At 69.3% G+C, this 57,671-nt stretch carries 34 protein-coding genes (1 of these 34 only partly in view); 23 read left to right on the top strand and 11 right to left on the bottom strand.

The annotated features are described in order from the left end of the window. Nucleotides 1-97 precede the first annotated feature (97 nt). The 9 genes from AMYTH_RS0110505 to AMYTH_RS0110465 all read left to right on the top strand — a co-directional run bounded on the left by AMYTH_RS0110505 (nt 98) and on the right by AMYTH_RS0110465 (nt 26,300). Complete coding sequence (locus AMYTH_RS0110505) at nt 98-5,197, top strand: AAA domain-containing protein (protein ID WP_228684697.1); 5,100 nt, start codon at nt 98-100, stop codon at nt 5,195-5,197. A 20-nt stretch (nt 5,198-5,217) separates the two neighbouring features. Further along, nucleotides 5,218-7,047 carry a DUF262 domain-containing protein gene (locus AMYTH_RS0110500; RefSeq protein WP_027930285.1) on the top strand — a complete coding sequence of 610 codons (1,830 nt, stop codon included), beginning with the start codon at nt 5,218-5,220 and terminating at the stop codon, nt 7,045-7,047. A gap of 193 nt (nt 7,048-7,240) precedes the next feature. Next, the gene (pglW, locus tag AMYTH_RS0110495; protein ID WP_228684695.1) at nt 7,241-11,608 is read left to right on the top strand and encodes a BREX system serine/threonine kinase PglW; all 4,368 of its coding nucleotides are present in this window, start codon (nt 7,241-7,243) and stop codon (nt 11,606-11,608) included. 41 nt (nt 11,609-11,649) lie between these two features. After that, on the top strand, nt 11,650-15,288 hold the full coding sequence (gene pglX / locus AMYTH_RS0110490; RefSeq protein WP_051363051.1) for a BREX-2 system adenine-specific DNA-methyltransferase PglX: 3,639 nt from the start codon (nt 11,650-11,652) through the stop codon (nt 15,286-15,288). After that, nucleotides 15,285-19,082, top strand: coding sequence for a hypothetical protein (locus tag AMYTH_RS0110485; RefSeq protein ID WP_027930282.1), 3,798 nt, complete (start codon nt 15,285-15,287; stop codon nt 19,080-19,082). The genes pglX and AMYTH_RS0110485 overlap by 4 nt, the downstream gene beginning before the upstream one ends. After that, nucleotides 19,079-21,763 carry a BREX-2 system phosphatase PglZ gene (pglZ, locus tag AMYTH_RS0110480; RefSeq protein WP_323807229.1) on the top strand — a complete coding sequence of 895 codons (2,685 nt, stop codon included), beginning with the start codon at nt 19,079-19,081 and terminating at the stop codon, nt 21,761-21,763. The genes AMYTH_RS0110485 and pglZ overlap by 4 nt, the downstream gene beginning before the upstream one ends. Then, a complete protein-coding gene (gene brxD, locus AMYTH_RS0110475) occupies nt 21,760-23,085 on the top strand; it encodes a BREX system ATP-binding protein BrxD (RefSeq protein WP_027930280.1) in 1,326 nt (441 codons plus the stop codon). The genes pglZ and brxD overlap by 4 nt, the downstream gene beginning before the upstream one ends. Then, the gene (locus tag AMYTH_RS0110470) at nt 23,082-25,196 is read left to right on the top strand and encodes a DEAD/DEAH box helicase (RefSeq protein WP_027930279.1); all 2,115 of its coding nucleotides are present in this window, start codon (nt 23,082-23,084) and stop codon (nt 25,194-25,196) included. Before brxD ends, AMYTH_RS0110470 begins: the two co-directional genes overlap by 4 nt. Nucleotides 25,197-25,412: 216 nt before the next feature. After that, entirely contained in the window at nt 25,413-26,300 is an 888-nt protein-coding gene (locus AMYTH_RS0110465; RefSeq protein WP_027930278.1) for a toll/interleukin-1 receptor domain-containing protein, read from the top strand. Nucleotides 26,301-26,334: 34 nt separating this feature from the next. Here the strand turns inward: AMYTH_RS0110465 and AMYTH_RS0110460 are convergent, their stop codons facing one another. Continuing rightward, nucleotides 26,335-29,415, bottom strand: coding sequence for a DEAD/DEAH box helicase (locus AMYTH_RS0110460; RefSeq protein ID WP_027930277.1), 3,081 nt, complete (start codon nt 29,413-29,415; stop codon nt 26,335-26,337). Between the two features lie 266 nt (nt 29,416-29,681). Here AMYTH_RS0110460 and AMYTH_RS0110455 point away from each other — a divergent pair, with 266 nt between their 5' ends. From AMYTH_RS0110455 to AMYTH_RS0110440, 4 genes are read left to right on the top strand one after another with little or no spacing between them, the layout of a single operon-like run. After that, complete coding sequence (locus AMYTH_RS0110455; RefSeq protein WP_208722591.1) at nt 29,682-31,115, top strand: PD-(D/E)XK nuclease family protein; 1,434 nt, start codon at nt 29,682-29,684, stop codon at nt 31,113-31,115. After that, nucleotides 31,112-32,263 carry a restriction endonuclease-related protein gene (locus AMYTH_RS0110450; RefSeq protein WP_027930275.1) on the top strand — a complete coding sequence of 384 codons (1,152 nt, stop codon included), beginning with the start codon at nt 31,112-31,114 and terminating at the stop codon, nt 32,261-32,263. Before AMYTH_RS0110455 ends, AMYTH_RS0110450 begins: the two co-directional genes overlap by 4 nt. Continuing rightward, on the top strand, nt 32,260-35,535 hold the full coding sequence (locus AMYTH_RS0110445; RefSeq protein WP_209440758.1) for a hypothetical protein: 3,276 nt from the start codon (nt 32,260-32,262) through the stop codon (nt 35,533-35,535). The genes AMYTH_RS0110450 and AMYTH_RS0110445 overlap by 4 nt, the downstream gene beginning before the upstream one ends. Further along, complete coding sequence (locus tag AMYTH_RS0110440; protein WP_027930273.1) at nt 35,529-38,021, top strand: RNaseH domain-containing protein; 2,493 nt, start codon at nt 35,529-35,531, stop codon at nt 38,019-38,021. Before AMYTH_RS0110445 ends, AMYTH_RS0110440 begins: the two co-directional genes overlap by 7 nt. 460 nt (nt 38,022-38,481) lie before the next feature. On the opposite strand, the gene AMYTH_RS0110435 is transcribed toward AMYTH_RS0110440, so the two are convergent. The 7 genes from AMYTH_RS0110435 to AMYTH_RS0110405 form a co-directional block, all read right to left on the bottom strand. Then, a complete protein-coding gene (locus AMYTH_RS0110435) occupies nt 38,482-39,210 on the bottom strand; it encodes an MIP/aquaporin family protein (protein ID WP_027930272.1) in 729 nt (242 codons plus the stop codon). 102 nt (nt 39,211-39,312) lie between these two features. Beyond that, nucleotides 39,313-40,077, bottom strand: coding sequence for an SDR family NAD(P)-dependent oxidoreductase (locus tag AMYTH_RS0110430; protein ID WP_027930271.1), 765 nt, complete (start codon nt 40,075-40,077; stop codon nt 39,313-39,315). After that, the gene (gene rpiA / locus AMYTH_RS0110425; RefSeq protein ID WP_027930270.1) at nt 40,074-40,835 is read right to left on the bottom strand and encodes a ribose-5-phosphate isomerase RpiA; all 762 of its coding nucleotides are present in this window, start codon (nt 40,833-40,835) and stop codon (nt 40,074-40,076) included. Before rpiA ends, AMYTH_RS0110430 begins: the two co-directional genes overlap by 4 nt. Beyond that, nucleotides 40,819-41,472 carry an HAD family hydrolase gene (locus tag AMYTH_RS44580; protein ID WP_051362634.1) on the bottom strand — a complete coding sequence of 218 codons (654 nt, stop codon included), beginning with the start codon at nt 41,470-41,472 and terminating at the stop codon, nt 40,819-40,821. Before AMYTH_RS44580 ends, rpiA begins: the two co-directional genes overlap by 17 nt. Then, a complete protein-coding gene (gene xylB / locus AMYTH_RS0110415) occupies nt 41,472-42,977 on the bottom strand; it encodes a xylulokinase (RefSeq protein WP_027930269.1) in 1,506 nt (501 codons plus the stop codon). Before xylB ends, AMYTH_RS44580 begins: the two co-directional genes overlap by 1 nt. A 41-nt stretch (nt 42,978-43,018) precedes the next feature. Then, complete coding sequence (locus AMYTH_RS0110410; RefSeq protein WP_027930268.1) at nt 43,019-44,464, bottom strand: aldehyde dehydrogenase family protein; 1,446 nt, start codon at nt 44,462-44,464, stop codon at nt 43,019-43,021. A gap of 113 nt (nt 44,465-44,577) precedes the next feature. Beyond that, nucleotides 44,578-45,297, bottom strand: coding sequence for a FadR/GntR family transcriptional regulator (locus AMYTH_RS0110405; RefSeq protein WP_027930267.1), 720 nt, complete (start codon nt 45,295-45,297; stop codon nt 44,578-44,580). Nucleotides 45,298-45,441: 144 nt separating this feature from the next. Between AMYTH_RS0110405 and AMYTH_RS0110400 the strand changes: the two genes are divergently transcribed. The 4 genes from AMYTH_RS0110400 to AMYTH_RS0110385 all read left to right on the top strand — a co-directional run bounded on the left by AMYTH_RS0110400 (nt 45,442) and on the right by AMYTH_RS0110385 (nt 49,868). Beyond that, the gene (locus tag AMYTH_RS0110400; RefSeq protein WP_027930266.1) at nt 45,442-46,635 is read left to right on the top strand and encodes a fumarylacetoacetate hydrolase family protein; all 1,194 of its coding nucleotides are present in this window, start codon (nt 45,442-45,444) and stop codon (nt 46,633-46,635) included. Beyond that, nucleotides 46,632-47,588 (top strand): C-terminal binding protein, encoded by a 957-nt coding sequence (locus tag AMYTH_RS0110395; protein ID WP_027930265.1) that lies wholly within the window; start codon nt 46,632-46,634, stop codon nt 47,586-47,588. Before AMYTH_RS0110400 ends, AMYTH_RS0110395 begins: the two co-directional genes overlap by 4 nt. After that, entirely contained in the window at nt 47,585-49,114 is a 1,530-nt protein-coding gene (locus AMYTH_RS0110390) for an aldehyde dehydrogenase (NADP(+)) (protein WP_084022563.1), read from the top strand. The genes AMYTH_RS0110395 and AMYTH_RS0110390 overlap by 4 nt, the downstream gene beginning before the upstream one ends. Before the next feature lie 334 nt (nt 49,115-49,448). After that, a complete protein-coding gene (locus AMYTH_RS0110385) occupies nt 49,449-49,868 on the top strand; it encodes a hypothetical protein (RefSeq protein WP_027930263.1) in 420 nt (139 codons plus the stop codon). Here AMYTH_RS0110385 and AMYTH_RS48770 read toward each other — a convergent pair. Beyond that, entirely contained in the window at nt 49,814-50,140 is a 327-nt protein-coding gene (locus tag AMYTH_RS48770; RefSeq protein WP_157360574.1) for a hypothetical protein, read from the bottom strand. The two genes, AMYTH_RS0110385 and AMYTH_RS48770, sit on opposite strands and share 55 nt — an antisense overlap. Nucleotides 50,141-50,261: 121 nt before the next feature. On the opposite strand from AMYTH_RS48770, the gene AMYTH_RS0110380 reads away from it, so the two are divergent. The 4 genes from AMYTH_RS0110380 to AMYTH_RS0110365 are packed head-to-tail and all read left to right on the top strand — an operon-like array spanning nt 50,262 to nt 55,006. After that, nucleotides 50,262-51,890, top strand: a complete 1,629-nt coding sequence (locus AMYTH_RS0110380) for an AMP-binding protein (protein ID WP_027930262.1) — start codon at nt 50,262-50,264, stop codon at nt 51,888-51,890. Beyond that, on the top strand, nt 51,887-53,314 hold the full coding sequence (locus AMYTH_RS44575; protein ID WP_051362633.1) for a PucR family transcriptional regulator: 1,428 nt from the start codon (nt 51,887-51,889) through the stop codon (nt 53,312-53,314). The genes AMYTH_RS0110380 and AMYTH_RS44575 overlap by 4 nt, the downstream gene beginning before the upstream one ends. After that, nucleotides 53,311-54,021: an SDR family NAD(P)-dependent oxidoreductase gene (locus AMYTH_RS0110370; RefSeq protein WP_027930261.1), complete on the top strand. Its 711-nt coding sequence runs from the start codon at nt 53,311-53,313 to the stop codon at nt 54,019-54,021. Before AMYTH_RS44575 ends, AMYTH_RS0110370 begins: the two co-directional genes overlap by 4 nt. Nucleotide 54,022: 1 nt before the next feature. After that, on the top strand, nt 54,023-55,006 hold the full coding sequence (locus AMYTH_RS0110365) for an NADPH:quinone oxidoreductase family protein (protein WP_027930260.1): 984 nt from the start codon (nt 54,023-54,025) through the stop codon (nt 55,004-55,006). On the opposite strand, the gene AMYTH_RS0110360 is transcribed toward AMYTH_RS0110365, so the two are convergent. Next, nucleotides 55,003-55,749: an SDR family NAD(P)-dependent oxidoreductase gene (locus tag AMYTH_RS0110360; RefSeq protein WP_027930259.1), complete on the bottom strand. Its 747-nt coding sequence runs from the start codon at nt 55,747-55,749 to the stop codon at nt 55,003-55,005. The two genes, AMYTH_RS0110365 and AMYTH_RS0110360, sit on opposite strands and share 4 nt — an antisense overlap. A 124-nt stretch (nt 55,750-55,873) precedes the next feature. Between AMYTH_RS0110360 and AMYTH_RS44570 the strand changes: the two genes are divergently transcribed. Further along, a complete protein-coding gene (locus AMYTH_RS44570; RefSeq protein ID WP_037322489.1) occupies nt 55,874-56,866 on the top strand; it encodes a phosphotransferase family protein in 993 nt (330 codons plus the stop codon). On the opposite strand, the gene AMYTH_RS0110350 is transcribed toward AMYTH_RS44570, so the two are convergent. Next, entirely contained in the window at nt 56,854-57,306 is a 453-nt protein-coding gene (locus AMYTH_RS0110350; RefSeq protein WP_027930258.1) for a MaoC family dehydratase, read from the bottom strand. The two genes, AMYTH_RS44570 and AMYTH_RS0110350, sit on opposite strands and share 13 nt — an antisense overlap. A gap of 151 nt (nt 57,307-57,457) precedes the next feature. On the opposite strand from AMYTH_RS0110350, the gene AMYTH_RS0110345 reads away from it, so the two are divergent. Continuing rightward, on the top strand, nt 57,458-57,671 hold the beginning of the coding sequence (locus AMYTH_RS0110345) for an acyl-CoA dehydrogenase family protein (protein WP_228684693.1). It continues 1,013 nt past the right edge of the window; the window shows 214 of its 1,227 coding nt (coding positions 1-214); it begins with the start codon at nt 57,458-57,460; its stop codon lies off the right edge, out of view.

The raw sequence follows: 57,671 nt of genomic DNA, 5'->3' as shown, positions 1-57,671 counted from the left end.
GACAAGGGGCGTGGCGTCGGGAAGTGCTCGGCGCCGACATCGAGTGATCTCCGGGTGGGGTGGGATGGGTACGTCGTTGGTCGACCGCGCACGGCGGTTGTTCGAGTTCCTCCGTGGTGCACAGCGGCTCAAGGCGAACCCAGTTCGATCGGTCGAGTCGTACCAGCGCGAGGGTGCGCTGTTCTGGTTCTCGGAGCTGCCGCAGCACCCGGCGGTGCGGGTCGAGAACACCGGGCACGGGGACCTCGACGATCCGGTGATCGTCGTGGAACGGGTGCCGAAGGTCGATCCGCCGGAGCCGCCGGGTGAACTCGCCCGGTGGTTGACGTCGCCGCTCGACGACCCGTCGAAACCGCCCGCGTTGCGTCAGCAGGTTCGGGAGGGTGACGAGGACGGCGAGCCGAGGGTCCTGCAGCTCGACGAGTGCCCCGGGATCGAGGAGCAGTTCCGCCTGTGGCTGGGTGGTTGGGAGGAGTGGGCCGGGAAGGAACGGGTGGACGCACCGGTTCGCCAGCTGTACAGCGACCTGTATTCGACGTACATCAACGCCGCCGAAAGCCCCGAAGAGTTCGAGCTGATCATCGGCGTCGGCTGCTTGAGCTGGGTACCCGACGAGTGGCGACCGGTCCAGCGTCACGTCCTGACGAGCTCCGCATCCGTGGAGTTCGACGACCGGACGGGAACGCTCGAAGTGCGGCGGGTCGAGGCGTCCGAGTCGCTCCGGTTGGAACTGGACATGGTAGACCCGGGCCTCATCACGGCACCCGACAAGGTCAACGAGGTGCGCGAGGACGTCAAGGTGTTCGAAGGGAGCCCGCTCGATCGCGAGGTCGTCGGCGAGCTCGTCAAGCGCCTGGTGCACAGCTTGGATCCCGACGGTGAGTACCGCGACCAGGACGAGGTGGTAGCGCCCGGATCCCACGCGGTCGCGACCCTGGCCCCGGCTCTCATCCTCCGTCGGCGCACCGAAAACGGCCTGATCGAGATCTTCGACGCGATCCTCCACCAGCTCGGGGAAGCCGAGGAGGTTCCCGAGGGCTTGGTGCCGCTGCTCGATCCCGACCGCAAACCGACAGCTCACGGCCCGACGGGAGAGGGTGCGATCGTCGCGGTCGACGACGAGCCGTTCCTGCCGATGCCGGTGAACGACAAGCAGCTGGCTGTCATCCGCAAGGTCGACGCCCAGGCCCAGACGCTCGTACAAGGGCCGCCGGGAACCGGCAAGACCCACACGGCGGCGGCCCTCATTTCGCATCTCCTCGCACAGGGGAAGCGCGTGCTGGTAACGGCGCACACCGATCGAGCGCTGCGCGAGGTGCGCGACAAGTTGCCGGAGGCCGTCAAGCCCTTGGCGGTGGCGGTGGTCGGCGCGGCGCGTGAAGACATGGCGGACTTGAAGCTGGCGGTCCAGGAGATCGCAGCCGCCGCAGTGGACCACGACGCCGAGGAGAACGCCGACGCGATCCGGTTCCACCTGGACAAGATCGATCAGTTGCGCCGCGAGCGGGCTGTCCTGCACAGCCGGCTCATGATGGCCCGGGAGCGCGAGGTCCGGCAGCTCGACCACCGCGGTTACCGGGGGACTTTGTCGGCGATTGCCAGGCAGCTGCACGCCGAATCCGAGCGGTTCGGTTGGCTCACCGACTCGGTTCAAGTCGGCACCGACGAGCCGGCGCCCCTCACCGGTCACGCACTCGCCGAATGGCGTGGGTACCTGCTCGACGGCCAGCTCCAGGCCGACGAGGCGGAGTCGCGTTTGCGATTGGTCAACCTCGGATCAGTGCCGGACCCCGACGGGTTCGCCCTCCTGGTCAACGCCGAGCGCGGCGCGGTTGACGAGGAAGAGCGGCACGCCTCGCTCAGGGATCACGCTGCGTTCGACGCTGTGCTGCTGTTGCGGCCCGAGCAACGCAGACAGCTGCAGGGGAGACTGCACCAGCTCGCTGATGAGGCGGATCGCCTGTCCGGCCGGCGGGAGCAGTGGATGAACGATGCGCTGCGGGACGTCCGTTCCGGACGAGCGGGGCAATGGCGGACCAGAGCGGAGACCATCCGGTCCCTCGTTGAACAGTGCGCCGCTTGGACGGCGCGGTTGAACCCGTTGACCTCCGTCGAGTTGCGGGGCGACCCCGCCCCACTCGTGGCGTTGGCCGGCGAGGTTTCGCGGTTCCTCGCCGGTGGAGGGGTGATCAAGACCCTGCCGGACGGGAGCCCGAAGATCGGTGCCTTCTCGCCGAAGGTGCTCAAGCAGGCGCAGCCGTTGTTCGAGTCGGTTCGTGTCGACGGGCTACCGCCCACGTCCGAAGCCCAGTTGAACCTGTTCGCAGCGTGGGTGGAGGCGTCGAAAGCGCTTTCCGCGCTCGACCGGGCCTGGCCCTCGAACGTTGCCATCCCGTCCGAGGACACGCTGCAGGAACGGCTCCAGTGGCACGTCACGGAGCTCGAGCAACTGCACAGGGTGCTGTTGCTCGGACACGAGCTCGGTGCGGAGGAGCTCCGGCTGCGTGAACTGAACCTGCCGGCGCCGGACTGGAACGACCTAGACGGCGTCCGGGAGTACGCGCGGTTGACGGATGCGGCCACGGCGGCGGACGCCAAGGTCACGGCAACCGCGCCGCTGGCGGGCCTCGAAGGGCTGGTCGCCGATACCGCGCAGTGGAGTGACGCGGCACCGTGCGTCGCGGAACTACTCGGCGCAGTCAAACTGCGGGATCGCGAATCGTACGCGTTCGCGCATCGACGGCTGGAACGGCTGTGGCGGGTCCGAGAGCTCACCCAGCGTCGCGACGAGCTGGCTGATCGGCTGCGTGTCGCCGCCCCTGGCCTGCATAGCGCCATCTCCGAGTGCCCGGAGGACGAACGGTGGCAGGTGCGGCTCGCGTGCTTCGACGACGCCTGGCGCTGGGCCGCGACGCGCACGTGGGTGACTGATCAGGAGTCGATCGACGTCAACTCACTGCAGACGCGAATCGGGGAGATCGAGAGGGGGATCCGCGGGCAGGTGGAGTCGATCGCTGCTCGGCGAGCCTGGAACTTCGCGGCTTCCCCGGAACGGTTGAACGGGACTGCCCGAGCCGACCTGACCCAATACGCCCAACTGGTGCAGCGAGCGGGCAAGAACACCGGGATCTACCGGAATCAACGCCGAGCCGAGATCCGGAAGGCGATGGACCGCTGCCGGCCGTCGGTGCCGGTCTGGATCATGCCGATCTACCGGATCGCTGAACAGCTGCGCGTTCGGCCGGACATGTTCGACGTCGTCGTGGTCGACGAGGCGTCGCAGGCCGGCACTGAAGCGGTGTTCCTGCAGTACCTCGCTCCGAAGGTGGTGGTAATCGGTGACGACAAGCAGGTGTCGCCGTCCGCGGTCGGGGTCGACCAGCAGCAGCTGCGTGATCTCGCGCGTCAGTACCTCGCTGACGACCGTTACCGCGATTCGTGGCACGACCCCAAGCGCAGCCTCTTCGACGAGGCCAAGATGCGGTACGGCAGCCTGATCACACTGACCGAACACCGGCGATGCGTGCCCGAGATCATCGGCTTCTCCAACCGGATCGCCTACGAGCCCGATGGCGTTCGCCTCGTCCCGGTCCGGCAGTACGGCGCCGACCGGTTGGACCCGGTCAAGGCCGTGTACCTCGCCGACGGGTACGAGCGGGGGACGACCAACAAGCGCAACCCGGTCGAGGCCGAAGCGATCGTCGACCAGATCGAGAAGTGCATCAGCGATCCCGCGTACGACGGTAAGAGTTTCGGCGTCATCTCGCTGCTCGGTCCGGCGCAGGCCAAGTACATCCAGACACTGCTGCTCGGCCGGCTCTCGAAGGAAGAATGGCGGGCGCGTGACCTTCGCTGCGGAGATGCCGCCGACTTCCAGGGGTCCGAACGTGACGTGGTTTTCCTGTCGATGGTGGCCGCGCCCACGCCGGGCAAGCGCCTGGCCGCGTTGACGCAGGAGCAGTACGTGCAGCGCTACAACGTTGCTGTCTCCCGGGCCAAGGATCAAGTGTGGGTGTTCCACTCGATCCGCCCCGACGAGCTGGCGAACCAGGAGTGCATGCGGTTCCAGCTCCTCGACTACAGCTACGGCGTGATCCTGCGCGGGCAGGAGGACGAGGACGGTACGTCCGGTCGCCTTGTGCCAGAGGATCGGCGGATCGAGCCGTTCGACTCCTTGTTCGAGCAGCGCGTGTACAACAGGATCGTCGACCGCGGGTACACGGTCTTGCCCCAGTATGAGGCGCTGGGCTACCGGATCGACCTGGTGGTCGTGGGTGGACGGGGACGGCTCGCGGTCGAATGCGACGGCGACGAGTGGCACGGACCGGACGCGTACGAGCGCGACCTCGCTCGGCAACGCGACCTGGAGCGGTGCGGCTGGCGCTTCTTCCGCATCCCCGGGTCGGCGTTCGACGTGGACCCCGCGGCTGCCCTGAACGGTTTATGGGAGATGCTGCTCAACGAGGGGATTCACCCGTCGGGCTTCCAGCAGCCAGTGGAGGACCCAGCAGCCGTCGAGACCGCCGCATCCGAAACCGTCGAGGAACTGCCGTCCACCGTTGATGCACGAGTGACGCCCCTGCGGGATGTGCGGGTCGAACGCGAGGTAGATCCGCAGCCGGCGAATGCCGAGGGGCGTGACGATCAGATCCAGGACCTGGCAGGTGAAGGCCCGCTGGCGCCGTACGTGAGCTACACGGGAGATCTGGTGCCGGTGTCGGACGCCTCGAGGTCCGAGCTGATCAACGGCATCGAGGAGATCGTCGCCGTCGAAGGGCCGGTGCTGGGCGAGCGGATCCACACGGTCTACGTCCACCGGTCCGGGGGGCGCCGCGTCGGACCCCAGCTCGCCCGAGCCCTCAACTCCGCGGTCACCGCTGCGGTTCGGCAAGGCGTGCTCGAAGTGGACAACCCCCTCGACCAGTCGGGGGTCCGCCCCCTCACGTACCGCCTGCCTGGGCAGCCATTGGTGCGCCTGCGGCGGCTCGGCCCCAGGGACCTCGACGACGTCCCGCCCCGGGAGCTGGCCGCTCTCATGGCTGGCATCGCCCGACAGCAGGGCTGGGCGGACGAGGAGATGTTGTTCCGATCGGTGCTGGAGCACCTGGGGCTCAAACGCCTCACGGGGAACGTCCGGCACCGCCTCTCGGGGCTGGTCGAGCTGGCGCGGAGTGACGCTCCTGGTACCACCGAGTGACTTGGAAGAGTAGGTAAGGGATGAAGCCGGACACGCACACCGTCAAGCAGCTCTTCGAGCGGGACGTGCGGTACCAGATCCCGCTCTACCAGCGTCCCTACGTCTGGAACGAGGAGCAGCAGTGGGCGCCGCTCTGGGAGGACCTCGTGGCACTCCTGCAGCACCAGGAGAACGCCGGAGAGAGCGGACTGTGGTCCCACTTCCTCGGCGCGATCGTGCTCGACCAGGAGAAGACCGCTCCCGGCCGGATCCCGCGGTTCACCGTCATCGACGGCCAGCAACGGCTGACCACGCTGCAGCTCCTCATCGCCGCTGTGGCGCAGGCGGCGGCTGCTTCAGGTGCAGACCGGGATGCCAAGCTCCTCCGCAGGCTCGTCGAGAACGATCCGCTGGAGGTCAAGGACGACGAGCGGCTCAAGGTCTGGCCCACGAACGCGAACAGGGAGTCCTTCGCCGGTGTCATGCGCGAGGAGGGGCCGCCACCGGACCACGTCAACGACAGCTCGAACCTGATCGACGAAGCCTTCGACTACTTCGTCGCACGGGCCGGTGAGTACCTGACGGGAGCGGGCGGCGCAGACGACGGCGAGGACGCGGTCGCGCCGGAGCCGGTCGAGATCCGCGCGGAACGCCTGCGGATCACGCTGTGCGATCTGCTCAAGGTCGTCTCGATCACCCTGGAGCAGGGCGACAACGCCCAGGTGATCTTCGAGACCCTCAACGCGCGGGGTACTCCGCTGCTGTCGCTGGACCTGGTCAAGAACTCGGTCTTCCGGCAGGCCTCGGCCCAGGGGCGGAACACCGACGCCCTCTACGAGCAGGTCTGGCAGCCGCAGCTCGACGACGAGTACTGGCGGCAGAACCGCCGGCAGGGCCGCCTCTTCCGCCCGGCCGGCGAGCTCTTCCTGATGCACTGGCTGACCATGCGGCTGGAGCGGGTCATACCGGCGACCGAGTTGTTCACCACCTTCCGGCAAGGTCTTCTCACGGAGCACGCCGACGCGGAGGCCCTGATCCGGGAGCTCTGTCGAGATGCGGCGGTCATGCGGTCCTTCGACAGGTTCGAGCCGGGGACTCCGGAAGGCCGCTTCTTCGCGCGCTTGGGACCCCTGGACGCGGGTACCGTGCTACCGATCGTGCTGCTGTTGTTCCGCTCTACGGAGGTGAGCGGGGAGCGACGTCGGCGGGCGCTCGCGATGCTGGAGTCCTGGCTCGCGCGTCGCGTCCTCGTGCGGTGGACGTCGAAGAACTACAACCGCATCGTCGCTCGCCTCGTAACGAGGATGAAGGCCGACCTCACGCACGCCGACGAAGCACTCCACGCGGCGCTCGTCGGCGGTGAGGGTGCGGTGAGCCGCTGGCCTTCGGACGAGGAGTTCGTCGAGCTCCTGACCACCCGGGACGTCTACGGTGTGGTTGCGCAGCGGCGGCTGGTCATGGCACTGGCGGCCGTCGAGGCTTCCTTGCGGACGTCGAAGTCGGAGGAGAACGCGTTCGTCGGGAACGGGCTGTCGCTGGAACACCTGTTGCCGCAGGAGTGGGAGACGCACTGGCCCGTTGTGGGTGCGGACCTCGACCAGCAGGCGGAAAAGCGTGCGAACGCACTCCACCGGCTCGGAAACCTGACGATCGTCGCGCATCCGCTGAACGCTGCCCTGTCGAACGCCCCTTGGTCGAAGAAGCGTGGTCAGCTCAACCAGCACAGCGTGTTGCTGCTGAACCAACGGCTCGCCGAGCGGGAGAGCTGGGACGAGCGAGCCATCGAGGAGCACGGGACGTGGCTGGCACAGCGTTTCGTCGAGATTTGGCCGGGTCCAGATGCTGAGAACTGGAGATCGACTCCGCGGTGACGCCTCGTACACGAACCCCACGTAGTCGAATGGGTAACCATTCGACTGCAGCTTCGGGGATGCCGTAACGTCACTGAGGGTGACAACGACGAGTAGCAAGTTGGGCCAGCCGGCTGCTCGGCACCGTGGGGTGCCGCGCCAGCAGGGCGTGCGCAACTACGATCGCCGGTGAGCAGTTGATCAGCAGGAAGGGGTGGCCGCGTTGGCGGGCGGCGCAACATCGGCACCGAAACCGGCACCCCCGCCTCAGCCGAAGCGCTGGTTCCAGGAGCGGCCGTCGGAGTACCCGTGGGAGCAGGACGGGCTCGAGCACGTACACCGGCTGATGCCCAAAGCGGAGCCCTACCGCGCCTGGGCGACCTTCTCCTTCACGGCTGCGTCCGGCCGCGTCAACGAGTGCGACCTGCTCATCGCCGTCCCGGGCGGCCTTTACCTGGTCGAACTCAAGGGGCACCCCGGCCGCGTGGTCAACAACGGCGAGACGTGGAGGTTCTTCCAGGAGGACTCCAAGCGGGTGCTGACCCTGCGCAACCCGCTGCACCTGACCGACATGAAGTGCAAGGACCTCAAGAGCAGGCTGGAGTGGGCCGCTAAGCAACTGCACATCAGCCAGCGGTTGCCACGCATCGAGCCGGCGGTCTTCCTCTCCGCCCCGGGCCTGCGCTCGGCGCTCGACGAGGTGCAGAGCACCCGCGTCTACGGGCGGGACGACGCGTCCGAGGGGCTGCCGTGGCTGTGGCGGGACCTGCTGTCCCGCCCGCCGCAGCGGGAGTGGCAGCGCATCACGCCGGAGTTCTCCCGGCACGTCCTGCCGAAACTGCTGGAGACGATCGGCATCCGCGCGTCGATCGCCCACTTGCGCTTCGGCGACGACTGGACCCTGAGCTCCGACCTGCTGGACGCGGGCCCGACGTGGGAGGACCGCCTCGCCGAACGGAAGGGGATCGTCCGCGAAGAGGGCCGGGTGCGGATCTACCTCACGGCGCAGCAGGCGACTGAGGAGCGACGTCAGTCGGTCGAACGCGCGGCGCGTCGCGAGTACCAGGTCCTCCAGGGCATCACCCACCGCGGCATCGCCCAGGCGGTTCAGATCCGGGAACACCAGGGCGGCCCGGCGATCCTGTTCCACCACCGCGCGGGCGACCTCCGATTGGATTCGTACCTCGCGGTGCACGGCGAGCGCCTCGGCCCCGAGGTCCGCCTCGACATGGTGCGCCAGCTCGCCGAGGCCGTCCGTTACGCGCACAGTCGCTCGCTCTACCACCGTGCGCTGGCCGCACGCTCGATCTACGTGTCCGCGAAGGAAGACGGCTCCAGTCCGGTCATGCGCATCATCGACTGGCAGGCCGCGGCGCGTGATTTCGACACCACCGGCTTCTCCTCCATCGGCAACACCTCCCTGCCCGGTGAACACGTCTCCAACGCCGCTGAGGTGTACCTGGCCCCGGAGTCCGACACGCCGTTTGCGGACCCGGTGGACCTCGACGTATTCGGCCTCGGCGCGACGGCTTACCTGATCACCACCGGCCAGGCCCCGGCCGCTCAACGCAGCGGACTGATCGAGCGACTGGCCACCGACAAGGGGCTGCACCCGTACGCCGTCTCCGACGGCATCTCCGACGCGCTCGACGCCCTCATCTTCGACGCGACCCGCGCCGACGTCGCCGATCGGCTCGACTCGGCCGAGGCGTTCCTCACGCGCCTGGACGCGGTCGAACGCGACAGCCTTCCCGACGAGGACGCCGCGCCGCACGTGGACCCGCTCAGCGCGTCGCCGGGGCAAGTCGTCGACGGCGATTGGGTGGTCGAACGCATCCTCGGCACCGGCGCGACGGCCCGCGCCCTCCTCGTCACCCGCACCGAGGAAGACGAGGACGGCAAGCCGCACGTCGAGCGGCGCGTTTTCAAGATCGCCCTGGACAGCGACAAGGCCGACCGACTGCGCGCCGAGGCCCGTGCGCTCGAGCAGGTCGGTGGCGGTGTGGTCGTCCGGCTGCTGGACGGGCCACGTGAGCTCGCTGGGCGCACCGTGCTGGACCTCGAGTTCGCCGGGGGAGAGGACACCACCGGCTCCACGCTCGGTGCGCTCCTGCGCGCCGAGGGCAAGCTCACCTACCACCAGTTGGAGCGCTACGGCAAGGACCTGTTCACCGCACTCGACCACCTCGCGGGAAAGGGGGTGCGCCACCGCGACCTCAAACCCGACAACTTCGGGGTATACCGGCGGGCGGATCGCTCGACCCAGCTGATGCTGTTCGACTTCTCGCTGGCCGACGTGTCGGACCGGGACACCACTGCGGGCACCCGGGGTTACCTTGACCCGTTCCTCGGCTCGGCCCGCCGCCCGGTCTTCGACGACCACGCCGAGCGGTACGCGGCAGCGGTGACCCTTCACGAGATGGCCTCCGGGCAACGTCCGGTGTGGGGCGACGGCATGACTGACCCCCGCACCACCACCGACGAGACCCCGACGATCGCCTCGGACCTGTTCGACCCCGCCCTGCGGGAGGGCCTCACCGATTTCTTCCTGCGCGCTTTCCACCGCGAGGTCGACCGGCGCTTCGACACCTACCGCCAGATGGAGGACCATTGGCGCTCGGTGTTCCTCGCCGCCGATACCGCCGCGCCGATCACCACCCAGGCCACGGTCGGGATGGCGGCCGAGTCGCTGGAGGCCACCCGTGACGCGCACGCCGCGGCGGCCACCCTCGACACGCCGCTCGAGGCAGCTGGTCTGACACCGCGCGCGGTGTCCGTGGCGCAAGGGTTCGGTGCCACCACCGTCGCCCAGCTCCTCGACGTGCCGCTGCACCTCATCGCGAAGGCGCGCGGTGCGGGGGCGGTGGTGCGGAAGGAGCTCAACCGCCGGCACAAGCAGTGGTCCAAGGAGCTGCTGCAGGCGGCGGAATCGGCAGCCGGATCCCGGGGCGGCGAAGGCCAGCTGACCATCGAGGACCTGGCTGCGCTGCTCGTTCCGCCGCAGACGCGCCGGGGGTCGAGCAAGGCCGACGTCATCCGGTTGACCCTCGGTCTTCCCGGCGGTGAGGCGCCCCTGGAGCCGTGGGCGGCGCAGGTCGAAGTCGCGAACCGCCTCGGGATCACCCAGGCGTCAGTCTCGCGCCACCTCACCGCCGCCGCGAAGGAGTGGGCGGGCGAGCCGTGGCTCACCGTAGTGCGTAACGAGCTCGTCGACGCGGTCGCCGAGGCGGGCCGGGTCGTCACCGTCCATGAGCTGGCTGCCGCGTTGCGCGCCCGGCACGGTGCGGGCGAGGACGACGCCGACCGGACAACGGCCCGTGCACTCGCCGTGGTGCGGGCGGCGGTGGAAGCCGAGGTCTGGGCCGGTTTGCACACCGACGACACCGAGGACGCCGGCCCGCGGCTCGCGGTGCTCCGCCGGGGGAAGCGGGTGTTGATCGCGCTGGAGTCGCTGCCCGGTTCGCACGACCCAAGCGCACCGGAGATGGCCGACTACGCCCTCGCACTGGGTGTGCGCGCCGACGAGCTCGTGAGAACCGAGCCGCTGCCGGGGCGAGGGGTCGTCGTGCGCGAGCTGCGGGCCGTGTCCGCGCCGGAGGGTCTCTCGCCACTGGCGGACACGCGTCTCGTCGAGCTGGCTTCGGTGATGTCGGAGGAGGCGGCGGCGTCCCCGCGGCTGGAGCTCTACCCTCGCGAACTCGACCTGGTGCGGGCCCTGCGGATCTCGCAGGCGGCCGCCGGAGTCCGTCGCGACCGCGGCATCACGCAGCCCGAGTTGCTCGCAAAAGTCCGGGCCCGGTTCCCCGCGCTCGTGGTGGACGAGCGGCTCACCCACGTCGAACTCGAGGACGCCCTGCGCGCGGCGGGCTTTCCCCTGGAGTACGACACGGAGTCGAAGACGTTCCGGCCGCCGCCGCCCGAGCTGTCGCGTTTCTCAACGTCGTCGTCGACGGCGTTGAGCGGGCACGGCCAGTGGCGCGCGGCGGACGTCGACCCCCGAGACGTCCTGACGAGGAAGCTCAGCGCGGCGGTCGAGCACGGCGGTTTCCTCGCTCTCACGCTGCGCGGTGTGCTCCTACCCGGGGCGGCGGAGGGCATCGCTGCCCACTACCCGGTGCGGCCGGTCGACGTCGACCGTGAGTTCCTGTCGGCGTTCCGGGCTCTCGTTGCCGAGCGTGGGCAGGACTGGGCGAAGGTGGGCAAGCTCGATGCCCGGTTCGGTGAGACCGGCGTCATGTCGCCGGGGCTGGCGTCTTACGTGCGGACGACGTGGGAGCGGGTGCGCACGCGGCTCGACGAGCTGGCGGCGGACGCCGGGGTCGTGCTGTTCCTGCACCACGCGAGCCTCATGGCTCGCTACTTCGACGAAGGCGGCCGCGCAATGCTGACCGGGTTGCAGAACGCGGCCCGCAGGCCCGACGACGCGCCGCACGGCATGTGGCTGCTGTGCCCGGCGGACTCGGCGCTGGACACCCCTCAACTGGACGGAAGGATCGTCGAGGTGCTGACCGACAGCGAACGCGTGGTGCTCGACCGCGTGTTCCTCGACGAGCTGCGCGCCGCCGCGGACGGTGCAGCGTGAGCGAACGGCAAGGACGAACGGTGACGACAGCAGTGCGCTTGATGGACCACAAGCAGTTGGTGAAGGACCTGCAGCGCCAGGTCCTGATCCTGGAGGACGACCTGCGCGAGCGCAGCGACGAGGTGCCCGAGTTCGCCACCGCACTGCGGGCGGAGTACGACGACGCCCGGGAGAAGAACCGAACGGCGGCGACCTACGAGTCGTGGCGCGACGACCGGGTCACCCAGGTGGCCGCCGCGTGGGTGCTGGGCACGGTGTTCGTGCGGTTCTGCGAGGACAACGGGCTGATCGAATGGCCGTTCATCGCTGGTCCGGGGGAGCGGCTGGCGGACGCCGAGGAACGCCACGAGGCGTACTTCCGGGAGTTCCCGCAGCGCAACGACCGGGATTGGCTGATCGAGGCGTTCACCCACCTCGCCAAGACCCACCCCACGGCCGCCGGCCTCTTCGACAAGCGGCACAACGCGCTGTGGGAGATCACGCCGTCGTTCGAAGCGGCTACCGCGCTGCTGCAGTTCTGGCGCCGCCGCGACGGTGAGGGCAACATCCGCTACGACTTCACCGACCCCGAGTGGGACACCCGCTTCCTCGGTGACCTCTACCAGGACCTTTCCGACCACGCCCGCAAGACCTATGCACTGCTGCAGACCCCGGTGTTCGTGGAGGAATTCATCCTCGACCTGACGCTGGAGCCTGCCATCGAGGAGTTCGGCCTCAAGGGACTGCGCACCATCGACCCGGCCTGCGGTTCCGGCCACTTCCTGCTGGGCATCTTCCACCGGCTGCTCGACAAGTGGCGGGCCGCCGGGCCGGGGACCGACGACTGGGAGCTGATCCGGCGCTCGCTGGAGTCCGTGCACGGGTGCGACAAGAACCCGTACGCCGTGTCCATCGCGCGGTTCCGGTTGTTGGTTGCGGCGCTGCGTGCCGCTGGTGAGAAACGCCTGGCGGCTGCGCCGACGTTCCCGATCAACGTCGCGGTCGGCGACTCGCTGATGCACGGGCGAGGCGTGAACTGGCAGCAGATCGAGTTGGATCTGTTCGCATCGGGGGAGCGGCACACCTATCGCACTGAGGACGTCAATGAGTTCATCGATTTCTGCGACCTGCTGGGGGTGGGCTCTTACCACGTGGTCGTCGGCAACCCGCCGTACATCACCGTGAAGGACAAGCAGGAGAACGAGAACTACCGGAAGGTCTACGACAAGGTCTGCTCGGGCAAGTATGCGCTTTCGGTACCGTTCGCGCAGCGATTGTTCGACCTGGCGGTTCGGACGAGCGGGTCTGACCGTCGCGCTGGTTTCGTCGGGCAGATCACCGCGAACTCGTTCATGAAGCGCGAGTTCGGCAAGAAGCTGATCGAGGACTTCTTCGCGCAGCGGGTCTCGCTCACCCACGTGATCGACACTTCGGGTGCCTACATTCCTGGGCACGGAACACCAACTGTTATCCTTATCGGACGAAACCACATCGGACGGGAGAACGACGCGATCCGCGCGGTGCTTGGCGTGCGCGGCGAACCCACACAGCCGGAGGTGCCAGCGCAGGGGCTGGTCTGGTGTGCGATTTTGGGGCAGGTCAACAACCTGGGCAGTGAGTCGGAGTGGGTTTCGGTCGAGGACATAGCACGACAGCGGCTCGGGAAGTACCCGTGGAGTTTGAGTGGCGGCGGAGCATCTGATGTTCTCGGTGTGATAAACCGGCATCGAAGTGGCGTGCTGTCAAGTTTTATCGACGGCAATATCGGTTTTGCAAGTTTTCCAGGTCTTGATGATCCATTTTTCCTCCCTAGGTCCTGGGGGGCGCGGTATGTTGCTGCGCCTGAACTCTCGAGAACGCTGGTAACCGGGGAATACCTGCGCGATTGGCGAGTGGCAAGTGATGAGATCGCCGTGACCCCTTATGGGTTCGACCTAGAACTCCTTCCGCTAGACATGGGTGCGACTTGGGGTCGGCATCTATGGAGGTTTCGTCGTGTCCTTCATGCACTTACCGGGTTCGGTGGTATAAGTCGAATGGAGTCGGGAGAACCCTGGTGGGGGTGGTACCGTTGGATACCATCTAGGTATCGCTCACGCCGACTCATTTGCTTTGCGTCGGTCGCGACACATAATCAATTCGTTCTTGCCTCGAACAAATTTGCCTTCAATCGACATGCGCCGGTGATCAAGTTGCCGGAGGGGGCGAGTGAGGACGATCACCTGGCGCTGCTGGGGGTGCTGAACTCGTCGACGGCGTGCTTCTGGCTCAAGCAGGTGAGCCACAATAAGGGCAACAGCGTTGACAGCAGAGGAGCGCGCACCACTGCCGTGCCGTGGGAGGACTTCTACGAGTTCACCGGCACCAAGCTGCAGGAGTTCCCCCTGCCCCGCGAGCTGCCGCTCGAGTTCGGGCGTGCCCTGGATTCTCTCGCCCAGCAGCTCGCGACACTCGAACCGGGGGCGTTGTGCGACAACGAGGTCCCCTCACGGGCGCGGCTCGACGCGACGCGCGCTGAGTACGAGCACGTGCGCAGCAGGATGATCGCGCTGCAGGAAGAGCTCGACTGGCACACCTACGGCCTGTACGGCCTGCTGACCGACGCCGATCTCGCGCGAGTCGCCGCCCCCGACCGAGACAGCGTCCCCGAGGTTCGCCTCGGCGAGCGAGCCTTCGAGATCGTGCTGGCACGCAAGGCCGCAGCCGGGGAGCTCGAGACCTCCTGGTTCGAACGGCACGGCTCAAACCCCATCACCGAGATCCCAGCCCACTGGCCGGACTGGTACCGGCGGATCGTGCAGGTGCGGATCGACATCATCGAGCAGCGTCGCGACATCGCGCTGATCGAGCGGCCGGAGTGCAAGCGGCGGTGGGCTACCCAGCCGTGGGAGAAGAAGGAAGCCGAGGCGCTGGAAACGTGGCTGCTGGACCGGTGCGAGCGGCGCGACCTGTGGTACGGCCTGCGTGACGGATTCGAGCAGCCGCGGGTGCTGACGGTCAGCCAGCTCGCCGACGCCTTCCGCGACGACAAGGACATGCACTCGGTCGCGCAGCTCTACGCGACCGATCACCTCGGCAAGCGCGACCTGACGTTGGCCCAGGTGCTGGAGCGGGTCATCGCCGACGAGCACGTGCCGTTCCTGGCCGCGATGCGCTACAAGGACTCCGGGCTGCGCAAACGCGCCCAGTGGGAGCACGTCTGGGAGCAGCAGCGCGAGGAAGACCGCACCGGCGAACGGCTCAACATCCCGGTGCCGCCGAAGTACACCTCCGCCGACTTCCGCAAGACCAGCTACTGGTCGCAGCGCGGCAAGCTCGACGTACCGAAGGAACGGTTCATCTCCTATCCCGGCGCCAGCCCGGACGCCGACCCGACGCTGCTGCTCGGCTGGGCCGGCTGGGACCACAAGGACCAGGCGCAGGCGTTGGTCAATCTGATCAACGACCGAACCCACGACGCCGGGTGGGGGCGTGATCGGCTCACCCCCTTGTTCGCCGGGCTCGCCGAGGTGATGCCTTGGGTCAAGCAATGGCACGGCGACTACGACGCAGAGTGGGGCGGCGTGCCGGCCGAGGAGTACCAGGCGTTCCTCGACAAGGAGCTGACCACGCACCAGCTCTCGACGCACGACCTGACCGCGTGGCGGCCCGTCACGCCGCGGCGCGGCCGCCGTAGCAGCACGAAGGATGATCAGCAGTGAGCGGAGCGGAAACGTATCTCCGGGACGTCCTCGACATCCCGGAATCGGTCCACGCGGGCGACTTCAAGATCGACCTGACCAAGGGGTTCGTCGAGACCGACGCCCGCGTCGCCGAGTACGTGGTGACGGACCAGCTCCGGCAGGCGTTCAGCAAGGCGCTGTCGATCGTGCGGGCCGCCGTGCGGGACGGCACCTCGCACGCCGCCTACCTGCACGGCTCGTTCGGCTCCGGTAAGAGCCACTTCCTCACGGTGCTGCACGCCGTGCTCAACAACGACCCGGTCGCCCGCGCCAAGCCCGGATTGCAGCCGGTCGTCGCGGAGCACGACGACTGGTTGCGCGGCAAGAAGTTCCTCATGGTGCCCTACCACCTGGTCGGCGCCACCGACATCGACTCCGCGATCCTCGGCGGCTACGTGAACACCGTCCGCCACGAGCACCCCGGCCGACCCACCCCGCCGGTCTACCGCGCTGATGCGATGCTCGCGGACGCTGCGCGGCAGCGGAAGTTCCTCGCCGACGACGCGAAGTTCGCGGAATGGTTGGGCAGCGCCGCGCCCGCCGCCGGCGACGATCTCGACGACCTGGACGTCATTGAAGGAACCAGCGTCAGCACCTGGACCACCGGTGAGCTCGACCGCGCGTTCAGCGCCCCCGCGGGCGACCCGGTGCGTGACGCGCTGGTCTCCGCACTGCTGTCCGGCCCCATGTCCTCCTACGTCCGCGGCGCTACCGGCGACGCCGAGGCGTTCATCCCGTTGGAGAACGGCCTTTCGGTGATCAGCCGTCACGCCCGGGACCTCGGGTACGACGGGCTGATCCTCTTCCTCGACGAGCTGATCCTGTGGCTGCAGGCGCACATGGCAGACCAGGAGTTCGTCAACACGCAGGTCAGCAAGCTCGTCAAGCTCATCGAGTCTGGCGATGCCGATCGAGCACTGCCGATCGTGTCCTTCATTTCCAGGCAGCGGGACCTGTCCAAGCTCGTCGGCGAGGACGTCACCGGCGCGGACGTGAAGAACCTGGAGGCGCAGGTGCAGTACCTGGCCGAGCGGTTCGACATCGTCTCCCTGGAAGACCGCAACCTGCCGGCGATCATCAAGGAGCGCGTCCTCAAGCCGAAGACCCCCGAGGCGGGCGCGGTGCTGGAGAACGCTTTCACCGCGATCGAGTCCACCAACTCCACCGTTCGTGACGTGTTGCTGGACGCCAACGGCGCCACCGGAGCCGATTGGAAGGACTTCCGCGACGTCTACCCGCTCTCCCCGGCGCTGCTCAACGTCCTCGTGGCGCTGTCCGGGGCGCTGCAACGCGAGCGCACCGGGCTCAAGCTGCTGCAGGAGATGCTGTACCGGCGCCGCGCCGACATGAAGCTCGGCGAGCTGATCCCGCTCGGCGACCTCTGGGACGTCCTCGGGGACGGCACCGGCGACGCCTTCACCGACCGCCTGCGCGAGGAGTCCGAGACCGCGCACCGCTTCCACGCTCGGGTCCGCGCGTACCTGCTGGAGAAGTACGGCAGCGAAAGCGACCCGCGGTTCGTCGCGGACGACCGTTTCGTCAAGACGCTGCTGCTCGCATCCCTGGCGCCCAACGTGCCCGCGCTGGCGCGGTTGACCGGGACCAGGTTGGCGGCGCTGAACCACGGCTCGATCCGCTCGCGCACCGTGGCTCCCGGCGCCATGGTGGTCAGCCGGATGCGCGAGCTGGCGGCGGAGTTCGGTGAGCTGCGCGCCGAAGGCGACGAGGATCCGGTGTTCCGGCTGCAGCTGTCCGATCTGGACATCGAGCCACTGCTGGATGCTGTCGGCGAACAGGACTCGGTCGGCGCGCGCCGCATCTGGACCAAGCGGCAATTGTGGAAGCAGCTCGGGATCCGCGACACCGAGGAGTTCGTGTGCGAACGCGAGGTCGTGTGGAAGGGCACGCGCCGCACCGTCGAGTTCGTCTTCGCCAACGTACGCGACAGCCACGACCTGCCGGACCTGCAGTTCACGCCGAGCGTGCCGGGCCGCATCCGCATCATCCTCGACTACCCCTTCGACCAGCTGGGGCACGCGCCGAGCGACGACTCCGGACGAGTCACCCGGCTGCGCCGCGAAGGGTTGGAGGCGGCCACCGTCGTCTGGCTGCCGCACTTCCTGTCTCGGCAGAAGACCAACCAGCTCGGCCGCTTGCTCAAGATCCAGTACCTGCTCGACCGCAACCGCCTCGACGACTACGCCGGTGAGATGTCGGCCGACAACCGGGTCAAGGTGCGCCACCAGCTGCAGGCCCAAGCCGACACGCTGGAGTCCCAGCTCACGGCTGGTTTGCACCAGGTTTACGGCATCTCTCGAGGCGATGAGGCGACCATCGGCGCACAGGTCGGCGACGAAGGCCACGTGCTGTCGCTGTTCCCCGGTCATACCCCACGGCTAGCGGCCGGGGCTGGCTTCGAGCAGAACGCGCTCACACTCGCCGACGGCCTGTTCGCCGCCCTGTACCCGAAGCACCCGAACTTCGACCCCACCGGCAACCGCAAGCCCGTCACCCTCGGCGAGCTGCGGACCGTACTGGGCTGGATCACGCGCGCGATGGAGGACGGACAGCGCCGCGTCGTGGTCGACCGTGCGCACCTGGCGCTGGTCAAGCGAATCGTGCACCCGTTGGAGCTGGGCGAGGTCTCCGACGGCCCGCTCAACGTCTCCGCCGAGTGGCGGCGCCGGATCGAGCAGGCGGCCGGGCAGCACGGCGCCAGCGGCGACTACACGGCCGAGGACATCCGCTCCTGGATCGAGGAACTCGGCTACACCGGGCTGGACAAACCGGTCAGCAACCTGATCATCGCGACCTACTCGCTCCTGGCCGACCGCGCGTGGGTGATGCACGGCTCACCCCTTCGGGAGCCCCCGGAACTGGACAAGATCGGCCCGGGCCACGCGCTGCGCGCGCAGGAGCTTCCCGGGGCAGACGAGTTCGCCACGGCGCGCAGCCGAGCGGCGGCCCTGTTCGGGGTGAACGTGCCCGACCTGCTGTTCGCGCGCAACGTCAACCGGCTCGCCTCCGACGTGCGTGAGCAGGTGGCGACGCTGGAGGGGGCGGTCAACAACCTGCGCCGCTCGCTGGAGGCGCGAGCCGACGAGCTGGGAGTATCCGCCTCCGCTGCCCGCGTCGCGGTCGCGCGCGACGCCGCCACGCTGCTTGCCCGGCTGTCGGCCACCCGTGAGGCCACCGCGGTCGTGCGTGAACTCGCAGCCGCTCGTTACGACGTGAGCGATCAGGTGCTGGGCAACGCGATCGCGACGGCGCCGCAGGTACTCGACGCCCTGGACCGGGTCGACTGGAGCCTCGTCGAGTCGGTGCGGCGATTCGTCGAGCGGGAGGACGCGGTCGGGGTCAAGGCGCGGCGGCTGCTGGAGGACATCCGCGATGCTGCGAGCGTCGACGAGTTCACGCGCTCGCTCGTCCCGGTGCTCGGCGGTGTTCGCCGCGCAGCCGTGGCGCTGGTCGAGGAGGCGGCGAGACTCGCTGCCACATCGGCGCCCACCGCACCCCCGACACCACCCACGCCCACTCGGGCCTCGGGGCAGCTGAGCTCGACGCCGGAGGCACCCCCGGTCGAGTCGCGAGTCGGCGAACCGGTGGGACGCCGGCCCGCGCCCTCCAGGCGTCGCATCGCCACCAGCGTTGTTGAGCAGGAGTTGACGAACATCCTGAGCGACCTGTCGGCGGAGATCCGGGAGTACGCCAAAGGCCATCCCGGCGTGGAAATTGTCCTGGACTGGCACATCGTGGGTGAGGACCAGTCGTGACCGCTGCGCCGCCGCACCTGAACCGGCGGATGATCGAAACGCTGCTCGCGGACTGGCTGCCCAAGGCCAAGCAGCGCCGCCTCGTGCTGATCTACGGCCGGTACGAGGAGGGGAGCAGCGAATTCACCGTCGGCGTCGCCGGGGATCGCAGGCGCGTGCACGTCACCGACCAGCACTCCGTTCTCGGACTCGTCGAGGCCTGGCAGCGGCACCAGGCCGAGCGTGATGGAGACGACCTGCTCGTGGTGACGACCAGCGTGGACGACGCCCAGCTCGGCTGGAACGTCCGCGGCTACGCACTCGGCCGGTCCACGCAGACCGTCGATCGGGCCCGGATCGTGGCGCAGCGGTTCGGCGCGACGGACCTCGACCCGCGGATCCGCACCGAACCGTGGCTGATCGACGCCTTGCTGGACGCCGAACCGCCGGGTGGATGGCCACGCAACGGCTCGGTGCTCACCCGCGATGCGGCGATGCGCGCGCTGATCGGTGCCAGGCTCGGCGGCGGCACGCTTCCCGAAGGGGCGCTCGATCCTGGGGCCCTGCTCACCTGGTCGCTGGAGCCGACCGGGCCGGACCGGTTCGCCCGGCTCTCGGAGCAGGAGCGCGCCGGCGTGGCCGACTGGCTGGCCGGAACCGTCGGCGAGGTTGCTCGCATCATCCTCCGCCTCGCAGCGGATGGGCGAGCAGCCGACGCGATGCCGCTGGGCTTGGTCGGAACGGTCGTCACGCGCCCGAACGCTTCCCCGGAGGACGCGCTCGCCTTCGGCGGCCTGCTGGCGGGGGTCCAGCCGCAGGTGCTGCGCGCGTTCACCGACGCCGTCGGGGGAACGATCGAGCGCTGGATCAGCGAGGCCGAGTCGGGCGGGCTGCTCGCTGCGGTGGCACGGGAGCGGGTAACCGCCGTCGCGGAGCGCGCCGATCAGCTCGCCGCAACCGTGAACCTCACCGAGGCGCTCCGGGACAGCCGGTTCCTGCCGTCCAGCCTCGCGAGCGCGCTGCGCGCGCTCGCCTCTGCCCTGTCACGCCCGCCCGCCAAGGGCGGTATCGGCGCCGTCGAGCGCGTGCTCGACGATGTCCGCAACCACGCGCTGGCGCGGTTGTACCCCGAACGCCTGCGAGCGGCGGAAATGGCGGTGCGGATCCATCGCTGGCTCGCCTCGCCGCTTCCGGACGTCACCTCCGTCGCGACGGCGGTGCGGAACCAGATCGCGGAGTGGGCCTGGGTGGATCGAGCACTGACGACGCTGTGGGTCGGTGACGCCGGCGGCAACCCCGCCGTCAGCCAGGCGTACCGGGCGCTGTACCAGGCTGCACGCGACCGGCGTGACCGGCTGGACGAGCAGTTCGCCACGCGGCTGGCGAGCTGGGTGCCGCGAGCTTCCAGCAACGACCCCGGCGGTTGCCTGCTCGTCGAGGACGTCCTCGACGCGATCGCCCGGCCGGTCGCGGGCCGCCGTGCGCCGCTGATCGTCGTTCTCGACGGCATGAGCACGGCGGTCGCCACCGAGTTCGGTGAGCAAGCCGCCGCCCGCGGGTGGCGGGAAGCCTCACCGCGGCAGGGAGAACGCCTCGCCGCGGTGACGGTGATCCCGTCGGTGACCCGCGCGGCACGTGCGAGCCTGCTCGCCGGCACGCTCAACGTCGGTGATCAAGCCGCGGAACGGGGCGGCTTCACCGCGTACTGGCGCAAGCACCGGCGCGGCGCGGCGCTCTTCCACAAGAACGACCTCGCGGGCCAGGCTGGTCACCGGCTCGCCGATGCGCTGGTCGACGCCCTCGCCGGCGAAGACGTCGTCGGCGTCGTGCTCAACACCATCGATGACGCACTGGACCACGGCAAGGAGGGCGAGCGCACGGGTTGGTCGATGCACGAGATCACCTATCTGCCCGAGCTGCTCGACGCGGCGCGCGGGTACGGGCGGCCAGTGTTGCTCGTCGCCGACCACGGTCACGTGCTGGAGCGGTCGGCCACCGACAAACCGCTGAAGGCCGCGGGCGTCGAGTCGGCGCGGTGGCGCGCCGGCGCACCAGGCGACGGAGAGGTTGAGCTCGCCGGTCCCCGGGTGCTGCTCGGCGGTGGACGGGTCACCGTTCCATGGCGCGAGGACGTCCGCTACACCTCCCGGAAGTCCGGCTACCACGGGGGCGCATCGCTGGCTGAAATGGTCGTGCCCGTACTGGTGCTGCTGCCGTCCGACGAGCTCCTCCCGGCCGGATGGCACGTGCTCTCGCCGGAGGCCGTGATCCCTGCCTGGTGGGAGCAGCAGCGCGCCTCGCTGCCCGAGCCCACCGCCCCCGTCCGCGGACCGGGCAGGCGCAAGGCAGAACCGGAACCGGCGATGTCGCTGTTCTCCGTGGAGGAGCCCGTCGAATCGATCGGTGCGCGGGTCGTCGCCACCGACGTCTACGCGGCGCAGCGCGCGTTCGTGCCCAAGGCTCCGGACAAGCAGATCGTGGCGACGGTGATCGACGCCTTGTTCGACGCCGACGGGTCCCTCTCACTCAGTGCTGTTGCGGAGCGTGCGGGTCGAGCGGCGCGTCGTCCCGAGTTCTTCGCCGCCACCCTACAGCGGCTGCTGAACGTCGACGGCTACCCTGTGTTGTCACTGCGTGACGGGGACCGTAATGTCAAGCTCGATCGCGAGATGCTTCAAGCGCAGTTCGGAGTTCGAGTGTGACGACCGGTCAGGCGAGTGAGGTGCGCCGGCGCGAGGCGGTCGACGCCCTGCGGCGCGGCACGGTGCCGCGCTCGGGCCTCGACCTGCTCGCTGTCGGTCTGGACCGCTTCGCCGCCGCCATGGACGAGGACCTGGACACCGTGGCCCGCGGCGGGGCCGCGTTCCACGCCGTGCGCGGTGAGTACGGCTCGGGGAAGACCTTCTTCACCAGATGGCTGGCTGAGCGTGCGAAAAGACGTGGTCTGGCGACCGCAGAGATCCAGATTTCGGAGACCGAGACGCCGCTGCACCGGCTGGAGACGGTCTACCGGCGCCTCACCGAGCGGCTGACCACAGCCACCCATCAGCCCAGCGCGCTGCGCGCGGTCGTCGACTCCTGGCTCTACACCCTCGAAGAGCAGGTCATGGAGACCGGCGAGGTCGCCGAGGACGACGAGAAGGTGCTTTCGGCCGAGGTGGAGCGGCTGATGGAGCAGCGCCTCGCCGATGTGGCGCGCACGACTCCCGCATTCGCCGCCGCCCTGCGCGGTTACCAGCACGCCGTGACAGCCGGCGACCACGCCACCGCCGAGGCGCTCATCGCCTGGCTCGGCGGGCAGAAGTCGGTGGCGGCCTCGGCCCGCCGGGCGGCCGGGGTGCGAGGCGACCTCGACCACTTCGGCGCGCTCGGATTCCTGCAAGGGCTGCTTACCGTGCTGCGCGACTGCGGCCACCCCGGGTTGCTCATCGTGCTGGACGAGACCGAGACGCTGCAGCGGGTGCGCGGCGATGTGCGCGAAAAGGGCCTCAACGCGCTTCGGCAGCTGCTCGACGAGATCGACGCCGGCCGCTTCCCTGGACTCTTCCTCGTGATGACGGGGACTCCGGCGTTCTTCGACGGGCAGCAGGGTGTGCAGCGGCTACCGCCACTGGCCCAACGACTTGCCACCGACTTCGGCACCGACGCCCGGTTCGACTCGCCGCGCGCCGTGCAGCTGCGTCTTCTCGGCTTCGATCTCGACCGGCTCGTCGAGCTGGGGCAACGGGCGCGAGACCTGCACGCGAGCGTGGCACGCCACCCCGAGCGCATCGGGGCCGTGGTCGACGACGGCTACCTGCGGGACTTGGCCTCGGCGCTGACCGGGCAGCTCGGCGGCAAGGTGGGTGTCGCGCCACGACTGTACCTGCGCAAGCTGGTGGCGGACGTGCTGGACCGCGTCGACGAGTTCGAGGACTTCGATCCTCGGGCGCACTACGCCTTGACCGTGTCGGGGACGGAGCTGACCGAGTCCGAGCGCAACGCCGCCGCGAGCGCCGACGACGTCGAGCTGGACATCCCGTGACGCAGGCCCTGGCGCGGCTGCATCCCGCGCTGGTGCACCACATCGTCAACACCCTGGGCTGGCGCTCGCTGCGACCGCTGCAGGAGCAGGCCATCGAGCCGGTCCTCGAGGGGCACGACGCGGTGCTGCTGGCCCCGACCGCGGGCGGCAAGACCGAAGCGGCGTGCTTTCCGTTGCTGAGCGCGATGGAAGAGCACCGTTGGACTGGGCTGTCGGTGTTGTACGTGTGCCCGCTCAAAGCGTTGCTGAACAACCTGCTGCCGCGGCTGGAGACCTACGCCGCGTGGCTCGGCCGGCGCGTGGCGATCTGGCACGGGGACGTCACGGCCGGCGCTCGCCGGGCGGTGCTGCGCGACCCACCCGACCTGCTGCTCACCACGCCGGAGTCGCTGGAAGCGATGCTGGTCAGCGTCAACGTCGACCACGCGCGGTTCTTCGCCGGTGTGCGCGCGATCGTGGTCGACGAGGTGCACGCGTTCGCCGGTGACGACCGGGGGTGGCACCTGCTCGCCGTGCTCGAACGTCTCACGCGGATCACCGGCTCGCCCATCCAGCGGATCGGGCTGTCAGCGACCGTGGGCAACCCGCGGGAGCTGGTGACCTGGCTCCAGGGGGCGAGTCACGGAACGCGTGAGGGCAGGGTGGTCGCCCCCGACGTCAAGCCGGCCCTCGGGGCGATTCCGCCCGGCGAGCTCGAGATCGACTACGTCGGGTCGGTGCACAACGCGGCGACGGTGATCGCGGCCTTGCACCGGGGCGAGAAACGGCTGGTGTTCTGCGATTCCCGGCAGCTGGTCGAGGAGATCGGTGCTGCTTTGCGGGAGCGCGGCGTGACGACGTACCTGTCGCACGCATCCTTGTCATTGGACGAACGCAGACAAGCCGAGCAGGCGTTCGCCGAAGCGCGGGACTGCGTCATCGTGTCGACATCCACCTTGGAACTCGGCATCGACGTCGGTGATCTCGACCGGGTCATCCAGATCAACGCACCGTCCACAGTGGCGTCCTTCCTGCAGCGGCTAGGCCGCACCGGTCGCCGATCGGGGAGCTCGAGGAACTGTCTCTTCCTCGCCCTGAACAAGGATTCCCTGCTGTGGGCATACGCACTGGTCTTGCTGTGGAGCCGCGGGTTCGTCGAGCCGGTGCACGCGCCGCCCGAACCGCGTCACATCGTTGCGCAGCAGATCCTCGCGTTGTGCCTGCAGGAGCCCTCGGTCGGCAGCAGGCTGTGGAGCGAGGCGTGGAACGGACTCGCTCCGTTCGACCGCAGTGCCGAGCCGATCAAGCGGCACCTCCTCGCTCAGGGCTTCGTCGACCAGGACGGTGAGCTGTTGTTCATCGGCCTGGAGGCTGAGCGCCGGTTCGGCAGGCAGCACTTCATGGGCATGACCGCGGTATTCACCGCTCCACCGCAGTTCACCGTGTTCGAAGGGCGCCGCGAGATCGGCCGGACGGACCCGGCGTTGCTCACCGAAAAGGTCGACGGTCCCCGCCTTCTGCTGCTGGGTGGCCGCAGCTGGAAGGTGACCTGGACCGACTGGAAGCGCCGCCGTTGTTTCGTGGAGCCCGCCGAGGCGGGAGGTCGTGCGCGCTGGATGACACCCGGCATCGGCGGTGTGGGGTTCGACCTGTCCCGTGCCGCGCGCGATGTCCTGCTGGGAGAGGATCCGCCGGTGAAGTTGACCCAGCGGGCGGCGCGGGTGATGGCGGAGCTGCGTGAGAGGCGGCTCGACGTCGTGCACCCAGGTGGCACGGTGATCAGCCGCCAAGGCCTCGACGTGCGGTGGTGGACGTGGGCGGGATTCCGCGCCAACGCGACCCTCGCGGCAACACTGGGGGAGCTGGTCGACGAAAAGCAACGGTTCGACGACGTTTCCGTCCGCCTCCGGTCCGATCTCACCAGGGAGATTTGGCAGGCTGCCACCGCTGACGCAGCCGAACGATTGTGCTTGCCAGATGTCGACGAGCGGGCACTGGCCGGGCTGAAGTTCAGCGAAGCCTTGCCGCGCCGGCTCGCCGTGGCCACGTTGGCGGCGCGGCTCGCGGACTTGGATGCGGCGGCGAAGGTGCTCAAGGAACCCGCTCGGTTTGCGATCGGTTCTCAGGTGTGAAGACCAAGCCCTTCTCATCCAATGTGCGCCAGAAGAATCGCGACGGCACACAAGATAAGTGGACCGCCAGGGCATGCGGCATCTACCCGGCGCTTGGTCCTCGACGGCTCTGCTGGTCGGCCGGCCTGTTTCCCGCGAACGGGTCCGTGCTGCCAGCCGCACGAGTCGATCTAAGATGACCGGGTGCTTGGCCCAGGGCAGCAATATGATCTTGCCGTGTCGTTCGCCGGGGCGCAGCGTGCGCTGGCGAGGCAGTTCGCACGTGAGTGCGAGTCGCTGGGGCTTGTAGTCTTCTTCGACGAGAATGTCACCGAAGAGATGTGGGGCCGCGACTTCATCACGGAGTTTCGGCGTGTCTACGGCGGTGAGCTGGCCCGGTACGTCGTGCCATTCCTGTCCGTGGACTACTTCAACAGCGGCTATCCGATGGACGAGTTCTATTCCGCGACCGCGTACGCCATCCAGCGCGGGGACGACCCTTACGTGCTGCCGATCACTGTGGGTGACGTCGAGATCCCGGAGAAGCTACTGCGGTCCTCGATCGGCTATCTCCGCTCGGAGGACTACTCGGTGGAGCAACTGGCGCACATTGCCGCCAAGCGCGTGAAAGGTTCGGGCGACGGCGCGGCAGCACCTGCGCCGACGCCGATTCCCGCGCTCCCGCTGCCGAAGGTGCCGCCGGCTGACTTCAGCGCGCTCGGCACTCTGGAATCGGGGCTGATCACGCTTGGGGAGCGCTTCCACCAGGCCAAATCGTCGCTCGCGCGGTTCGGGTACACGTGTCACGTGCGCACGGGCGACAGCTCCCTCGAAGTTCGAGTCGAGTCGCGGGGCCGCCGGGTCTACGGGCTGAAGGTTCAGCTGGAGGACCGGCTCGGCGGCGACCGCCTGACGATGTCCCGCGGGTGGCCCGACCGGCCAGGCAGCGGGATCAACGCGTGGGCGGCCGTGGAGTGGGACGCGACAACCGGCGAAGGGCGGTTCAGGTTCAGCGACTTCGGCCGCACGACGCCGAATCGGCTGTTGTCAGCCGATGAACTCTTCGATCTGCTGTGGCAGAACGTCATCGAAATTATCGAGCAGACGCACGGTAGCCGGGCGTAGGGCTGGCGGCTGTCGGCGCCCGCGCTGTCGTGGTTCAGTCGACAGGAGGCGGGAACTCGAATGGCTCGTCCATGTCGTTCTGGTTCGCTTTCTCGGCAGCGGCGAACAGTGCATTGACGAGGTCGGGATCGCCGACGTGAGCGAGCAGGTCGCGTTCGCCCGCGCCGAGTATCGCGTTCGCGGTATCGAAGCCGTCCCGCGCAAGATCGAGGCAGGCTTCCCGGTCGAGACGCCGGGGCATGTGCCGCAGGACGGGCACCAGGCCGGCGGGGACACCGAGCTCGAGTTGAGCTGGAAGGATTTCGGGTAAGGTGCCGAGGTCGGCGCCCCGATGGACGACCATCGCGATATCGATCACCGCCTCGATGACGTTGCTCGTCCGCCGAGCGGCCTGTTCGACGGGACCGGTGCTGGTCACCGCGACGAATTGGTGCTCGACAAGCTCGCGTTCGATCATCGGAAGTGCCACGCCATGGCTCCAGCGCAGGCAGGCGAGGCTTCGCCGGGCCCGTGCCGCTCCGGCGCTTTGCGGTTCATAGTCGCCGAGAAGCCGGTCCAGCATGGGCTCGGCGATGTTCTGGAACCGCAATTTCTGCTGCAGGGCCTGCCACTCCTTGCGCCAGTGACCGGCCGGCAGCGAGAAACGCATGTCCAGGAGCTCTTCGGTGAGCTGTGCTGCGGCGATCAGGGTCATCCTGTTCAGCTGGGTGGCCCCCACCGCACGCAGTGCCAGGGCGACGACGATGACCGAGTCGACGCTGAGGCCGCTACGTAGGGCGACCTTGCCCAGGGCCGTGAGCACGTAACCGCCTTCGGCTGACCTGATCAGTCCTTCGTTGACGAGGTCGGTCATCGCGTTGGAGACCTGGCTCGAGGAGAAGGTGTGGACGGAGAGCCCGACAACGTTCAGGTGCGCAGCGAACGTCCACGTCAGGAACGCGTTCACATGGGCAGCCGTCACGGTGCTCAGGTCCGAGGCCGGGCCGGCAAAGGAGAAGAGGATCAACGAACGGAGGTCATGCCCAGGTAACCGGGACCGCACCGGCTCTGGAGCCGCAGTGATGTAGCTGCTCCACTTCTGTTCCGCGTCGACGGAGCCGTATGCGATCAGGACCGACCGGCCCTTGCGGGCGATGCCGGTACGGCCTGCCCGCCCGGCCATGTTTCGGTACTCCGCCACGGTGTACGGCCGCTCAGGTTCGCCTGGGTGGCGGAGGCGGTGGATCACGACAGCATCGGCGGCGAGGTTCAGCCCTTGTGACAGCGTGGTGGTCGCGACGATGACGCGGATTTCGCTTTCGTGATAGCGAAAAGCCCGCTCGACCGCGAGCCTGGCATCTTCCCCGAGGTCCGAGATGTGAAAGGCGACTCCGCCTTGCAGACATCGCAGGAGCTCCTCGACCAACCGGCCATGACCTCGTCCGCTGAGCGCTGCGATGGTTGCGGCGGCAGCCGGGCGGCCGAGTTGGCTCGCGAGCGTCCCGGCGAACCGGATGGCCTCACCACGCGTTGCCGTGAACACGATGACCTGGTCACCGGCCTCATCCAGTGCGCGCACGACGCGGGACAGCAGAGTGTCCTCCTCACCTGCCGGAGCGAGCTGCGCAATCTGTTCGTGGCGGTTCTCGTCGAGGTGGCGGTATGTGCCATCCTCGGTGACAACGCCCTCCAACAGCGGGACGTCGCGGTGGGTGCTGGACACCAGCTGTGCGCCGAGCCATTCGGCTAGTTCCTCGGCCTCGCCGAGCACGGCGGACAGACCGATGATCTGAGGGACCGGCCCTGTCCGGCGCCGGAGCCTGACCCACGTGAGCAGCAGTTCCAAGCCTGGGCCGCGGTCGGGCAGCGTCAATGTCTGGATCTCGTCGATGACGAGCACATTGGTCATCGACAGCAGCTTCGGGCGGCCCGAAAGCATAGCGCTGAACTTCTCGTAGGTCAGGATTGCGACATCGAAGTCGCCCATGACGAACGCCCTCGTCTGATCCCGCAGTTCGCCGGTGACCCGAATGACGCGAACACCCGCGGCTGAGTAGGTGTCCTGGAAACGGTCGTACTGCTCGTTCACCAAGGCGCGAGTGGAGAGCAGGAAGACCGCGCGACCGCCGTCCGCAACGGCACGAAGTGCGGCGAGCTCGCCGACCAGCGTCTTGCCGGCCGAGGTCGGCGCGCTGACCAGCACGTTGCCACCGTGAAGAATCCGTCCGTCGTTGATCGCACGGAGCTGCAACTCGTTCAGGCGCGGATAGCGTTGTTCCCATGCGTTGATTGCCTGGTCGGGCACGCCCATCCCGGAGAGTGAGGAAAAGGCCGGGGTGGCGCGCCGGGGAGCGGCGTCCTCACCGATCGCCTTGAAGTTCGCTCCAGGGACAAGGATCGGCAACGAGACGTGCATCATCCGTCCGCTGACCACGGGGTTCTGGTGCGCCGCACCATGGATGGGCGGATGCGAGCGGAGCCGGCTCGAGACGTGGTCAGCCAGTTTCCACAGGGGGACGCGGTCACCGTCGCGGACCGCCGGATGGCCGCGCAGACCCTCCAACAGGTATTGGGTGAGGAGACCGTGCCGGAACTCGCCGCTCTCCCGAGCCTCTTGGTCATCTCCGGCTGCGGCAATGACGAGCATGCCGTCGTCGGCGACCGACTCCAGCGCCCTTCTTGGACCGTGTACAGCATCTCGGCGATTGGGCTCGCGCAGAACCTTGGCTCCTGCCCGGCCGGAGAAACAGCAGTCCAACACGAGCACGACCGCTTCCGCCTTGATCTCACGCGCCAAGTCGAACAGCTGATCGAGGCTGAGTGCGGTCTCCGCAAGGCGGTTCGGCTCGGCGTCCCGGGTGGCGAGGAAGCCGTCGTGCGTACCGTGCCCGGAGTAGGTGACCACCACGATGTCCTGCTCCGTGCTCGACGCACGTAAGTGTCCGATTTCTGTCGTCAATCTGTCCTTGGTTGCTGCCGCGTCGAGTATTACGGTGGCCTTCGACTTGAAGGTGTCCGAGAAGAGGGCGTGCAGGGCGAGTGCGTCCTTTTTCGCGTACTTCAGCTGACCGAACGCAGGCGACTCATAGTTGTCGATACCGACGAAGAGGCCATGAAATTTTTGCTCGTACTCCACGGAACGACACGATAGTCCAGTCCAAGCGGCAGAGAAATCCCGTTGTCCCGCTCTCCCAGTTTGAGGAAACTTCCTGAATGGTTGCGTGGAAAGCGCCGGCCGGAGTAGCTGGCGATGCACACTTGTGGCGACTTCGTCCTCACGATGTGCGGCAGGCTGGGCAGGGGTGTCCTCAGCGCCGTGCGATGGGGGTGAGGCCCGCATTGCGCGTGGAGTCCGTGGCTCCTGTTGTACGGCATGCCGGAGCTACCACAGCGTTGGGAAGGGTGCTGGACCACGTCGAGCACGACGGCCTCACCGTCGAGAAGGCGTTGGAACGGTGGCGGCAGTACACCGACCGGACGCCGCCGATGTTGGTCGGCTGGCTCACCACGGCGGCGCGGCATTACCTCAGCGCGTCTGCGGACATTGCCCGCCAATGGACGCCACCGGACAGGGCAACGCCGACACCCGTGTCGCGCAATTGGGGTCGCCGTCGCCGGTTCCTTGACGGCGATGGCGCGGCAGTGGTGCACGAGGAGGTGGTTTCAGGCCGCCGCTTCGAGGGAGGTGGCGTTCGTGAGCTGCGACTGCTGCGCACCGGATCGGTACGGGAACGGCCCCGTGACGAGGCCGAGATCGCACTGGCGGCCGCCGTGGTGGCGGGCGGCGGCCTCGTGCTGAGCGGGATGTGGGAGAAGCGGCTCCTGACCTTGCGGACGGCCATTCCGCCGCGGCGGGTACGGATCGTGGAGATCGGTTGCTCCGACGGCACCAGCAACGTCCTGTTCGATGGCACCGCACAGGAGGCCCACGAGAAGTACGCGCGTGATGCGGCCGCCGCGGTGTCCGCCGTTGCCTCAGGCTCCGGCTACCGACCGGGTGCCGACTGCGGTGATTGCGACTTGATCGGGCTGTGCCCGGCGGTGCCCGTTCGACCAGGGCTGCTCGGAGTGGACGGCGCAGGCTTGCCCCGACGTTCCTGGTCGCTGTCGACCGGACGGTCGTTCGACGATTGTCCTGCCCGGCTGGTGGCTGAACGGCTGTTCCTGCCACGTGAACGTGCGGCGGAGGACAGCGACTACACGCGGCGCGGGCAGGCCGTTCACGCGTGGCTGGAAGACTTGCATCGAAGGGTGCCGGTACGCGTCTGCTCGCCGGACGAGGTTCCGTCCACGCCAGACAATTGGAGCGCTGGCCGGTGGTCGGTCACCGGCGCCCAGGCGAGGCTCGGCGTGCAGATGATCGCAGATCACGCGCTCACCTGCCCGTTGGACGGTCCGGCCGGTCACGTCGAGGCGCACCCGGAGCAGCCCATCGTGGTGTTCGACCAGCAGGCCAACGTCGTGGTCGTAGCGAAGGTCGACCTGCTCTACCGCGCCGGCGATGCCTGGGCGGTCCGCGAGACGAAAACAGCCTCGGTGCTGGACGAGAGCGACCTCTTGACCCAGTTCCCCCAACTGGCTCTGGCCGTTGTCCTCGCCGCGGAGGACGGACTACGACCGGGAGAACGCGTGGGTGTCGAGCTGGAGCGGCTGAGCGCATCGGGCCCGGTCGTGACGGAGTTGGATGTCGACGACCCCGAATTCGTCGCGGCGGCGAAGGCGGTTGTCACGGCCCGGGTCGAGGGCTGGCACTCCACGCCGGCGCTCACGGCGAAGGCAGGCAAGGTCTGCAAGACCTGTCCCTTCGGCAAATGGTGCCCGGAGAGGAAGTCATGAGCGAGAGCGCTCTGGGAGCGCACTATACGGATGAGCCCTGGCAGCGGTTGATCGCCGCCGCGTTGCGAGCCGCCTACGCCTGGACGGTTCGCGAGGTACGTGGAAACGCGGCCATGCGGGAGATCGCCAGGATGACTGGCGTCGTGATGGAGGTCCACGGGCCTGGCCGAGGCCCGGTCACGCCCGCAGCGTTGATTGAAAGCCTCCACACGCCGCTGCGTGGTCTGCTCGTGGGCATACCGCAGGAGGCAGCGGAACTGGCCGACATCGTGCTGCTGAATGGAAATGGCAACCTGACTGAGCGTGCCTACGACCTCGTGTGTGAGCATGTGGTTCCGCTGAGGGAGGCTGCTGGCGCGCAGCCATGGCTCCCGACATGGGTCACGATGAACTCCGACCAGATCCGGCATCGGGCGTTCACCGCGATGATTGCCACCACGGACCAGGACGAGTACGTGGCTTCACGGAAGTTCCTGGTCGAGCACCCGGCGGGTGGCGAGCAGGAATTGGTCGAGCAGCGTGACCGGATCGGCGGAGTCCGGCTGGCCGGTGGCAGCTACCAAACTATCCCGGAGGGGCAGGTCTACCGAGATTCCGACCATCGAGGCTGGTGGTGGCCGTGTCCGGACTGCAAGTGGCCGATGGCGGTTTCGGGGAGCGGCACCGTGCGGTGCCGGTACCGGCCCCACAGCGCAGTATTCGACCTGCTGCCCGGGACGCGGCCGAAGCTCCGACGGCGTGACGACGGACCGCGCGCTCCATTGCCGACCGGCCGGACCGTGGACGGCGCGAAATGCGTCGATGCAGGGGTATGGCGTTTCGTGGTAGTGACTGGGATAAGCGAGCTGAGGATCGCAGCGGCCGCCGAGCGCGCCAAGGCCGAGGTGCGGCTCTGGCCTCTTCTCGATCGCTACGACCTGTCGATCGAGGCCGCCAGTGAGAAATTCACGGTCGACGTCAAGGAATGCCTGTCGCTCAGCTCTCTCATCAACCGTCTGCGGACGAGACCGCCGAGCGCTCGCATCCTGTTGCCGAAGTCGTTCGAATGGCAGTTGGAGCCGTTGGTGGACGCGTTGCCCGGACTCACCGTCACCACCGAGGCAAGATTCCTGAGTCAGATCCGCGCCGCCGTGAGGAAGTCCCGATGACGAACAAGGGCAAGGTGCTGCCCCGCATCATCACCGCGGCGATCGGTTTGGCCGCGAGGCACTTTCCCGACGCTGCGGACGGTGGCGAGGTGACGGTTGCGCGGGATTACGTGCTGTACGTGCTGGACGGTCACGTTACCGACTGGGTTCGGTGGCGAACGCGGCTCTCCGATGCCGACGCCATGCGGTTCGCCCGACTGTTGCGCATGCGTACCAACCAGCTGGCCAATGCCGACATGGCGCGACGCGTGCTCGACGAGCTCCTGCTGAACGCCGAGATCCCTGGCTGCGCGCCGGCCGACGATTATGCCGTCACGGACAATCCCCGCATCGTCGTCAGTCCCGGCATGCCACTGGCCGCTTTCATCGACCAAGCCTTGACCGAGCTCGACCAGCTGTATGTGGCGAACCGAAAACCACTTCCGCCTGCTACGAGGGGCAACTACACGACGACGACACGAATCGTGGGCGTCGACGGAGCTGACCAGACCTACGTCGACTTCCGCTACCGCATCGAGGCTCATCACGAGGAGCCCGATCGTCCGCTGCCGCGGATCGCCGACGCGCCCCCTCGCGCGGAGGTCGTGGTGCACTTTCCCGAACTCGAACACATCGCCGTTCGCCTCGACAAGGTACTGGACGACGTTGATTCCGACGGTTACCGCGCCAAATCGGTCCGGCGCTTTGAACAAGAGGTGCGCGACCGCGCGGGCGACAAGATCAAGGAGCTCGACCTTGCTGCCGGTGAGCTCAACGAACTGCTCGCCTACACGGGGTTCGGCAAGTCAGTAGTGCTGATCGAGAGCTTCGCGTGCTGGGCGGCGCAGAACAACATCCCAGTCGCGTTCGTACTGCCGACCAACGCGGACGTCGTCAACGCCACGTACCAGATCGGGGAGGCCCTGAAGGCACTCGGTACCGTGGCCTCGGTCGTGCCGTTGGTCTCACCGCGGTCCTTGATCCGGGTGGCGGAGACGGCGGCAGCACGCGCGACGGATGGTGGCCCGCCGGCCGATTGGATCTGGGAACGGTTCGGCTATGGCTGTGCGCTCGCGGCGGTCGCTTCGAACGAGAAGTCCGTCGACGGCTGGGTTCCGGGCCGCGAACCGTGTGCGACGTTGCGCCAACCGGTCCCGAACCGCAAGGACAGGACGATGTCCTGCCCCTGGCGGACAACCTGCGGGCGCTACCGTGCGGCACGCGAGGCCTGCACCGCGGACGTGATCGTGACTTCGCATGCGAACCTGCAGCTCGGCATGCTGCAGACCCCGGTCCACGACGGCTTCGGGCGCAATGACAGGGTCACTGTGGAGGAGTTGTTGCTTCGACGATGCCAGGTGGTGGTCATCGACGAGATCGACGCGTTCCAGCGGTCGATGATCGAGCAGTCCGGCCGCGGCCTCGTGCTCGACCGAGGTGGGCGGATCAACACGCCCTTGCGTAGGCTGGACCAGGACTTCGGCGCGGCCTTCGGCTCATTGAGCGATGAAGTCGATGCGAGTGTCCGCGACGCATATTTCGTGTTGCGCTACCTCGCAGAGACCTATGTCAGCCACCTGCGGTACGAGCGATTGGGCGCGGCGGTGCGCAGCAAGAAGCGCAAGAACCGGTCGCGTGGCCCCGCCAGGGACTGGATCGTTCCCCAACGCTGGGACAACGAACTGGCCAACCGGTTGTTTGGGCAGCCGTTCGACGCCGATCCCACCGACGAGCAGATGCGGTTGTACCGGTCGGTGTTCCCCGATCAGCCGGCACCTGAGCCGGAAGATCCGCCCAAGTACCAGGAGATGCGCGACCTGCTGCAGGAGGTCGTGACCAACGGCCTCGGCGGGCAGGCGATCGCCGCCGCGCGGGCGAAGCTCGCCGAGTTCTTCGACCTGGTAGCCGAGCACGATCAGGCGCTCGTCGCGAACCAGGTACTGCGCAGGACGATTCTCGAGCGGATCCGCTGGTCGTTGCATAGCCTGATGGCCAACAACGCACAACTGGTCGACATCGGAGTGGAGTCGGCTCAGCACATCGCCGATGCTCTCGGAACCTACGGCAGGTGGCGGGTCATGCCGACGGGACCGCTGGGGCGTCTTGTGTTCGCGTTCACCGAGTATCACGACGACAGCGGCAATGAACCAGCGCAGCTCTCCACCGCCGCTTTCGGCGGCGACCCGCACCTGTACGCGACCAGTCTCGGCGACATCACGGCGATGGCCCAAGCTCGGACAAGGCGAATCGTGCTGGGCATGTCCGCTACGTCGTGCTTCCCGCACGCGCCCCACAGCCACTTGCATGTCTCGCCGAAGTGGTGGGTCGCTGACGACGACAACAACAAGAGCAACGAAGACGACGGAAAGGTGAAGGTCGTCGCTGAGAGGATCGCCGACAAAGCTGGGCGCGTGCTCAAGGTATCAGGGTTGGATGGTAAGGATCGGGCCGACGCGCTCGTCCAGATGTCCACTCTGTTGTGGCCCAAGTTGGACGACGAGCTGCGGAGTCTGTTGGTGGAGGATCGCGACCGCGCCAGGGTTTTGCTCGCCACCACGTCCTACGACGGAGCCCGGCAAGTCGCGCAGGGGCTGGCGAACGCCGGTGTGCCTGCCGGCCGGGTCTGCTTGGCTGTTCGCCCACGCAGCGATGAGGACACCGGTTCCGCTATTCGAAACGGGCAGTGGTGGGAGCTGCCTGCCAACCGGCTGGAGAGCTTTCCCGGCATTGGAGGAGCCGACATTCTGATCGCACCACTTGCGCGTGTCCAGCGCGGTGTGAACATCATTGGCGCAGGCGACCGTTCCGCGGTCGGGTCGGTCTGGCTGCTCGTCCGCCCCATCCCGCTCATCGACGAGCCCGCCGAGCTGCTCGCACACATACAGGCGAGAGCGCTCACGTGCCACCCGGGGCCATCTGGTGACCCGCTGGGACTCCTTGAGGAACGACGAAAGACCGCGGGCACCTACTTCGAGCAGATCGTGCGCAGGCCCCCGTACTTCCGCTGTCAGCCGCGGGAAGTGAAACTCGGCGTGGCGGCCGAGATCGTCGTCGGTGCGATCCAGCTCATCGGGCGGGCGCGGCGAGGTGGCACGGCCGCAGTGCTGCACCTCGTGGACGGCGCATTCACTGACGGTTCCACCGGTACCAGCTTCGCATCGCTGATCAGGGGCCTGCGCGACGAGTGGAGGGCCGGCGGCGTATTGAGTGCGATGGAGCAGTATTACGGCAGAACGCTGCGCGCTTTCTTCGAGTTCGCGGATCGACCGGAAACTGGAGATGAGTCTTGCTGATCAGCCTTGCTTACCGCGTGCCCCCCGCGCATCTGAACGAGGTCTTCGGTTCGATAACGGCTTATCCTCTCACCGAGGAGTTCCTCGACGCTTGGAAAGCAATTCCGCACAGCGACACGGCGTGGGGACCTCAGTACGCGAGTCTTGCCCGCGGCCTCACCTCCGCCACCGGCAGGCCGGTGACGTTGTTCGGTACGTACGACCTCGACGAGACCGAGCGTGCGAACGGGAAACGCATGTTGCTGCTCACTGACGACGGCGAGATGGATTACCGGCTGCGGATCGCGATGAACGCCTGGGAGCGACACGTCCGGGGCGGTGCCGACGTGGCGACGATCGCGCCGCTGCTGCCCGATCCCGAACGTGCACGCCCGTTCTCCGAATTCATCAAACGACGAGCACGGGAGGTGCCGGAAGCGGCCAACTGGGTATTCCGCACCGGAATGTGGCGAATCATGCGGGCTCTTGCCGAGCAACCTCTCGCCATCGACGGGCGCGCACCACTCCCACTGCGAATGGACACCAGCGGTGGGCTGGTGGCGTGGGACGACGAGGACCTCATCGCCAACGGTAAGCGGACGGCGTTCAGCATGCTGCGGATCAGCGGTCGCTTGGTCACCAGGGCGGGTGTCGAAGATCCCGTCCTCTGCTTCGACGCGCACCTCACCCGGATCTCCCCGAAGGGGGCTTGGGCGAACAACGTGTGGATCGAACCTGTCGACGCCCGGCGGCCGATCCTGCACCTTCCCATGAAGTACGAGGTGGACAGGAGAACAGGCGTCAGGAGGGTGACGCTTCACCCGGCAACCGCGACGATATACCAGGCGTGCGGACTCGACCCGCTGGAAATCCCCGATGAGCTGCCCGACCGGCCGGGCACAATCCGGCCCCAGCTCTGGCGCAGCCGCTTCCACTCGCTGGGTAGCGGGCCCGGCCCGCGTCTCCTGATGAGGCTGCACGAGCACATCACGGCTACGCTGCCGGAGGTTGTGCCGCTGCGTTATCCGGTGGACAAGTCGATCACCCTTGCGAAGAGGATTCTGAAGTACCCGAAGGGTGGCCTGCCGGTCGCCGCGGTGGGGCCGAGTGGATACAAGCGCGTGACGATTGCCTGTGTCTACCGGACTGCGGACGCGCGGCAACGGATGCTCGCTGAGCTGGCGGAGCTCACCGGCGTTTCCGTCACGCCTCAGCATGGGGAACCTCCGTCCGCAGTCAACGAGCGGCTGGACGTGGCCGCGTGCCACTGCCCGGAGCTGCTGGACCACAACACCGTGAACCGTGCTGCTCGGCTGGACGAGCTTCCACACAGTGAGGGGGAGGATCACCTGGTTGTGGGGTGGCTGGAGACCGAGTACCACCCGGAAGTAGAGCTCGATCGTGACGCGAAGCCGCACCTGCGCAGGCTGCTGGGCCATCGCGGGATCCCCACGCAGTTCCTGGCAACGGAGCCAGTGAACCTGCCTGAGCACGCCGAGCCACGCACTGTCGAGCAGCGCAAGCATGCCGCGCGCGCCGCTCTGCGCGACTTGCTCAGGTCCGCTGGGTTAGTCGACGGACGGCTGCTCCGGGCGATCGCGGACCCGGAGCTCCCCAGCCCGGTCGACCGGCCTGTTCTCCTGGTCGGGGTTCACGTGCGAGCGCAGCAAACGGAACCCGGTGGCAGACCATTGGTGGTGACGATGAGCGCGCTGCACGTTGATCCCGGCGACCTTGAAGCTTGCCGCGTCCTCATGTACAGCGACAAGGGGCGGTCGTGGTGCCGGGCCGGCGAAGCGACCGCGGGATTCCACTCCGGATCGATTGGAACTGCGTGGCTCGGTCGTTCGAAGGAGAAAGCGGAGAGAACGCGGGCGGAGATCGAGCGGCGGTTGTGCGAATTGGTCGCCGGTGATCTCGCTGATATGCCGATGGTGGTGTTCATCGACGGGACGGCGGCTCGCAAGATCTGGCCCGGGTTGCCGAACACGAGTTTCCGCAAAGGGCCGTTGCCAGGGGACGTGCTACGTAATCGTGGCGGAGATGTCGCAGTCGTGCGCGTAAATACCGCTGTGGGGGAGATCGGCAGGCCCGTGACACGGAACGAGAAGGCCAACATGCCGCGCGACCGCAAACAACCGGCGGCGCCGGATCGGAAGGTGTACCAGCTGGCGGACAGCCACCTGCCGTCCTGGCTCTTCGCGGGCAGGTCGACCCTGCTCGCATCGAAGGGCGGAGACGCGGGGGCGCGGTACACCAGGTGGACGTTGCCCGACGAAGCGAAGTCGGAACTACGCAAACCCTGGCACTCATACACGGCCAAGGAGATAGTCGTCGTACATGAGGGGTCGTGGACAGCAACAGGCCTGGCTGCGTTGACAGCCAGGCTCTGTGATCAGCCGATCGGGTGGGACGGCAGAACGTTGCTGCCCGGCCCGCTGCACCTCGCGACCAGGGTAGACCGCGACCACCCCGATTATCGGGTCTCCGGTGAGGATGGGGACTGACACACACCGCCTCACCTCATGGTCATAGTCCGGCGCGTGACTGCACTCGAAAGTGCGAGCGGAAGTTGTCATCCCGGGACTCCAGGGAGCTCGCTCGCCCCGGTGCCGCACAGGAACTCGACGCTGCCCGACGGATCCGCCACGGGGTGTTCGAACGGCGCGGCGCCGGCCCCGTCGCGAGCCGTACAGTACGTGCCCCGACCATCTCCAGCGACAGTATGCGCGGTGACGACCTCTACCGCGTGGTGCTCCGGGGAGCTGCCCGGTTCCACGCCGCGGCACGTCCGGTCACGCGGGTGCGTGTGCGGCGAGTGCCGCGTCCAGATTCCCGCACACCGAAACGGAACCGTCGGTGAATCCCGCGCCGAGTACGCGCCGCACGATTCCGCCGGGGCGGGCCACGACCGCCGGCCGCGGTCGTGCTCGACCTGCGCGAGCTGACGTTCCTGTCGGTCTGCCCTCACAGCGGCAGCGGGCTGACGTGGTAGGCCAAGCCCGCCACGAGACCACCCAGGAACGGCCCCGCCACGGGGACCCACGCGTACGCCCAGTCCGATCCGGTTTTGCGGCCGAGCCGCAGGAGGGCGTGGACGATGCGCGGGCCGAGGTCGCGCGCGGGGTTGAGCGCGTAGCCGGTCGGGCCGCCGAGGGAGGCGCCGATCCCGACGACCAGGAGGGCGACGGCGAGCGGGCCGAGGCCGGACGGTGTTCCGCCGAGGAGCAGGACCACGTAGACCAGGACGAAGGTGGCGATGGTTTCGGTGAGGACGTTCCAGGCGGGGGTGCGGATCGCCGACCCGGTCACGAACACGCCCAGCACGGCGCCGGCGTCGGTCTCGGCGTCGAAGTGCTTCTTGTAGCACAGGTAGACGAGGACGGCGCCGGCCATCGCGCCGGTGAGCTGCCCGGCCGCGTAGACGGCGGCGTGCGGGAGGTCGGCGGCGACACCGGGGGCGAAGTCCTGCCCGGCGATCCACAGCCCGAGCGTGACGGCGGGGTTGAGGTGGGCCCCGGACCGGGCGGCGGTGTAGACGCCCGCGAACACGGCGAGACCCCAGCCGAAGCTGACCAGCAGCCAGCCCCCGCCGTATCCCTTCGATCCGGTGAGGGCGACGTTGGCGACAACCCCGCAGCCGAGCAGCACGAGCAGCGCCGTGCCGATCAGCTCGGAAAGGAAGATGCTCCCCATCGAGTTCTCCTGAAGTGGTTTCGTGCCCGTTTCCGGGCAGGGCGCAACGCCGCCCGGCGGACGTGCCGCCGGGCGGGTGGCGCGGACTGGATCAGTGGCGGGTCACCAGACGGTGTAGCCGCCGTCGACGACGAGGTCGGTGCCGGTGCAGAAGGCGGCCGCGTCGGAGGCCAGGAAGACGACCGCGGGGGCGATCTCGGCGGGCGTGGCGACCCGGTTCATCGGGGTGCCCGCGAGCCAGGCGCGGCGCCACTCCTCGTTGTCCATCCCGCGCTGGGTCAGTTCGGTGCCGACGTAGCCGGGGGAGACGGAGTTGACCCGGACGCCGCGGCCGGCCCATTCGCCCGCCAGTGACTTCGTGAGGTGGATGACGCCCGCCTTCGCCGCGTTGTAGGCGGCCTGCGGCTGTGGGAAGTTGCTGATGTGCCCGCTCATGCTGCCGGTGTTCACGATGCTCCCGCCGCCCTGGGCGAGCATCCGGGAACCGGCGGCGCGGCAGCAGTGGAACACCCCGTCGAGGTTGACGGCGAGCACCTTGCGCCAGTCGCCGTCGGACAGCGACTCGCTGGGGTGGTTGTGCACGATGCCGGCGTTGTTCACGGCGATGTCGATCCGCCCGGCGGCGCTGACGACGTGGTCGAACGCGGCCTCCACGGCGGCGGAGTCGGTGACGTCGGCGGCGACGAACTCGACGCCGAGCCGCTCGGCGGTGGCCTTGCCGGCTTCGTCGTTGATGTCGCAGATGAACACCCGGGCGCCCGAGTCGCGCACCCCGGTGACAATGGCTTCGCCGATGCCCTGGGCGCCGCCGGTCACGATCGCCGTGCGGCCGGCCAGGGAGAACACCGGCAGGGTCGGGCTGGTCATCGGTCACCTCGCGGGGTCGTGGACGGGCGTGCGGTGGGTGCGCTCCCGCAGTCGCGGACGTCGTAGGTGCCGTCGGCGCGGCCGACGACCATCTCGTCCGCGATTCCGGTGAACAGGCCGTTCTCCACCACGCCGGGGATCCAGTTCAGCTGGGCGTCGATCGCCAGCGGGTCGGCGATGGACTTCAGGTGGGCGTCGATGAGGTAGTTGCCGCTGTCGGTGACGACCGGCGCCCCGTCACGAGTGCGCAGCGCCAGTTCGGCGGCGGGATGGCCGAGTTTGTCCAGCAACCGGGCGATCGAGCGTTTCGTGGACTCCCACTCGTACGGGATGACCTCGATCGGCAGCGGGAACGCGCCCAGCGCCGGGACGACCTTGCTGTCGTCCACCACCGCGACCATCCGGTCCGACGCGTCGGCCACGATGCGTTCCCACAGCAGGCAGGCGCCGCCGCCCTTGATCATGGCGCCGTCGTGGTCGATCTCGTCGGCGCCGTCGATCGTGAGGTCCAGCCGGACCGCCTCGGCGAGCGTGGTCAGCGGCACGCCGACCTCCATCGCGAGATCCCGGGTGGCGGTGGAGGTCGGCACCCCGACGACGTCGAGGCCGTCGGCCACCGCCTTGCCGAGCGCGCGCACGAACCAGTGCGAGGTGGTTCCCGAACCCAGGCCCAGCTTCATCCCGTCGTGCACGTAGGTTTCGATGGCGCCGACACCGGCCGCCCATTTCGCCCGGTCCTGGTCACTGCTCGGTTGCATGGAACTCCTTGTCCGCCAAGCCCTCGGCCAGTGCGCCGAAGGTGTCGATGGTGGTCACGCCCGGGAGCGGGTGCCCCCAGGACACGTGCCGGTAGGGCACTCCGGCGCGTTGTGCGGTGAGCGCGTCGATGCCGGTGTCGCCGACGTAGAGCGCGTCGGCGGGGGCGACGTCCAGCGCGGTGAGCGCGGCTGCGAGGTGCCCTGGGTCGGGTTTGCCCGCGGGCACCGCGTCGATGCCGACGACGACGTCGACCAGCGGGGCGAGCCCGGTGGCGGCGAGGACGTCGTGGGACAGGCCGGTGCGCTTGTTGGTGCACACCCCGACGCGGATTCCCTTGTCCCGCAACGCCTGGAGTGCTTCGCGGGCGTCGGCGTGCACGGTGGTCGCCGCGGCCGGTTCGGCCCGGTAGGCACTGGAGTAGGCCGCCAGCACCGGACCCGCGAGCGCGGGATCACCGCCGACGGCGTCGAGCGCGCCGCGGACGAGTTCCGCGGCGCCGCCGCCCAGCAGGCCGCGGACCCGATCGGCGTCGATCCCGGGCAGACCATGCGCGGTCAGGGCGGAGGTGAGTGCCCTGGCGATGTCCGGGGCGCTGTCGACCAGAGTGCCGTCCAGGTCGAGCACCACCGCCCGCATCACGCCGGCACCGTTTCGGCGAACAGCGGGCGCAGGCCCTCGTACAGGTGCCGGTGCCGCTGGAAGATCTGGTCGTAGACGGCGACGGTGGCGGGGTCCGGTGTGAAGGTCTGCTCCACGGCCAGCATGCCGACGGCCTCGGTGAGGTCCCGCCACCAGCCGATCCCCACCCCGGCGGCGAGCGCGGCACCGTAGGCGCCGCCTTCGGCCACCCCGGTGACGGTGACGGTTTCCCGGTTGAGGACGTCGGCGAGGATCTGCAGCCACAGCGGTTCCTTGGTCGCGCCCCCGGAGGCCACCACCCGGTCGCACGGCAGCCCGGCCTGCCGGTAGACCTCGAGGATCTCCCGCATGTTCAGCACGACGCCTTCCATCACGCTGCGCGCGATGTGGCCCAGGTGGTGCATCGGGGTGAGTCCCACCCAGCTCGCCGACGCCTCGGGGGCGACGTGCGGGGACCGTTCGCCGAGCAGGTACGGCAGGAACAACAGGCCTTCCGAGCCAGGCCCGATGTCGCGGGCGAGCTCGGACAGCCGTTCCAGGGTGACCGGGTCGGCGGCGGTGGCGGGGGCCAGCGCGTCGCGCAGCCACTGGAAGGCGCCGCCCGCGCTGAGCGACACCCCCATCACGTGCCAGCGTCCCGGTTCGTTGCCGCAGGAGACCTGCACCCGTCCACCGGGGTTGTCCGGGCACCGGGACGCGCCGCCGGCGACGATGCCCGCGGTGCCGATCGTGAACCCGACCGGTCCGGTGTCCAGCAGGCCCATCGCGGTGGTCTGGATGACCGCGTCGCCGCCGCCCCCGAACACCGGTGTGCCTTCGGGGATGTTCCACCGGGTGGCGAGGCCGGGCAGCACGGTGCCGGTGGCCTCGACGGATTCGACGACGTCGGGCAGCAGTGCGCGGTCGATGCCGAGGAGCCCCAGGAGCTCGTCGGACCAGCGGCGGTTCGCGACGTCGAACAGGCCGGTCCCGGAGGCGTCGGAGACGTCGGTGGCGTACTCACCGGTCAGCCGGAGCCGCAGGTAGTCCTTGGGGTTGAGGATGCGGCGGGTCCGGGCGAACAGTTCCGGTTCGTGCTCGCGGAACCACACGATCTTGCAGCCGGTGAAGCCGGGCAGCATCCGGTTGCGGGTCATGCGCAGCAGCTCGTCCAGACCGCCGGCGCGTTCGGTGATCCACTCGCACTCCCGCGCGGCGCGCTGGTCGTTCCACAGGATGGCCCGCCGGAGCGGTTCGCCGGTCTCGTCCAGCGCGGTCAGCCCGTGCATCTGGCCGCACAGGCCGATCCCGGTCACTTCCCGGCCGCGGTCGGGCAGGCTCGCGGTGACGGCGGCGAGCGCGTCGTCGGTGGCCGCCCACCAGTCGGTGGGGTCCTGCTCGGCCCAGCCGGGATTGGTGGTGTGCACCGGGTAGTGGCGCAGCACCTTGGCGACCACCTCACCCGACCGTGACACCGCGATGACCTTGCACGCCGAGGTACCCAGGTCGATGCCGATCAGCATGTTGTTGTCCTTTCCCGCGCGTCGTTGCGCTGTCCGGCGCGTCATCGCGCGCCGTGGCGGAGTCTCACGTGCTTGAGCTGGAGGTAGGACTCGAGGCCTTCGGGCCCGTGCTCGGAACCGAACCCGCTCTCGCGGCGGCCTCCGTAGGGCGCGTTGATGATCCCGGCGTCCACGTTGTTGATGGCCACGTTGCCGAAGTCCAGGTCGGCCGCGAGCGTGAACGTTTCGCGGGTGTCGTTGGTGTAGGCGTACGCGGCGAGGCCGCCGGGCACGCGGTTGGCCCGGTCGATCGCGTCGGCCAGGTCGGTGAAGCGGGCGACGCCGACGGCGGGACCGAACGTTTCCTCGGTCATGACGAGCGCGTCGTCGGGCGCGTCGGCGATCACCGTGGGGCGCACGAACAATCCGGGACCGTCCAGCGGGCCGCCGCCCGCCACGATCCGCGCGCCGCGCTTGTCCGCGTCCGCGATGTGGTCGAGGGTGCGTCGGTAGGTCTCGTCCATCGTCAGCGAGCCGACGTCGGCGGACGGGTGGGCCAGCCCGTCGGCGACGGTGAGCGCGTCCGCCGCGGCCGCGAGCCCGTCGACGAACTCGTCGTAGACCGAGCCGTGCACGTAGATCCGGTTGATCGCGATGCAGATCTGGCCGGCGTTGCGGAACGCGCGGCGGGTGGCGCCGCGCACCGCGTCGGGCACGTCGGCCGTGCCGGTGACGATCATGGGGCAGCTTCCGCCGAGTTCCAGGGACAGCCCGGTGATTCCGGTGACCGCCCGGTACAGCGCCTGCCCGGTGGACATCGAGCCGGTGAAGGCCACCTTCGCGATCTGGGGGTGCGCCACGAGCGCCTGCCCGGTGGAGCCGTCGCCGAACACGATGTTGGCCACGCCCGGGGGCAGCGTCCCGGCGAGACACTCCGACAGCACCTGGGCACAACCGGGGGTGTACTCCGACGGCTTGATCACGATCGTGCAGCCGGCCGCGACGGCGCCGGCGAGCTTCCAGCCGATGAGTTCGATCGGGTAGTTCCACGGCACGATCCCCGCGACGACGCCGAGGGGTTCCTTCTCCACGATGCTGGTGAACCCGGGCGCGTCGTTCGGGATGGTGCGGCCGTAGACGCGGGTGGCCTCTTCGGCGTAGTAGTGCAGCGCGGCGATGAACTTGCGGACTTCGCCGCGCGCCTCGTCCAGGGGCTTGCCCTGCTCGCGCGTGATCGCGGTGGCGAGGTCGTCCACCTGGCCGGCGCAGGCTTCCGCGAGCCGGTGCAGGCACGCGGCGCGCTCGGCCGGGACGGTGCGGCGCCAGCCGCGGAAGGCGTCGGCGGCGGCGCGGACTGCCGCGTCGACCTCGGCGGCGGTGGAGCGCGGGGCTACCGCGACCACCTCGCCGGTGGCGGGGTTGGTCCGGTCGATTCCCGGTCCCGTGGTGTCCCGCCAGGTTCCCGCGACGAAGTTCCGGCAGACGAGCACGGGCTCATCGGGCTGCATTGCCTCAACTCCCTGATGCGCGCGGACTCGCCGCGCAAGCGGTGCGATCTTTGTATGATAATCGGACCTTAGAGCGGGAGTCGCGTGTCGCGCAAGAGGGTGATCGCGCCGGTTCAGGTGCGGGTGGGGATCGGCTGCTTCTCCGCCAGCAGGCGGTCCCGGTGTCGCATGACGCGGCGCAGGTGGTTCTCGGTGGCGAAGCGGGCACGGGAGGGGTCGCCGGCGGCGATGGCCTCGGCGATCTGGACGTGCTCCTCCAGCGTGTTGGCCGCTTCGGAGGGGTAACCGGGCCCGGTGCGGTAGGTGTCGCGCAGGAACCCGTTGAGCGGGCCGATCACCAGTGAGAAGAACGGGTTTCCGCTCGCCCGCGCCACGATTTCGTGGAACCGCAGGTCGGCGTCCAGGAATTCGTCGCGGGCCTCGGGCCGGTCCAGTGCGTCGGCCAGTCGCCGGTTCGCGTCCTCGAGGTCGGCGAGGTGCTGCTCGGTCCGCCGGGCCGCGGCCAGCTGCGCCATCTCGACCTCGAGCACCAGGCGCAGTTCGAGGAGCTGGGCGAACGAGCCCTCGCTGCGCCGCATCAGCAGGCCGTACTGCTCCGCGATCAGCCGTCCGTCCAGCTCGGCGACCGTCATGCCGCGGCCGGGCTTCACCGTGACCAGTCCACGCTGGATCAACAGCCGGGCCGTTTCCCGCACCACGGTGCGCGAGACGTCGAAGCGGCGGGCGAGCTCGGCTTCCGTCGGGAGGCGCTCGCCCGGCGCCAGCCGCACGATCTCGTCCTGCAGCTTGTCCGCGAGCGTTTCCGACAGGCGCTTGTGGAGTGCTTCGGCCATTCGGCGATCGTACGACAAAGCAGGCGGGTTGCCGCGCGCCGCGCCGCCTGTGTGGCGATGGAACCGGTGCATTGACGGCATCTTTGTACGATGATAGGACATTGGTGGCGCCCGTGTGGGCGCGACGAGGAGGGCTGTCAATCCATGAACCTGCACGCCTACGCCGGGGCCGTGCTCCCCGCCGACGCCGAGCGGGCCACCCTGGTGGCCCGCGTGTTCGACCCCGCGGTCGGCGGGCCGTGCGTCGCGGCGATCCGGGGTGACCGCGCCGTGGACCTCACCCACGTCGTTCCGACGGTCTCCGAGCTGCTGGACCGGCCCGACGCGGTCTCGATAGTCCGCGGGCACGAGGGCGGCGGTCACTGGGAGCTGTCCGCGCTGATCGACGCCACCCTGCGGCGCGACCGGACCGCCCCGCACCTGCTGGCCCCGGTCGACCTGCAGGTCGTCAAGGCGGCCGGCGTGACGTTCGTCCGCAGCATGCTCGAGCGCGTGATCGAAGAGCGCGCGAAGGGAGACCCCGCCCGGGCCGAGGAGATCAGGTCCCGCATCGCCGAGGTGGTCCGCGGCCGGATCGCCCAGCTACGGCCCGGATCGCCGGAGGCGGCCCGGGTCAAGGAGGTGCTGGTCGAGGAGGGCCTGTGGTCCCAGTACCTCGAGGTCGGCATCGGTCCGGACCCGGAGATCTTCACCAAGGCGCCCGTCCTGTCCGCGGTCGGCACCGGCGCCGAGATCGGCGTGCTGGCCCGCTCGACCTGGAACAACCCGGAGCCCGAGCTGGTGCTCGCGGTCAGCTCATCCGGCACGCCGGTGGCCGCGACCCTGGGCAACGACGTGAACCTGCGCGACTTCGAGGGGCGCAGCGCGCTGTTGCTCACCGAGGCGAAGGACAACAACGCCTCCTGCGCGATCGGCCCGTTCCTGCGGCTGTTCGACGACGGCTTCACGCTGGACGACGCGCGAGCCACCGAGGTGGCGCTGGACATCACCGGCGGCGACGGGTTCACCCTGCACGGCGTGAACCCGGTGAGCGAGATCAGCCGGGACCTCACCGACCTGATCCGGCACGCGCACGGCGCCCACCACAGCTACCCCGACGGGTTCGTCCTGTTCACCGGCACGATGTTCGCGCCGACCGAGGACCGCGGCGAGCCGGGGCAGGGCTTCACCCACCGGCAGGGCGATGTCGTCGCGATAAGCTCGCCCGCGCTGGGCACGCTGGTCAACGTCGTCACCACCGCGGAAGCGGCCGAGGACTGGACCTTCGGCATCCGCGCGCTGATGGCCAACCTCGCCGGGCGCGGCCTGCTGCGGAGCGCGGCGGAGGTGGTCTCGTGACCCGGGTGGTCGTCACCGATCACGCCTTCGGCGGGGTGGCGGACGAGGCGGCCGTCGCCGAGCGCTTCGGCGCGGAGTTCTCGGTGCACGCCTGCCGCAGCGAGGACGAGACGATCCAGGCGGTGGCCGGCGCCGACGTGGCGTTCGTGAACTTCGCCCCGGTGACCGACGCGGTGCTCGCGGCGATGGCGCCCGGCGCGACGGTGATCCGCTACGGCATCGGCTACGACAACGTGGACGTCGCCGCGGCCGAGGCGCGCGGGATCTCGGTGGCCACGGTGCCGGACTACGGCAGCGACACCGTCGCCGACCACACCGTCGCCCTGCTGCTGACCCTGCTCCGCAAGATCCCGGCCTACGACCGGCGCATCCGCGAGACCGGCTGGTGCGCCCCGAGTGATCTCGGCTCGATTCCCGGCTTCGCCGACACCACGGTCGGACTGGTCGGCCTGGGCCGGATCGGGCTGGCCGTGCACCGCAGGCTCGCCGCGTTCGGGTTCCGCGTGCTCGCCCACGACCCCTACGCCGAGCCCGCCGACGGGCTCACCGTCACCGACCTGGACACGCTGCTGCGCGAGTCGCACGCCGTCTCGCTACACGCACCGCTGACCCCGCGGACGCGGCACCTGCTCGGCTCCGCGGCGTTCGCCCGGATGCGCGAGGGTGCGGTGCTGGTCAACACCTCGCGTGGCGGGCTGGTCGACCACGAAGCGCTCGCCGGGGCGGTGCGGGCGGGCCGCGTCGCCGCGGCCGCGCTGGACGTCTTCGACCCCGAACCGCTCGCCGCGGACTCGCCGCTGCGCGAGCTGCCGCAGATCCTGTTCACCCCGCACGCCGCGTTCTATTCGGACAGTTCGCTGGCCGCGCTGCAACGGCTGGCCGCGGAGGAGGCCGAACGGGCGCTGGCCGGGAAACCGTTGCGCTGTCCCGTGACCGGAGGAGGTGGCCGATGAGCCGCGCTGTCGATCCCCGCACCGGAGCCGCGATCGGCCCGGAAATCGCCGACACCACACCGGAGGAGATCCGCGAGGTGTGTTCGCGGGCGGCGCAGGCCGCGCCGTGGCTGGGCGGGCTCTCCTTCCCGGAGCGCGCCGCGCTGCTCGCGGATCTCGGCCAGGCCCTGCGCGACCACTCCGGCGAGCTGGTGGCGCTGGCCGATGCCGAGACCGCGCTCGGCGTGCCGCGCCTGACCGGCGAACTCGCCCGCACCGCCGCGCAGTTCGACCTGTTCGCGGAGGTGCTCCGGGACGGCGCGTTCTGCGAGGCCACCCTCGACAGCCCGAACCCGGATGCGGTGCCCCCGCACACCGATCTGCGCCGCATGCTCGTCCCGCTGGGGCCGGTGGCGGTCTTCGCCGCGTCCAACTTCCCGTTCGCCTTCTCCGTGGCAGGCGGTGACACGGCGAGCGCACTCGCCGCCGGCTGCCCGGTCGTCGTCAAGGCGCACCCCGGGCATCCGGGGCTGTCGGTGCGCACCGTGGAGATCCTGGCCGGCGCCCTGTCCGCGGCCGGCGCCCCCGAGGGCGTGCTGACCCTGGTGCACGGCGAGGCGGCGGGCCGGGCCCTGGTGGCGGATCCGGCGGTCACCGCCGTCGCGTTCACCGGCTCACCCGGCGGTGGCCGGGCCCTGTTCGACGTCGCCATGTCGCGTCCCGACCCGATCCCGTTCTACGGCGAGCTGGGCAGCATCAACCCGGTCGTCGTCACGGCCGCCGCGGCCGCGGCCCGGCCGGACGAGATCGCGGACGGTCTGGCGGGCAGCGCGATGCTCGGCAGCGGGCAGTTCTGCACCAAGCCCGGTCTGGTGTTCGTGCCCGAGGCGGCCGGTCTGCCCGGCCGGGTGGCGGAGCGGGTGGCCGCGGCGGAGGTCGGCCCGCTGCTCACGGCACGGATCGAAGGCGGGTTCCGCGAAGGCCTGCGACGGCTGCTGAAGGTTCCGGGAGTGCGCGCCCTGCTGGACGGGCCGGAGCAGGACGGCGCCGGGCACCGGGTGGCCCCGCAGGTGGTGACCGCCGACGCCCGGACGTTCCTGGCCGACGCCGCCGTCCTGACCGAGGAGTGCTTCGGCCCGGTGACGGTGCTCGTCACCTACTCGACGGAGGAGGAACTCGCGGCCGCGCTCGGCAGGGTCCCGGGGTCGCTGACGGGCACGGTGCACGCCGAGCCGGACGACCCCGCTGCCGCCTCCGTGGTGGCGGCGCTCGGAGCCAGGGTGGGGCGCCTCATCCACAACGGCTGGCCCACGGGGGTTGCGGTGACCTGGTCGCAGCACCACGGCGGCCCGTGGCCCGCGACGACGGCGGTCCTGCACACGTCGGTGGGCGCCACGGCGATCCGGCGGTTCCTGCGCCCCATCACCTACCAGGACGTGCCCGAGCAGCTGCTGCCCGCCGCACTCCGCGACGGCAACCCACTGGGCATCCCGCGCCGGGTCGACGGCGTGCTGACCACCGACGGGAAGGCCGGGCGGAGGGGCTGACTTGCTGAGCACCCCCGGACCGTCAACTACCGCAAGGCGACGTCGTGGCTGCGCCGATCGCACTTCGGTGGCGCTGCTGGCTCTCGGGCGTGGGAGCGGAGGTCGGCGGACCACGAGGCAATGAGAAACCGAGCGGCCGATGCTGAGACCCGGTTGAGAGGTCTTCAGGTCGGGGTGGAGGCGGGCGTTTGATCCCGTGGCGTTTTGGTGGACGGGTTTGGTAGGGCGGTCGGGCTGCGGTTGTTTCGTAGGTTGCTGGGCTTTGGTAGTTGAGGCTGGAGTGGCGGCGGTTCGGGTGGGCCAGGTGTGGTGGTGGAGTAGTTCGGTTTTGAGGGTGGCGAAGAAGGACTCGACGGTCGCCGAGGACCTGCGGTTCCAGTTCGACGACCCGCAGGTTCGCCACAACGGACTGGTACTCGAATCCGAAGTGGACGGTGCCGGCCCGGTCAAGTTCGCCGCGCGGGCACGCCGCCCGTCGTTCGTCCGTCCAGGGCGCGGCCTACGTCGAATCGACCTTCAGTACTGGATCACTGCGGGCGTCACCCTCTTCGCCGTGGCGCTGATGTCGCTGACCGGACGGCTCGCCGATCGCGTCGGCACGTTCAAGGTCGCCGCGATCGGGCTCGCCGGGTACGCGATCGTCACCTACCCCGCGTTCCTGCTGATGGACATCGGCAACCTCGGGCTGGCCGCTCTCGGCTACGTCGCGATCATGGTGAACATGCCCTCCTGCAGGTCGCCTCGTTCACCCTGACGCCCCGCCTGTTCCCCGACGAGGTCCGCTACACCGGCACCGCGCTGGCCACCAACATCTCCGTCGTCATCGCCGGCGGCACCGCGCCCGCGGTAGGCGTCAGCGTGCACCAGGCGCACCGCGCCTGACTGCCGCAGCGCGTACTCCAGTTCGCGAGCCCGGTGGGCGGGGTTGGCCGTGACCAGCACCATCCCGTCCAGGCTGATCGCCTGCTCCCGGATTGACTCAACGCCGCGCGTTTCACAGACCCGGACCGACTCGGGCTGACGCATCGTTCCGGCCGGTGCCTATGAGTCCCGCGGTCGGCGCGAGGCGAGACCCTTGCAACTTTGGTCCGACAATTCTAAAGTCGGACCCAATTAGGCGAGGGGGCACTCCCGCGGAGGCGAGCACATGTCAACGGTGACCGTGCAGGACCGCTACGGCGATGACGACATCCGGGCCTTCTATCAGGCGGGCTACTGGCAGGAGGGCGGCCTGGCCCAGCTGGCCGACGAACGTGCCCGCTCCCACGGCGACAAGGTTTTCGTGTCGGACGGGACGTCGGCGCGGACCTACGCGGCCGTCCGTGACCAGGCGGCCGGCCTCGCGGCGGGGCTGCGCCGGCTGGGCGTCGGGCGGGGTGATCGAGTCGCGGTGCAGCTGCCGAACTGGACCGAGTTCGCGGTCATCGCACTGGCCGTGAGCAGGCTCGGGGCGATTCTCGTGCCGATCATGCCGATCTACCGGGGCGCCGAGGTCGGCTACGTCCTTCGCCACGCCGGCGTGAAGGTCGCGATCACCTGTGCGGAGTTCAAGGGGTTCGACCACCTCGGGATGTTCCGCGGGCTCCGGGCCGAGCTGCCGGACCTGGAGGAACTGGTCGTCGTCCGCGGTGCGGGCGCCGTCGCCCTCGACGAGTTGATGGACGTGCCGGACGCCGACGTGACGGCGCCGCCCTCGCCGGACGAGCCGTTCCTCATCGTCTACACCTCCGGCACCACCTCCCGGCCGAAGGGCTGCCTGCACACGGTCAACACCCTGCGCGCGAGCGCCGCGGCGATCGCGACGAGCGTGCGTTACACCGAGGACGACGTCCAATTCGGACCGTCGCCGATCACCCACAGCACCGGGCTCGTCACCAGCGTCGTGCTGCCGATGCTGGCCGGGGCGTCGTCGCACCTCATGGAGGCTTGGGAACCCGAGGAAGGCTTGCAGCGCATCGCCAAGCACGGGTGCACGGCGGCGGTGACCGCGACACCGTTCCTGCAGATGCTCACCGCCGCCTACGACCCGGACCGCCACGACGCGAGCAGCCTGCGGCTGTGGGTGTGCGCGGGCTCGCCGATCCCGGGCACGATCGTGCATCGGGCGAGTGAGCAGTTCCAAGGCTGCCGCGTGCTGAGCCTCTACGGCCGGTCGGAGAACTTCCTCACGACCATGTGCACGATCGACGACCCGCCGGAGCGGTCCGCCACCTCGGACGGCGCGGCGCTCGCCGGGGCGTCGGTCAAGATCGTCGACGCGCTGGGCGAGGAGGTGCCGCGCGGCACCGAGGGCGACATCGCCTACCGCGGGCCCAGTCACATGCTGCAGTACTACCGCGACCCGGAACAGACGGCGGCGCTGTTCACCGCGGACGGCTACTCGCGGTCCGGCGACCTGGGCTACATGGACCCCGACGGCTACGTTCGCGTCACCGGCCGGCTCAAGGACATCGTCATCCGCGGCGGGCTCAACATCAGCGCCCGCGAGCTGGAGGATCTGCTTGCCGACCACCCGTCGGTCGACCAGGTCGCCGTTGTCGGCATGCCCGACGAGCGGCTGGGGGAGCGGGTCTGCGCCTATGTCGTGCCGGCCGCGGGCCGGGAACCGACGCTCGACGAGCTCACCGGATACCTGCGCGGGCGCGACCTGGCGACCCCGAAACTGCCCGAACGGCTGGAGCTGGTCGAGAAACTGCCGCTCACCGCCACCGGCAAGGTGCGCAAGCACCTGCTGCGTGAGGACATCCGGGCCAAACTCGCCGAGCCAGGGCCGTGAGCCCGGAGCTCCTGCGCGCCGTGCTCGAACAGGCCCCGGTCATCGCCGGGACCGGCCGAGTGCGGCTGGTGAACGCCGGTCCGCCGATCCGGGACGGCGAGTTCGCCGTTCCCCTCGGCAGAACCGCCGCCCTGGTGGTGGACGGCGCGGACGGGGACGCGCTCGACCGCCTTGTCGCGCTCGCCGAGGTCGTCCGCGCGGCGGTCGCCGAGCACGAGGCACGATCCGCGGAACTGGCCGCCGAACGACACCTCGGTGCCCTGGTGGGCGTCCCCGGCGGTCTGGCCGCGCTGGTCCGCTGCTGCGCCGAGCTGACCGGCAAGGTGACCGTGCTCTACGACGTGCGGGACCGGATGGTCGCCTCGGCGAGCCCGCCCGGCGCGAGCCCGATCCGGATGCGCTCACTCGACGAGATCGGCGTCCGCGAAGGTCTTGCGCCCGCTCGGCTCGACGGCCTCACCCACCGCCACCTCGTCGTCCCGGCCACCCATCGCGACGAAACGTTCGGCAGGCTCGTCCTGGTCGAGCACCCGTCCGCGTTCCGGCCCGCCGACCGGACGATCGCACACCGGGCGGCCGACCACCTGGGCACCGAGTTCGCCCTGCAGCGGCGGGTCGCCACGGTCGCCTGGAACGCCCGCTCGTCGCTGGCCCGCCAGCTCGTCCGCGGCTCGTCCACCATGGACGACCTGCGCAGCAGCGGTGAATACCTCGGCGTCGACGTCCGTGCCCGGCGCGTGCTGGCGTACGTGCTCGGTTCGCCCGCCGACGAGCAGGCGCTGGCCGCCGAGGTCGAGGAGATCCTCGGCGCCGAGGTGCTGGGCACCCGCGGTTCGGAAGGCGTGCTCCTGCTCGTCGAGGCAGGGGACGGGCCGGTGGTGCGGCGGGTGAAGGCGGCGGTCCGGCGGGCCACGCGCCGGACGCTGGGGCAACTGGCGGTGGGGGTGTCGTCGGTGTGCGAACCCGGCGCACTGGCCCGCGCCTACCGGGAAGCTCGCGAGGTCGCGCACTGCGTCCACCGGTTCGTCGGGCCGGACTCGCCGCGGATCCTGGCCGTCGACGACCTCGGCCCGGCGCGGCTGTTCGTCGCCAACAGCGCGGTCGGGGCCGTGCGCGCCTACGTCGACGACGTCCTCGGCCCACTGCTCACCGCTGACGCTGCGGATCTGTTGTGGACGGTGCAGCAGTACTTCGACGCCGGGCGCAGTGTGCGGGTGTCGGCGTCCCGGCTGGGCGTGCACGAGAACACCGTGCGCCTGCGCCTGGCCCGGGTCCGGCAGGCAACCGGCCTCGACGTGGCGGCGGATGCGGGCGACCAGCTCACCGTCCAGACCGCGTTGCTGGTGCTCCGCCTGCAGGGGTATCCCGCACTGCCCGCCTTCGACGAGGGCGGGCTCGACGAAGACGGAAGGAAGACGGCGTGACGCAGGATCGGAAGGTGAAGGCGCTGGTCACCGGCGCCGCCCGGGAAGGCGGTATCGGGGCGGCCATCGTGCGCAGGCTCGAAGCCGAGGGCATGACTGTGGAGACGCTGGACCGCGAACCCGGGTGCACCTATCAGGCCGACATCGCCACGGGCGAGCTGCCACCGCTGGACGACATCGACGTCTACGTCGGCAACGCCGGCCTCACCACGATGTTCGGCTCGGCGCACGGGTTCTCGATCGACCGGTGGGAAAAGGATCTCGCGGTCAACCTCACCGGTACCTTCCGGGTGCTGCAGGCGTGCCTGCGCGGGATGCGGGAACGCGGGTTCGGTCGCATCGTGGTCGTGTCGAGCACGGCCGGCACCCAGGGCCTGCCCGGGCAGGTCTCCTACAGCACCAGCAAGGCCGGGCTGCTGGGCATGGTCAAGACGGTCGCGGCGGAGAACGTCACGACCGGGGTCACCGCCAACGCCGTACTGCCCGGCATGACCGCCAGCTCGGGGGTGCTGTCGATGCCGCCGGAGATCGTCGACGCGTGGAACGAGAGCATGCCCGGCGGTCTGGTCCGGCCGGAGGATATCGCCGGCGCGGTCGCGTTCTTCGCTTCGCCCAGGACCTCCCGCATCACCGGGCAGATCCTGACCGTCGACGGTGGCGACGAGCTCAACACTCGCTCGGTCACCTCGACGATGGTGCGGCGGTGAGATGCGCGCGTTCGTGATGACCGAGCTGACCGGGCCTTCCGGCGGCGCGGAGGCCGACGTGCCTGAGCCTGTGGGCGCCCATCCCTGGGCGGACGGGGAACGCCTCCTGATCGACGTGCACGCGGCCGGGGTGTCGTTCCCGGATCTGTTGCAGACCCGTGGGCAGTACCAGCACGGCTCGCCATCGCCCTACGTCGCCGGTGGGGAGGCCGCCGGTGTCGTACTGGAGGCGCCGCCGGGGTCCGGTTTCCGGCCGGGCGACCGGGTGGCGAGCCTGACCGTGTGGGGTGCGCTCGCCGAGCGGGCCCTGGGGATTCCCCGGTACACGGTCAAGTTGCCCGACGACTTCGACTTCGTCTCGGGGGCGGCGTTGTACCTCAACTACGCGACGGCGTGGTTCTCCCTGCACCGGGTGAACTTCACCAAGGGCGAGGACGTGCTGGTGCACGGTGCGTCCGGTGGTGTCGGCACCGCGGCGGTCCAGCTGGTGCGGGCACTGGGCGGGCGCCCCATCGCGGTGGTGTCCACTTCGGACAAGGCGCGCGTGGCCCGGGAAGCGGGCGCAGCGGAGGTCGTGCTGAGCGACGAAGGCTGGGTCGCCCAGGTCCGCGAACTCACCGGCGGTCTGGGTGTGCCGGTGGTGGTCGATCCGGTGGGAGGCGACCGGTTCACCGATTCCCTGCGCTGCCTCGACGTCGGTGGCCGGTTGGCGGTCGTGGGGTTCGCGGCGGGGGAGATCCCGAAGGTCAAGGTCAACCGGCTGCTGTTGCGGGATCTCAGTGTGGTCGGTGTGGCACTCGATCCGTACGTGGCCCGGTTTCCGGAGATGGCGCGGACGCTGGCCGCCGAGCTGGAACGGCTTGCGGCGAGTGGCGAGCTGCGCCCGCTGGCCGGGCACGTGCTGCCGCTGGAGTCGGCGCGTGAGGCGCTGGAGCTGATCGACACGCGGCGCGCGGTCGGCAAGGTGGTCGTGACGATCCGTTAGTTGATCAGGACGCCGCCGTCGACGGGGAGGCTCACACCCGTGATGTAGGCGGCGGCGTCGCTCGCCAGGAAGACCGCGGCCGCTGCCACGTCGCCGGGGTCGCCGATGCGGCCCAGCGGGATCTTCGCGTCGATCACCTTGCGCCGGTAGCGGTCGCTGTAGTGTGCGGTGGCTTCGGAGGGGAAGACGCCGGGCAGCAGGGCGTTGACCCGGATGCCGCGCGAGCCCCACTGCGCGGCCAGGTCCCGCGTCAGCCCCAGCAGCCCCGCCTTGCTCGCGCTGTAGGCGGCGGCCGGCATCTTCGCCGTGGTCAACGCCATCACGCTGGAGATGTTGACCACCGACGATCCGGGTTCCATCACCCGGCCGCACGCCTGTGCCATCCAGTACGCGCCGTGCAGGTTCAGATCGACCACCGACCGGAAGTGCTCCGGCGCGTCCTCGGTCGCGGGGTGGTACTCGCCGCCGGTGCCGGCGTTGTTGATCAGCACGTCCACCCGTCCGAACGCGTCCATTCCGGCGGCGACGAGCCGCTCGCAGTCCCCGACCGCCGTCACGTCGGTGCGCACGGCGACCGCTTTCGTCGCCACGGCTCCGGCGGTCTCGCGGAGCCGGCCTTCCCGGCGGGCGCCCAGGACGAGGTTCGCGCCCGCGTCGGCCAGGGCGTGTGCGAAGGCCACCCCGAGCCCGGAGGAGGCGCCGGTGACGACGGCGACCTTGCCGTCGAGGCGGAAACGGTTCATCCTCCGCTTGTAACACGGCGACCGCGATCGGTTCGAGCGCGCGGCACGAGGCCACTGTGGAAATCTCCACCGCCGCCTCGCTCGTTCCTTGCCTCGCTGCAGGACGTGGCCGCACAGTGAACCGGTGCCGGAACTCGATCACGACGACGTTCTCCGCCGGGCCGCGCGACACTGGCCCGGTGGCCGGCTGCTCGGCCTGCGCCGGTTGCCCGGCGGGGTTTCCAGCCTCACGTTCTCCTCGGTGCTGAGCCGCCCGGACCACCCCGACGTCCCGGTCGTGCTGAAGGTCGCCCCGCCGGGGCTGGCGCCCGTGCGCAACCGGGACGTGCTGCGCCAGGCGCGCGTCCTGCGGCGGCTCGCGGGGACCGCGGTGCCGGTGCCGGCGGTGCTCGCCGAGGACGCCGGGGACCCGCCGTTGTTCGTGATGAGCCAGGTGCCGGGGGAGTCCTACGAGCCGCTGCTCGACGTCGCCGTCAACCCGCCGACCCCCGGGGTGATCGCCGCCCGCGCCCGCGGGGCCGCGCGCACACTGGCCCGGATGCAGGGCGTTGCCGTCACCGAGCCGGCCACACCGTTGCGTGCGGAGCTGGACCGGTGGGCTCGTTTGCTCGACACGGTCGAGCCGGACATCGCCCCGCGCCACGCGCGCCTCTACCGGGAGCTGTCGGCCCGGACCCCGGACCCGGTGGAACCGTGCCTGCAGCACGGCGACTACCGGCTTGCCAACATGCTGTTCACCGGCGAGCGGCTCACCGCCGTGATCGATTGGGAGATCTGGTCGGCCGGCGACCCGCGGATCGACCTGGCGTGGCTGCTCATGCACACCCGCCCGCCGCACCGCTTCCACGAGCACCGCGACGACGCGAACGTCGAGGCGGGCCGCGGAATGCCCGCGTGCGAGGAGTTGCTGGCCGAGTACCGGCGCATCCGTCCCGGCGAGGTGGCGGACTTGTCGTGGTTCCTGGCGTACTGCCACTACAAGACGGCGGCGACGCTGGCGGTGTTCGTCAAGCGCAACCGGCGCAGCGCCGACCCGGATCCGCAGCTCGTCGTGGCCGCGCGCGGCTTGGGTGAGGTCGTCGAGCGGGGGCGCGCCCTGCTGGCTCAGTCGAAGTAGGCGATGAGCGATTCGGCCACGCACGCCGGCTTGGCGTGGCCCTCGATCTCGAACGTCTGGGTCAGGGTGAAGCGGGTTCCGCCGGTGATCTCCGTGGCGCCGGTGAGGTGGGCGACCATGCGGACGCGGGAGCCCGCCGGCACCGGGGAGAGGAACCGGACCCGCTCGAAACCGTAGTTCAGCCCGAGCGAATGCCCGCGCATCGTGTAGATCTCGTACAGGAATTTGGGGCCCAGCGACAGCGTGTAGAGCCCGTGCGCGATGGTGCCGCCGAACCCGGCTGCCGCGCCGCGGGCCGGATCGAGGTGGATGTCCTCGAAGTCGTCGCTGGCCGCGGCGAAGGCGTCGATCCGGGCCTGGGTCACCTCGTGCCAGGCGCTGGTGCCCAGGTCGGTGCCGACGAGGGCGCGCAGCTCCGCGACGCCGGTGATGGTTCGCATGGCACGACACAAGCACAGGTGCCCCTGCCGGTGCGAGCGGCGGGCTGGAGGAGTCCACAGTGGCCTGCGTGGTCGCACTGGGTCAGGGAGGTGGTTCTTCCTAGCGTGGCGGGAAAGCCCGGTGACGAGAGGTCGTGTCATGGAGTGGTCCGTGCCCGCTGATGTCGAACAGTTCGTGAAGGATCTCGACGTGTTCATCGAGTCCGGGATCCGGCCCTTGGAGGCGGCGAACCCGGACCTGTTCGACCACCGCCGGGAGTTCACCCGGACCGATCTCGACCGCGGCGGCATCCCGACCCGGCGGTGGCGCGAGCTGATGCTCGAAGCGCGGCGACACGCGGATGCGGCCGGTTTCTACCGGTACC

The sequence above is a fragment of the Amycolatopsis thermoflava N1165 genome (assembly GCF_000473265.1).
Classification (GTDB): domain Bacteria; phylum Actinomycetota; class Actinomycetes; order Mycobacteriales; family Pseudonocardiaceae; genus Amycolatopsis_E; species Amycolatopsis_E thermoflava.
Note: the sequence above shows the minus strand (reverse complement) of the source record. Positions and strands in the feature narration are given on the sequence as shown.

What these genes read in the sequence shown, in the direction of transcription:
- AMYTH_RS0110360 (WP_027930259.1), bottom strand. Translation starts at nt 55,749, where the DNA reads ATGAACCGTTTCCGCCTCGACGGCAAGGTCGCCGTCGTCACCGGCGCC.
- AMYTH_RS0110365 (WP_027930260.1), top strand. Translation starts at nt 54,023, where the DNA reads ATGCGCGCGTTCGTGATGACCGAGCTGACCGGGCCTTCCGGCGGCGCG.
- AMYTH_RS0110400 (WP_027930266.1), top strand. Translation starts at nt 45,442, where the DNA reads ATGAACCTGCACGCCTACGCCGGGGCCGTGCTCCCCGCCGACGCCGAG.
- AMYTH_RS0110435 (WP_027930272.1), bottom strand. Translation starts at nt 39,210, where the DNA reads ATGGGGAGCATCTTCCTTTCCGAGCTGATCGGCACGGCGCTGCTCGTG.
- AMYTH_RS0110430 (WP_027930271.1), bottom strand. Translation starts at nt 40,077, where the DNA reads ATGACCAGCCCGACCCTGCCGGTGTTCTCCCTGGCCGGCCGCACGGCG.
- AMYTH_RS0110445 (WP_209440758.1), top strand. Translation starts at nt 32,260, where the DNA reads ATGACGAACAAGGGCAAGGTGCTGCCCCGCATCATCACCGCGGCGATC.
- AMYTH_RS0110410 (WP_027930268.1), bottom strand. Translation starts at nt 44,464, where the DNA reads ATGCAGCCCGATGAGCCCGTGCTCGTCTGCCGGAACTTCGTCGCGGGA.
- AMYTH_RS0110405 (WP_027930267.1), bottom strand. Translation starts at nt 45,297, where the DNA reads ATGGCCGAAGCACTCCACAAGCGCCTGTCGGAAACGCTCGCGGACAAG.
- AMYTH_RS0110390 (WP_084022563.1), top strand. Translation starts at nt 47,585, where the DNA reads ATGAGCCGCGCTGTCGATCCCCGCACCGGAGCCGCGATCGGCCCGGAA.
- rpiA (WP_027930270.1), bottom strand. Translation starts at nt 40,835, where the DNA reads ATGCAACCGAGCAGTGACCAGGACCGGGCGAAATGGGCGGCCGGTGTC.
- AMYTH_RS0110350 (WP_027930258.1), bottom strand. Translation starts at nt 57,306, where the DNA reads ATGCGAACCATCACCGGCGTCGCGGAGCTGCGCGCCCTCGTCGGCACC.
- AMYTH_RS0110500 (WP_027930285.1), top strand. Translation starts at nt 5,218, where the DNA reads ATGAAGCCGGACACGCACACCGTCAAGCAGCTCTTCGAGCGGGACGTG.
- AMYTH_RS0110380 (WP_027930262.1), top strand. Translation starts at nt 50,262, where the DNA reads ATGTCAACGGTGACCGTGCAGGACCGCTACGGCGATGACGACATCCGG.
- pglX (WP_051363051.1), top strand. Translation starts at nt 11,650, where the DNA reads ATGGACCACAAGCAGTTGGTGAAGGACCTGCAGCGCCAGGTCCTGATC.
- AMYTH_RS48770 (WP_157360574.1), bottom strand. Translation starts at nt 50,140, where the DNA reads ATGCGTCAGCCCGAGTCGGTCCGGGTCTGTGAAACGCGCGGCGTTGAG.
- xylB (WP_027930269.1), bottom strand. Translation starts at nt 42,977, where the DNA reads ATGCTGATCGGCATCGACCTGGGTACCTCGGCGTGCAAGGTCATCGCG.
- AMYTH_RS0110450 (WP_027930275.1), top strand. Translation starts at nt 31,112, where the DNA reads ATGAGCGAGAGCGCTCTGGGAGCGCACTATACGGATGAGCCCTGGCAG.
- AMYTH_RS44580 (WP_051362634.1), bottom strand. Translation starts at nt 41,472, where the DNA reads ATGCGGGCGGTGGTGCTCGACCTGGACGGCACTCTGGTCGACAGCGCC.